The sequence below is a fragment of the Bradyrhizobium sp. S69 genome, assembly GCF_009766005.1.
Classification (GTDB): domain Bacteria; phylum Pseudomonadota; class Alphaproteobacteria; order Rhizobiales; family Xanthobacteraceae; genus Bradyrhizobium.
Window position 1 is genome coordinate 156,275 of sequence record NZ_LMUK01000027.1, and the last position, 56,514, is coordinate 212,788.

At 62.2% G+C, this 56,514-nt stretch carries 54 protein-coding genes and 1 pseudogene (2 of these 55 only partly in view); 31 read left to right on the forward strand and 24 right to left on the reverse strand.

Going from position 1 to position 56,514, the window contains the following annotated elements:
* The 4 genes from GSQ88_RS11215 to GSQ88_RS11225 form a co-directional block, all read right to left on the reverse strand.
* Positions 1-1,014: the 5' portion of a heterodisulfide reductase-related iron-sulfur binding cluster gene (locus GSQ88_RS11215; protein ID WP_159007805.1), read on the reverse strand. The gene continues 318 nt to the left of window position 1, outside the view; 1,014 of the gene's 1,332 nt are visible here — the first part of the coding sequence; it begins with the start codon at positions 1,012-1,014; the stop codon falls past the left edge of the window.
* Positions 1,011-2,261 carry an FAD-binding protein gene (locus GSQ88_RS11220; RefSeq protein ID WP_159007806.1) on the reverse strand — a complete coding sequence of 417 codons (1,251 nt, stop codon included), beginning with the start codon at positions 2,259-2,261 and terminating at the stop codon, positions 1,011-1,013. The genes GSQ88_RS11215 and GSQ88_RS11220 overlap by 4 nt, the downstream gene beginning before the upstream one ends.
* 33 nt (positions 2,262-2,294) lie before the next feature.
* Positions 2,295-2,495, reverse strand: a complete 201-nt coding sequence (locus tag GSQ88_RS35205) for a hypothetical protein (protein WP_210253787.1) — start codon at positions 2,493-2,495, stop codon at positions 2,295-2,297.
* A 113-nt stretch (positions 2,496-2,608) separates the two neighbouring features.
* Entirely contained in the window at positions 2,609-2,824 is a 216-nt protein-coding gene (locus tag GSQ88_RS11225) for a hypothetical protein (RefSeq protein WP_159007807.1), read from the reverse strand.
* Here GSQ88_RS11225 and GSQ88_RS11230 point away from each other — a divergent pair.
* The 3 genes from GSQ88_RS11230 to GSQ88_RS11240 all read left to right on the forward strand — a co-directional run bounded on the left by GSQ88_RS11230 (position 2,823) and on the right by GSQ88_RS11240 (position 5,183).
* A complete protein-coding gene (locus GSQ88_RS11230; RefSeq protein WP_159007808.1) occupies positions 2,823-3,161 on the forward strand; it encodes a putative quinol monooxygenase in 339 nt (112 codons plus the stop codon). The genes GSQ88_RS11225 and GSQ88_RS11230 overlap by 2 nt on opposite strands.
* Positions 3,162-3,466: 305 nt before the next feature.
* The gene (locus GSQ88_RS11235; RefSeq protein ID WP_159007809.1) at positions 3,467-4,459 is read left to right on the forward strand and encodes an alpha/beta hydrolase; all 993 of its coding nucleotides are present in this window, start codon (positions 3,467-3,469) and stop codon (positions 4,457-4,459) included.
* A 22-nt stretch (positions 4,460-4,481) separates the two neighbouring features.
* Positions 4,482-5,183 (forward strand): antibiotic biosynthesis monooxygenase family protein, encoded by a 702-nt coding sequence (locus GSQ88_RS11240; protein WP_159007810.1) that lies wholly within the window; start codon positions 4,482-4,484, stop codon positions 5,181-5,183.
* A gap of 111 nt (positions 5,184-5,294) precedes the next feature.
* Here the strand turns inward: GSQ88_RS11240 and GSQ88_RS11245 are convergent, their stop codons facing one another.
* Together GSQ88_RS11245 and GSQ88_RS11250 are read right to left on the reverse strand one after the other, a co-directional pair.
* Positions 5,295-6,788: an FAD-linked oxidase C-terminal domain-containing protein gene (locus GSQ88_RS11245; protein WP_159007811.1), complete on the reverse strand. Its 1,494-nt coding sequence runs from the start codon at positions 6,786-6,788 to the stop codon at positions 5,295-5,297.
* Positions 6,789-6,914: 126 nt separating this feature from the next.
* The gene (locus GSQ88_RS11250) at positions 6,915-7,808 is read right to left on the reverse strand and encodes a LysR substrate-binding domain-containing protein (RefSeq protein WP_159007812.1); all 894 of its coding nucleotides are present in this window, start codon (positions 7,806-7,808) and stop codon (positions 6,915-6,917) included.
* A gap of 90 nt (positions 7,809-7,898) precedes the next feature.
* Here GSQ88_RS11250 and GSQ88_RS11255 point away from each other — a divergent pair, with 90 nt between their 5' ends.
* A complete protein-coding gene (locus tag GSQ88_RS11255; protein WP_159007813.1) occupies positions 7,899-8,414 on the forward strand; it encodes a DinB family protein in 516 nt (171 codons plus the stop codon).
* Between the two features lie 23 nt (positions 8,415-8,437).
* Here the strand turns inward: GSQ88_RS11255 and GSQ88_RS11260 are convergent, their stop codons facing one another.
* From GSQ88_RS11260 to GSQ88_RS11270, 3 genes are all read right to left on the reverse strand, one after another.
* Positions 8,438-9,121 (reverse strand): formyltransferase family protein, encoded by a 684-nt coding sequence (locus GSQ88_RS11260; RefSeq protein ID WP_159007814.1) that lies wholly within the window; start codon positions 9,119-9,121, stop codon positions 8,438-8,440.
* A gap of 366 nt (positions 9,122-9,487) precedes the next feature.
* On the reverse strand, positions 9,488-11,131 hold the full coding sequence (locus GSQ88_RS11265) for a metallophosphoesterase family protein (protein WP_159007815.1): 1,644 nt from the start codon (positions 11,129-11,131) through the stop codon (positions 9,488-9,490).
* A gap of 112 nt (positions 11,132-11,243) precedes the next feature.
* A complete protein-coding gene (locus tag GSQ88_RS11270; RefSeq protein WP_159007816.1) occupies positions 11,244-12,203 on the reverse strand; it encodes an alpha/beta fold hydrolase in 960 nt (319 codons plus the stop codon).
* A gap of 278 nt (positions 12,204-12,481) precedes the next feature.
* Between GSQ88_RS11270 and GSQ88_RS11275 the strand changes: the two genes are divergently transcribed.
* Positions 12,482-13,614 (forward strand): IS3 family transposase gene (locus GSQ88_RS11275; RefSeq protein WP_159007817.1). Its coding sequence is split into 2 segments (ribosomal slippage): positions 12,482-12,737 and positions 12,737-13,614, totalling 1,134 coding nucleotides; the frame shifts between segments, so codons are not numbered across the junction.
* Between the two features lie 227 nt (positions 13,615-13,841).
* On the opposite strand, the gene GSQ88_RS11280 is transcribed toward GSQ88_RS11275, so the two are convergent.
* Complete coding sequence (locus GSQ88_RS11280) at positions 13,842-14,564, reverse strand: DUF3750 domain-containing protein (protein ID WP_159007818.1); 723 nt, start codon at positions 14,562-14,564, stop codon at positions 13,842-13,844.
* A gap of 327 nt (positions 14,565-14,891) precedes the next feature.
* On the opposite strand from GSQ88_RS11280, the gene GSQ88_RS11290 reads away from it, so the two are divergent.
* Positions 14,892-15,074, forward strand: coding sequence for a hypothetical protein (locus GSQ88_RS11290; RefSeq protein ID WP_159007819.1), 183 nt, complete (start codon positions 14,892-14,894; stop codon positions 15,072-15,074).
* A gap of 23 nt (positions 15,075-15,097) precedes the next feature.
* On the opposite strand, the gene GSQ88_RS11295 is transcribed toward GSQ88_RS11290, so the two are convergent.
* From GSQ88_RS11295 to GSQ88_RS11325, 7 genes are all read right to left on the reverse strand, one after another.
* A complete protein-coding gene (locus GSQ88_RS11295; protein WP_159007820.1) occupies positions 15,098-15,751 on the reverse strand; it encodes a tetratricopeptide repeat protein in 654 nt (217 codons plus the stop codon).
* A 171-nt stretch (positions 15,752-15,922) separates the two neighbouring features.
* Positions 15,923-16,048 (reverse strand): type B 50S ribosomal protein L36, encoded by a 126-nt coding sequence (gene ykgO, locus GSQ88_RS11300; protein WP_002718645.1) that lies wholly within the window; start codon positions 16,046-16,048, stop codon positions 15,923-15,925.
* A gap of 969 nt (positions 16,049-17,017) precedes the next feature.
* The gene (locus tag GSQ88_RS11305; RefSeq protein WP_159007821.1) at positions 17,018-17,290 is read right to left on the reverse strand and encodes a hypothetical protein; all 273 of its coding nucleotides are present in this window, start codon (positions 17,288-17,290) and stop codon (positions 17,018-17,020) included.
* Positions 17,291-17,550: 260 nt separating this feature from the next.
* Positions 17,551-18,369: a TIR domain-containing protein gene (locus GSQ88_RS11310; RefSeq protein WP_159007822.1), complete on the reverse strand. Its 819-nt coding sequence runs from the start codon at positions 18,367-18,369 to the stop codon at positions 17,551-17,553.
* A gap of 1 nt (position 18,370) precedes the next feature.
* Positions 18,371-18,574 carry a hypothetical protein gene (locus tag GSQ88_RS11315; protein ID WP_159007823.1) on the reverse strand — a complete coding sequence of 68 codons (204 nt, stop codon included), beginning with the start codon at positions 18,572-18,574 and terminating at the stop codon, positions 18,371-18,373.
* A complete protein-coding gene (locus GSQ88_RS11320) occupies positions 18,549-18,809 on the reverse strand; it encodes a hypothetical protein (protein ID WP_159007824.1) in 261 nt (86 codons plus the stop codon). The genes GSQ88_RS11315 and GSQ88_RS11320 overlap by 26 nt, the downstream gene beginning before the upstream one ends.
* Before the next feature lie 372 nt (positions 18,810-19,181).
* A complete protein-coding gene (locus tag GSQ88_RS11325) occupies positions 19,182-20,438 on the reverse strand; it encodes a hypothetical protein (protein ID WP_159007825.1) in 1,257 nt (418 codons plus the stop codon).
* A 204-nt stretch (positions 20,439-20,642) separates the two neighbouring features.
* Between GSQ88_RS11325 and GSQ88_RS11330 the strand changes: the two genes are divergently transcribed.
* From GSQ88_RS11330 to GSQ88_RS11345, 4 genes are read left to right on the forward strand one after another with little or no spacing between them, the layout of a single operon-like run.
* Positions 20,643-21,527 (forward strand): amidohydrolase family protein, encoded by an 885-nt coding sequence (locus GSQ88_RS11330; protein ID WP_159007826.1) that lies wholly within the window; start codon positions 20,643-20,645, stop codon positions 21,525-21,527.
* A 35-nt stretch (positions 21,528-21,562) separates the two neighbouring features.
* Complete coding sequence (locus tag GSQ88_RS11335) at positions 21,563-22,381, forward strand: hypothetical protein (RefSeq protein WP_159007827.1); 819 nt, start codon at positions 21,563-21,565, stop codon at positions 22,379-22,381.
* A 40-nt stretch (positions 22,382-22,421) separates the two neighbouring features.
* Entirely contained in the window at positions 22,422-23,168 is a 747-nt protein-coding gene (locus GSQ88_RS11340; RefSeq protein WP_159007828.1) for a haloacid dehalogenase type II, read from the forward strand.
* Positions 23,158-23,625: a YbaK/EbsC family protein gene (locus GSQ88_RS11345; protein WP_159007829.1), complete on the forward strand. Its 468-nt coding sequence runs from the start codon at positions 23,158-23,160 to the stop codon at positions 23,623-23,625. The genes GSQ88_RS11340 and GSQ88_RS11345 overlap by 11 nt, the downstream gene beginning before the upstream one ends.
* A gap of 325 nt (positions 23,626-23,950) precedes the next feature.
* Here the strand turns inward: GSQ88_RS11345 and GSQ88_RS11350 are convergent, their stop codons facing one another.
* Complete coding sequence (locus GSQ88_RS11350; RefSeq protein WP_159007830.1) at positions 23,951-26,689, reverse strand: autotransporter outer membrane beta-barrel domain-containing protein; 2,739 nt, start codon at positions 26,687-26,689, stop codon at positions 23,951-23,953.
* A 61-nt stretch (positions 26,690-26,750) separates the two neighbouring features.
* On the opposite strand from GSQ88_RS11350, the gene GSQ88_RS11355 reads away from it, so the two are divergent.
* A complete protein-coding gene (locus tag GSQ88_RS11355; protein ID WP_159007831.1) occupies positions 26,751-27,224 on the forward strand; it encodes a hypothetical protein in 474 nt (157 codons plus the stop codon).
* 187 nt (positions 27,225-27,411) lie between these two features.
* On the opposite strand, the gene GSQ88_RS11360 is transcribed toward GSQ88_RS11355, so the two are convergent.
* Complete coding sequence (locus tag GSQ88_RS11360; protein ID WP_159007832.1) at positions 27,412-28,401, reverse strand: Bug family tripartite tricarboxylate transporter substrate binding protein; 990 nt, start codon at positions 28,399-28,401, stop codon at positions 27,412-27,414.
* 228 nt (positions 28,402-28,629) lie between these two features.
* The gene (locus GSQ88_RS11365; protein WP_159007833.1) at positions 28,630-29,541 is read right to left on the reverse strand and encodes a LysR family transcriptional regulator; all 912 of its coding nucleotides are present in this window, start codon (positions 29,539-29,541) and stop codon (positions 28,630-28,632) included.
* Between the two features lie 120 nt (positions 29,542-29,661).
* Between GSQ88_RS11365 and GSQ88_RS11370 the strand changes: the two genes are divergently transcribed.
* The 9 genes from GSQ88_RS11370 (at position 29,662) to GSQ88_RS11405 (ending at position 37,905) form a co-directional block, all read left to right on the forward strand.
* Positions 29,662-30,360, forward strand: coding sequence for a pirin family protein (locus GSQ88_RS11370; RefSeq protein WP_159007834.1), 699 nt, complete (start codon positions 29,662-29,664; stop codon positions 30,358-30,360).
* A gap of 166 nt (positions 30,361-30,526) precedes the next feature.
* On the forward strand, positions 30,527-31,126 hold the full coding sequence (gene wrbA / locus GSQ88_RS11375) for an NAD(P)H:quinone oxidoreductase (protein ID WP_159007835.1): 600 nt from the start codon (positions 30,527-30,529) through the stop codon (positions 31,124-31,126).
* Positions 31,127-31,254: 128 nt separating this feature from the next.
* The gene (locus tag GSQ88_RS34950) at positions 31,255-31,425 is read left to right on the forward strand and encodes a hypothetical protein (protein ID WP_174247982.1); all 171 of its coding nucleotides are present in this window, start codon (positions 31,255-31,257) and stop codon (positions 31,423-31,425) included.
* Positions 31,426-31,519: 94 nt separating this feature from the next.
* Complete coding sequence (locus GSQ88_RS11380; protein WP_159007836.1) at positions 31,520-32,503, forward strand: DUF5996 family protein; 984 nt, start codon at positions 31,520-31,522, stop codon at positions 32,501-32,503.
* Positions 32,504-32,726: 223 nt separating this feature from the next.
* Positions 32,727-33,389: a hypothetical protein gene (locus GSQ88_RS11385; protein ID WP_159007837.1), complete on the forward strand. Its 663-nt coding sequence runs from the start codon at positions 32,727-32,729 to the stop codon at positions 33,387-33,389.
* A gap of 11 nt (positions 33,390-33,400) precedes the next feature.
* Positions 33,401-33,895 carry a hypothetical protein gene (locus GSQ88_RS11390; RefSeq protein ID WP_159007838.1) on the forward strand — a complete coding sequence of 165 codons (495 nt, stop codon included), beginning with the start codon at positions 33,401-33,403 and terminating at the stop codon, positions 33,893-33,895.
* A 275-nt stretch (positions 33,896-34,170) separates the two neighbouring features.
* Positions 34,171-35,241 (forward strand): endo-1,4-beta-xylanase, encoded by a 1,071-nt coding sequence (locus GSQ88_RS11395; protein ID WP_159007839.1) that lies wholly within the window; start codon positions 34,171-34,173, stop codon positions 35,239-35,241.
* A gap of 5 nt (positions 35,242-35,246) precedes the next feature.
* The gene (locus tag GSQ88_RS11400) at positions 35,247-36,683 is read left to right on the forward strand and encodes an oligosaccharide flippase family protein (protein WP_159007840.1); all 1,437 of its coding nucleotides are present in this window, start codon (positions 35,247-35,249) and stop codon (positions 36,681-36,683) included.
* Positions 36,684-36,687: 4 nt separating this feature from the next.
* On the forward strand, positions 36,688-37,905 hold the full coding sequence (locus GSQ88_RS11405) for a hypothetical protein (protein ID WP_159007841.1): 1,218 nt from the start codon (positions 36,688-36,690) through the stop codon (positions 37,903-37,905).
* A 33-nt stretch (positions 37,906-37,938) separates the two neighbouring features.
* Here the strand turns inward: GSQ88_RS11405 and GSQ88_RS11410 are convergent, their stop codons facing one another.
* Both GSQ88_RS11410 and GSQ88_RS11415 read right to left on the reverse strand, forming a co-directional pair.
* Positions 37,939-39,117 (reverse strand): acyltransferase family protein, encoded by a 1,179-nt coding sequence (locus GSQ88_RS11410; RefSeq protein ID WP_159007842.1) that lies wholly within the window; start codon positions 39,115-39,117, stop codon positions 37,939-37,941.
* A 14-nt stretch (positions 39,118-39,131) separates the two neighbouring features.
* Complete coding sequence (locus GSQ88_RS11415) at positions 39,132-40,295, reverse strand: GNAT family N-acetyltransferase (RefSeq protein ID WP_159007843.1); 1,164 nt, start codon at positions 40,293-40,295, stop codon at positions 39,132-39,134.
* A gap of 482 nt (positions 40,296-40,777) precedes the next feature.
* On the opposite strand from GSQ88_RS11415, the pseudogene GSQ88_RS36160 reads away from it, so the two are divergent.
* The 3 genes and pseudogenes from GSQ88_RS36160 to GSQ88_RS11425 all read left to right on the forward strand — a co-directional run.
* Positions 40,778-41,416: pseudogene (locus GSQ88_RS36160) on the forward strand (glycosyltransferase); the annotation flags it as partial.
* 78 nt (positions 41,417-41,494) lie between these two features.
* On the forward strand, positions 41,495-41,701 hold the full coding sequence (locus GSQ88_RS35595; protein WP_246735231.1) for a hypothetical protein: 207 nt from the start codon (positions 41,495-41,497) through the stop codon (positions 41,699-41,701).
* Positions 41,702-41,739: 38 nt separating this feature from the next.
* The gene (locus tag GSQ88_RS11425) at positions 41,740-42,729 is read left to right on the forward strand and encodes a glycosyltransferase family 2 protein (RefSeq protein ID WP_502706718.1); all 990 of its coding nucleotides are present in this window, start codon (positions 41,740-41,742) and stop codon (positions 42,727-42,729) included.
* On the opposite strand, the gene GSQ88_RS11430 is transcribed toward GSQ88_RS11425, so the two are convergent.
* Positions 42,668-43,981 (reverse strand): O-antigen ligase family protein, encoded by a 1,314-nt coding sequence (locus GSQ88_RS11430; RefSeq protein ID WP_159007846.1) that lies wholly within the window; start codon positions 43,979-43,981, stop codon positions 42,668-42,670. The genes GSQ88_RS11425 and GSQ88_RS11430 overlap by 62 nt on opposite strands.
* A gap of 631 nt (positions 43,982-44,612) precedes the next feature.
* On the opposite strand from GSQ88_RS11430, the gene GSQ88_RS11435 reads away from it, so the two are divergent.
* From GSQ88_RS11435 to GSQ88_RS11455, 5 genes are all read left to right on the forward strand, one after another.
* Positions 44,613-46,919: an exopolysaccharide transport family protein gene (locus GSQ88_RS11435; protein ID WP_159007847.1), complete on the forward strand. Its 2,307-nt coding sequence runs from the start codon at positions 44,613-44,615 to the stop codon at positions 46,917-46,919.
* Positions 46,912-47,736 (forward strand): WecB/TagA/CpsF family glycosyltransferase, encoded by an 825-nt coding sequence (locus GSQ88_RS11440; RefSeq protein ID WP_159007848.1) that lies wholly within the window; start codon positions 46,912-46,914, stop codon positions 47,734-47,736. Before GSQ88_RS11435 ends, GSQ88_RS11440 begins: the two co-directional genes overlap by 8 nt.
* Positions 47,737-47,773: 37 nt before the next feature.
* Complete coding sequence (galE, locus tag GSQ88_RS11445; protein ID WP_159007849.1) at positions 47,774-48,808, forward strand: UDP-glucose 4-epimerase GalE; 1,035 nt, start codon at positions 47,774-47,776, stop codon at positions 48,806-48,808.
* Positions 48,809-48,940: 132 nt separating this feature from the next.
* Positions 48,941-49,414, forward strand: a complete 474-nt coding sequence (locus tag GSQ88_RS11450) for a cupin domain-containing protein (protein WP_246735232.1) — start codon at positions 48,941-48,943, stop codon at positions 49,412-49,414.
* A gap of 118 nt (positions 49,415-49,532) precedes the next feature.
* On the forward strand, positions 49,533-49,826 hold the full coding sequence (locus GSQ88_RS11455) for a hypothetical protein (RefSeq protein WP_159007850.1): 294 nt from the start codon (positions 49,533-49,535) through the stop codon (positions 49,824-49,826).
* A 9-nt stretch (positions 49,827-49,835) separates the two neighbouring features.
* Here the strand turns inward: GSQ88_RS11455 and GSQ88_RS11460 are convergent, their stop codons facing one another.
* Positions 49,836-52,856 (reverse strand): bifunctional diguanylate cyclase/phosphodiesterase, encoded by a 3,021-nt coding sequence (locus tag GSQ88_RS11460; RefSeq protein WP_159007851.1) that lies wholly within the window; start codon positions 52,854-52,856, stop codon positions 49,836-49,838.
* A 405-nt stretch (positions 52,857-53,261) separates the two neighbouring features.
* On the opposite strand from GSQ88_RS11460, the gene GSQ88_RS11465 reads away from it, so the two are divergent.
* The 3 genes in view from GSQ88_RS11465 to GSQ88_RS11475 are tightly spaced (at most 28 nt apart) and all read left to right on the forward strand, a layout consistent with a single transcriptional unit that may run on beyond the window.
* Positions 53,262-54,314: an Ldh family oxidoreductase gene (locus tag GSQ88_RS11465; RefSeq protein WP_159007852.1), complete on the forward strand. Its 1,053-nt coding sequence runs from the start codon at positions 53,262-53,264 to the stop codon at positions 54,312-54,314.
* Between the two features lie 28 nt (positions 54,315-54,342).
* On the forward strand, positions 54,343-55,710 hold the full coding sequence (locus GSQ88_RS11470; RefSeq protein WP_159007853.1) for an LLM class flavin-dependent oxidoreductase: 1,368 nt from the start codon (positions 54,343-54,345) through the stop codon (positions 55,708-55,710).
* Between the two features lie 12 nt (positions 55,711-55,722).
* Positions 55,723-56,514 carry the 5' portion of a fumarylacetoacetate hydrolase family protein gene (locus GSQ88_RS11475; protein WP_159007854.1) on the forward strand. Its footprint extends 6 nt past the window's final position, so the window shows 792 of its 798 coding nt (coding positions 1-792); the start codon lies at positions 55,723-55,725; the stop codon falls past the right edge of the window.

Below are 56,514 nucleotides of genomic sequence, written 5' to 3' on the forward strand. Positions count from 1 at the left end.
GGCCGAGTGATAGGCGATCACGAGATCGCTCGGCTGCGATTGTGTCGGCTTCAGATCGATGCCGCCGATATATTCGGTGATGTCCTTGGCCAGCCCCGAGACCGTCGCGGCGGCGCCGGCGAAATCGCGGTCCTCGCGCAGCATGTAACCGTAGTCCTTGATCACCGTGCCGCAGCCCGACGCCGTCACCAGGATGGCGTCGAGCCCGCCGCGCTTGGCCTCGCCGAGCCAGGCCGTGACATTGGCCCGGGCGCGCGCCAGCGCGTCGCCGTCACGTCCAAGATGATGGGTCAGCGCGCCGCAACATTGCTCGTCCTTGACCAGCACCACCTCGACGCCGTGGCGCGTCAACAGATTGATGGCAGCCTGGTTGATGCGTGGCGCCAGCACCTGCTGGGCGCAGCCCTGCAACAGCGCGACCCGGCCGCGTCTTTCGCCGATCGCCGGAAACACGCTTCCCGCCGCCGGTCCCTTCGCCGGCAGGCGGCCCGGCGCCAGGGCCAGCATCGCCTGGAGGCGCCGCCACAGGGATGGCGAGGCCGATCCGGTCTTCGATGGGCCCTTGGATTCCGGGAGTAACGCCGCCAGCGGCCGGCCCAGCCGCGCCAGCACCATGCCCGCCCGAAACAGCCCGGGTCGCGGCAGCACCAGCGCCAGCAGCGCACGCAACGCCCGCTCGGCCAGCGGCCTGGTATAATCGCGCTCGATCCTGACCCGCGCCTGATCGACGAGGTGCATATAGTTCACCCCCGAGGGGCAGGTGGTCATGCAGGCCAGGCACGAGAGACAGCGGTCGATATGCTTGACCACCTCCTCGGTCGGCGGCCGGTCTTTCTCCAGCATCTCCCTGATCAGATAGATGCGGCCGCGCGGGCTATCGAGTTCATCGCCGAGCAGCACATAGGTCGGACAGGTCGCGGTGCAAAAGCCGCAATGCACGCAGGCGCGCAGGATCTTGTCGGCTTCAGCGATGTCGGGATCGGCCAGTTGCGCCAGGCTGAATTCGGTCTTCATGTCACAGTTCCTCGCAGCAACCGGCCGCGATTGAGGAGGCGCTTCGGATCGAAGCTGTGGCGGACGCGTTCGCCGAGCGCCGCAAGGCCGCTTTGCTGCGGATGAAACACATCGACGTTGCGGCGCACCTCGTCGGACGCGCGCAGCAAGGTGGCGTGGCCGCCGACGGCGTTGACCCGCTCGCGCACCAGGGCGGCCTGGGCGTCGGGCTTGGGCGGCAAGGCGGCCCAGATCAGGCCGCCGCCCCAATCGTAAATCACATCGCCGCCGGTATCGCGCGCAAGCCGCTCGCCAAGCGCGCCGCCGGAGGCCGGCGGACAGACGATGCGCCACACCGGCCAGGCGCCGAGCGGGCCGTTGGCGGCAAACGGCTGGACATCGCGCAGCGCAACCCAGATCGCCGCCGAGGCCGCATCTTCGATCGTGTCCGCGGTACCGAACGGCGCCAGCAGCTTGACCAGCGTGGCCGCGCGATGGACGACCGACGCCGCGATGCCCTCCAGCCGCACCAACGTGACCGCCTGCCCGAATCCCAAACCTTGTACTCCCAGCCCGGCAAATCCCGCCCCGGATGCCCGAAAAGCCGAGTTCGGCAGGTGCGCCGCGCCCGATACATCGAACGGCGAGCCTAATGCCGCCGTCATCGCCCGGTTCGCTGTCATGTCATCCAGCCCACGCAGCACCAGCGTACGCTCGCTCTCGGGTCGCGGCATGACCTTGAGCGTCACCTCGGTCATCACCGCCAGCGTACCCCACGATCCCGCCAAGAGCTTGCAGAGGTCATAGCCGGTGACGTTTTTCACGACCTTGCCGCCGGCCACGAAACTGTCGCCGAAACCCGACACCGCATGCGCGCCCAGCAAATGATCCCGTGCGCCACCGGCCTTGATCCGGCGCGGCCCGGCCAAACCGGCGGCGATCATGCCCCCGATGGTGCCGATCTCGGGCGTGCCCAGCAGCGGCGCGGTGTTCATCGGTTCAAAGGCGAATTGCTGGTTCTTGGAGTCGATCAGCGACAGCACGTCGGCGAGCGGCGCGCCGGCCTGCGCGGTGATGATCAGTTCGTTCGGCTCATAGGCCGTCACCGCGTTCAGATCAGACAGATCGAGCAGCGCATTGGTCGCCATCGGCTGGCCGATCAGCCGCTTGGAGCCATGGCCGACGATCTCCAGCGGCTGTTCGCTCGCGATCGCGGCGCGCACCACCTGCTCGACGTCCAGGGCATCACGTACTTTGAGAGTATCCACGGCTGTAGCGGGTAGCCAAATTCGCGTCGGAAATCAAATTCCTATGCCGAATGATTTTCGAGATGCTGCGATGCCCTCCCGGTAATCTCGGCCGATCGGCCTTGCGGGCGCCTGCGGATCGATCGGCGCCGACCAGAAGCCCGCGATCCCGCATGCCGTCGGCCGGCGCGACGCGCGTCCGGGTCCGCGAACCAATTGGGCGACTTCCGCCAACTGTGGCGCGAGGGTCGGCATGATTCGTCCTCCCGATTGATCGGGCACCAACGCCTCCGTCGCACGTCGCTCCGCTTCAACGCTTCGATAACGATCGAACCGTTCACGACATCGACAGTTCGATCGCGGCCGAACTAAATCCGCAGAACCATCGATACAAGTTCGCGTTGACCCGCGACGATACCAACCGATGGAGAAGATATGAAACTTTCGGAAGTCACGCGATGCACCACGACGCTCAGCCGGCGATCGGTCATCGGAACGTTCGGCGCGGTCATGGCGACCATCAACTTCGCGCCGTGGGCGATCTCGCCATCTCGATCAGAACCAAACCAGGGAGTGATGAACATGAGCAAATATGCAATGGACAAGAAAACCGTGAGCGACGTCGTCAACGGCGGCGGCCTGCTGGTAGTGGCGCAATGGGAGGCCAGGGAAGGACAGGCCGATAAAGTCGCCGCGATTCTCGACCGCTTTCTACCCGAGGCGCAGAGCGATCCGGGGGCAAAGCTGTTTCTGATCGGCCGCGGCAAGGAAAATCCCGCGCAGTTTCTGTTCTATGAATTGTTTCGGGACGAGGCCGCGCTCAAGGCGCATCAGGACAGCGCCTATTTCAAGACGTACATCGCGGAGCAAGCATTGCCGCTTCTCGCCAAGCGCGAACGCGCCCAATACGCGTTACTGTAGGCGCGCGTGGTTCGGCTGCTAGAGTCGCGGTGCAGCCGAAAAGAAAACAAGAGATTCCGCGCGAAACCGTCAGCGCACGCGCCTGAGGTTTCGCCGGAATCCGCTTCCATCGCAAGGCAACGCAATCTGTTGATGTTGCTCGGTAATTCCGCAGCGCCCTTCGTCGTCACTTCGATCGTCATCGAAGTGATCGGCGGAAACCGATCCCGCCGAGGCGAGTTGGTGGTGACGGGTCGTCGCGCAACGCGTGAATGTTTCCGAAGCCACACGGCTCGCTGACCACCTCAAATTGATCGGCAATTCACATGACGGACTTTTCGACCACCACAAAACTCGATCCCCGCGAACAGCATTTTCGCATTCCGGGGCCGCGCGAGGGATTGTCGCTCTTTCTCCGCTTCCTGCCGGCGCCGCAGCGCGAGGGTAAGCCGCGCCGCACGGTGCTTTATGTGCATGGCGCAACATTTCCATCGGCGCTTTCGATCGCACACCGTTTCGACGGCAAATCCTGGCGCGACGCGCTTACGGAAGCAGGCTTCGATGTTTGGGGATTGGACTTCTACGGCTTCGGTCATTCCGACCGTTATCCTGAAATGGAGCAGCCGGCGGTCCAGAATGCTCCGCTTTGCGTGGCGCACGACGCCGCACGACAACTCGAGGCCGCCGCGCGTTTCATTCTTGGCCACCAGAACATCGAAAAACTGTCGCTGATTTCACATTCGTGGGGCTCGATGCCCGCCTGCCTGTTTGCCGCCGCGCACCCTGCGCTGGCCGACCGGCTGGTATTGTTTGCTCCGATCGGCCGCCGCGGGCCGCGGCGATATGAAACGCCGGCCACGTTTCCGGCGTGGCGAATCGTCACCCCGGAGGATCAATGGAATCGGTTTATCGAGGACGTCCCTGCGCACGAGCCGCCGGTGCTGTCGCGCCTTCATTTCGAGGGTTGGAGCAAATCCTATCTCGACAGCGATCCGGAAAGCCGCTCGCGCGATCCTGCCGGGGTGAAGACGCCGCTCGGGCCTTTCAGCGAGATCATCAAGGCCTGGCACGGCCAGCTCGCCTACGACCCCGCAAAGGTCCGCTCGCCCGTCGCGATCATCCGCGGCGAATGGGACGGGCTGATGCTGGATGACGACGCGCAATGGTTGTTCAACGCGTTCACGCAGGCCCCTATCAAACGCGACATCAAGATTTCTCGCGGCACCCACCTGGTGCATCTCGAAATGATGCGTCCCACGCTATGGCGCGAAAGCATCAACTTTCTTCAGGGCGACGATATCGCCGCCGTTCCCGTCTGAACCACACACGAAAGGAAACACCATGTTCTCCGTGATTTTTGAAGTTCATCCCAATGACGGCCGCAAGGACGACTATCTCGAACTCGCCAAGCACCTGAAGCCGATCCTGGAAACCATTGACGGTTTCGTCGACAATGAGCGGTTCGAAAGCAAGCTGCGACCCGGCTGGGTTCTGTCGCATTCGACCTGGCGCGACGAAAAGTCCGTGGTGCGCTGGCGTACCGAGGGCGAACATCACGTCGTGCAGGGCAAAGGCCGCTTCGAAATCTTCCAGGACTATCATTTACGCGTCGGCGACGTGACCGCCGATACCCACCCGCCGAAGGAGGCGCCGGTGGACGAACGCCGTTTCGACGAAACCGAGGTGGGGATTGCCAAGGTCGCGACGTTCACCGAGATCACGCCCGTCAAGGGTGCGGCCTTTGCCAGCCAGGCCGATCTGCTGCCCGCGCATCTCGGCCTCGACCTCAACAACGGCGCGGTCGCCGAGCATGACGTCTGGGCCAGCATCTACAATCCCGGCAAGATCGCGTTGCTGGTCGCCTGGAAGGATGTGAAGGCGGCGGAGCTATGGCAACCGAAGAAGATCGACGGCATCGAAACGCTGCGGCACCGCAAGGTCCGCGTGGTGCGCGATTACGGCCGCTTCGACCGCCGCGAAGCGCCGCAACATTACGCCGACGTCAAAGGACGGGAGACCAAACATCCCGCCCCGGCGCGTTAGAGCGGGATGACTTATCTTCGAATCGTCATCCCGCTCTAACTTATTGTTTGAGCATGATCTTTTCGGAAAACCGGTTTCCACTTTTCGGGATCATGCTCTAGGCGAACCGGCTCAGAAGCGCGGCAAATCGGGAAACGCCAGCTTGCCGCCGTGCACGTGCACGCGGCCAAGCTCGGCGCAGCGATGCAGGGTCGGAAACACTTTTCCCGGATTGAGCAGTCCCTGCGCGTCGAATGCGCATTTCAGCCGCTGCTGCTGGTTGAGGTCGATCTCGCTGAACATCTCCGGCATCAGGTCGCGCTTCTCGACGCCGACGCCGTGCTCACCGGTCAGCACGCCGCCGAGTTCGACACAGCAGCGCAGGATGTCGGCGCCGAAGGCCTCAGCCTTGTCCATCTCGCCGGGCTTGTTGGCATCGTACAGGATCAGCGGATGCAGATTGCCGTCGCCGGCGTGAAACACATTGGCGACGCCGAGACCGTATTTTGCGGAGAGGTCGCGAATCCGGGCCAACGCCTGCGGCAGTGCGCCGCGCGGAATGGTGCCGTCCATGCAGAGATAATCCGGCGAGATGCGTCCGACGGCCGGAAACGCCGCCTTGCGGCCGGCCCAGAACAGGTTTCGTTCGGCCTCCGACGTTGAAATCTGGCAGGTGGTCGAGCCGCAGCCCAGCGCGATCTTCTCGACCCGGTCGATCAGTTCATCGACCTCGACCCCGGGCCCGTCGAGCTCGATGATCAACAGCGCTTCGACATCGAGCGGATAGCCGGCATGCACAAAGGCTTCGGCGGCGTGGATCGCGGGTCTATCCATCATCTCCATGCCGCCCGGAATGATCCCGGCGCCGATGATATCGGCGACGCATTTGCCGGCAGCCTCGACTTCGGCAAAGCCGACCATCAGGGCACGTGCGGTCTCCGGTTTTTGCAGGATCCGCACCGTGATTTCGGTGATGACGCCGAGCAGGCCCTCCGAGCCCGTGATGATCCCCATCACATCATAGCCAGAGGTCTCCGGCGACTTGCCACCGACCTTGAGAATTTCGCCCGTGATCAGCACGATCTCGCAGCCCAGCACGTTGTTGGTGGTCATGCCGTATTTCAGGCAATGCACGCCGCCGGAATTTTCCGCGACATTGCCGCCGATCGAACAGGCGATCTGCGACGACGGATCGGGCGCGTAGTAAAATCCGGCATGCGCGACCGCCTGGCTGATCGCCAGATTGGTCACCCCGGGCTCGGTCACGACGACGCGGTTGTCGAAGTCGATGTCGCGGATGCGCTTGAATTTGCCGAGGCCGAGCAGCACGCCATCGGCCAGCGGCAGCGCGCCGCCGGACAGCGAGGTGCCGGAACCGCGCGGCACCACCTTGATGCCTTGCTCGTGGCAATATTTCAGGACCTTCGAGACCTGTGCGGTGGTGTCCGGCAGCACCACGACCATCGGCGGCTGGCGATAGGCCATCAGGCCGTCGGACTCGTAGGGCAGCATCTCGGCCGGCTTGTCGATCACGCCCTCGCCCGGCACGATGGCGCGCAACGCCGCGATGATCGCGTCACGCCGGGCCAGGACCGCCTGATCGGAAGCGGGCATCATGATGGTCATCAGGTGTTTCCTTGCGCGCGCGGCCGCGCGTCGTGGTCATCGATTTGTTGCGGCAAATCAAGCACGTCTGAACCGTTTTGGGTAGCTCTCCGAAGATTGACCAGAGCTGCGCGCCAGCGATACCTGCTACGCAGCGCGAAAAGGCTCCGCCGCCTCGACGGCCCAGTCGCGCAGATGGTTCAAGAGATGCAGGCTTCGGGCGTGCGGGAGGTTGACGAAATAGTAGCCGGTCGGAAGCGGCAGCGGATGTTCGGCCAGTTTCCTCAAGCGGATCTCGGCCACCGGCGCAGCAATATAGGCCATGTCCATCAGGGCGACGCCGGCGCCAGATATCGCAGCGTCGAGCGCCTGGGCGCGGGTTTCCACCGTCAGCCATTTGATGCGGCGTTTGGCCAGCGCGCGGTCGTGTTTCTGCCAGATCGACCAGTCCATGAACCGCGATCGTGCCCGGATCAGCGGCGCACCGCGCCAATCCGGCTTGGCACCGTGCGAGAAGCGATCGGCAACCTCGGGTGCTGCGACCGGCATCAAGGTTTCCTTGAACAGCAGGGTCGAAGACAGGCCCTTCCATTCCCCTCGCCCATGGCGGATCGCGCAATCCATCTCTTCCTGCTTGAGGTCGATGGCCCGCGTCGTGGTGAAAATCGCGACCTCGATCCGGGGATGCCGCGCCTGAAATTGCGCGATCCGCGGGATCAGCCAATGCGAAGCGAAGGTGGCGACCGTGCTCAAGCGGATCTGGCCGCGGTCCCGTCGAAACGGCTCGACCGCCGCCTGCAGTCGCTCGAGCGCATCGCCCATGCTCGACAGCAGGCGCTCGCCGTCCTCGGTCAGCGCAATCCGCCGGCCGGCTTTTCGCACCAGCGCCACGCCGAGCTGCTTTTCCAGTTCGGCAATCCGGTGCGACAGCGCCGAGCGGGTGACGCCAAGCTGTTCGGCTGCCTCGGTGAGGGTGCCGAGCGTGGCGAACAACGACAGCGCCGCGAGCCCGCGCGCCGATGGCGGTATCGGCGGTCCCATCGAACCCTCCTCAATTGGTGAGATATTTTCACCAGATAGGGCCGACTGGCAAGCTATCATCGGCGACACTTGGCGATTGAGGACACGACAATGGCAACCGAAATCTTCCGGCAGATCGCTGCTTATAATCACTGGGCCAATTTGCGGCTCTATGGCGCCGCGCTGGAATTGCCGGAGGAAGCCTATCGCCTTCCCATCGGCGTGTTCTTCGGCAGCCTGCACGGGACGCTGAATCACCTGCTGCTGACGGACCGAATCTGGCTGAAGCGCCTGACCGGCCGCGGCGAACATCCGGATCGCCTCGACACGATCCTGTACGATGATCGCCGTGATCTGCTGTCTGCCCGGATCGCGGAGGATGCGCGTCTGAAAGATCTCATCGACGGCTATGGCGAGGCCGACCTCACCGCGCCGCTCTCGTATCAAACCACGTCAGGCAAGCCTTATAGCCAGCCGCGGCGGGATATCCTGCTGCATCTGTTCAATCACCAGACCCATCACCGCGGCCAGGCGCACGCCTGCTGTTCGATCCTGACCGGCAGCGAGCCGCCGACGCTCGACCTGCTGGCCTTTCAGCGCGGCGTCCCCGCGCCGGATCTGGGTTGAGGCTGTGCTTACGCGCGGCATCTTCACGCGCTGACGGCTTCACCCGGCATCACCGCGCGAAACTCTACGCCGTGCAGATGGATCGTCGGCGCGATCCCGAAATGGTTGCCGCCGAACACCTTGATGCGGCGGTCGAACTCATCCTTGGCAATGTCGAGCGGAATGTCGCAGATCGTACGGTAGAGGCGGCGGGAATATTTCTTGGTGCCCCATTGAACCGGAAGCGGCGGCGGTAATGCTGCCTCGGTCGCGAGCGACTTTGCCATGCGCCAGAACAACTGCGCGAGATGGGCGTAGGCCATCCCCTCCAGACCGAACACCGAGATGTCGGGTGGAATCGGAAAGCGCGCGACGTCGAGGATCGGGCCGGCATCGACCTGTTCGACCATGACGTGCGCGGTTGCGCCAAATTTGGTCGCCCGATGGTAAAGCGCGAAATGTGCCGGCGCCCATCCGGGATAGTCGGGCGGACCGGGATGGAAATTGAAAGCGCCGTAGCCGAGCCGATGCAGAATGTCGGCGGGGACGATGACCGGCGTCACGAACGCAATCAGCCGCGAGCGCCGCAGCAGATGGCTGTCCAGCCGGTCGAGATCGGCCTGGGTCCGCACCGGTATCACCGCGAGCTGCGGGTTGTGCCCCCGCAGCGCGTGCGGCAGCACCGATTGCTCGACCTCGCCGCATAACAGAATGATCGTATCGAACATTGCAAATATTTCTGGAAGCGCCCCAACGCGACGATAGGGTTAACAATCTTAACGAGATATTTTTGTTACCTCGCGGATATGTTGCGTGGTGTTGCAAGGAGCGCAATGGCAACACCTGGAAATAAAATCCTCACGGGGTAACGAAGGTTACGAACCTCATCCTGAGGAGCACGCGAAGCTATTCCAGACGTCATCCTGAGGTGCGAGCCCTTGCGAGCCTCGAAGGATGGCCGCAAGCACGACGCAGAACACCATCCTTCGAGGCGCGCCAAAGATGGCTCGCACCTCAGGATGACGGTGGAGTTGTTGCGCGGGAGGACGACGGCCGCTACCTCATCCTGACGTCCAAAATAGCTTCGCAGCCGCTCAGACGCGCTTCAGCTCGGTGGTGTGAAACGGCTCGAGCGTGTCGATATCGCTGGCCGGTTGCGTCTTCTGATTCCATTTGAAATAGCGCAGCGTGATCGCCTCCGGCGTGAAGTCGATCAGCAGAAAGCCGTTTTCCTCGATCGGCGTGACGGTTTCCACCATGTCCAGATGCTGCGGCACCTTCGGACCGACGCCGCGAAACTCCGACGCCCAGCCGCCGGTGCTGGTCCCGAGCGTCCCCGGCAACACGGCAATGACGGGATTGCGCGAGAAATCGAGCTGGCCGCTACGCATCATCCGCCCCTCGGCGGTGGCGTGCAGATCGCCGCTCACTACCAGCGGAATCCGGCCCGGCATTTGCGACAGCGCCTGCATCAGGCGATCATGCTGTGACAGCCACCCGCGCTGCCAATAAGGCTTGGGCTTCGCTTCCGACAGCTTGCCGTCGGGACCGAGCAGGTCGGGATACCACTCGCCCCATTTGCCGGCGCTCCATCCCGGCGGATTGGAGGGCACGTTGACCAGGTGCACCACCTCTCTCGCCGCCGCGCGAGCCTTCAACCAGGCTTCGACATCCGGCGCCACGAAGACACCGGTCGGTCCTGCGAGCGTGACCGTGCGCCTGATGTCATACAGCAGGATTTCGGCCAGCCGCCCGTAGCGCAGCGTGCCAAAACTCTCCGAAAGACCCGAGGGCCGCGAAGCCGGCTGATCGGGCGTGTCGGAGCCCGGAAGCCCCGGTGATCTCTCAAGATCGGGCAGGAATTCCGGATACCAAAGCCGTTGCGTCGCGCGCGCCGATTGCAGCATGAAATTATCCGGCGGGAATGTAACGGCCTCATCAGTTGCTTCGTCATTGTCGAAATGATCGTGATCGTCCTGCAGAAAAAACACCGGCGTAGAGCGGCACAGCGTGCCATAAAGCGGCGCGATCTGCTCGCCGGCGGCGCGCAACAGCGCGATCTCGTTGGCGCCTCCCAGCAGCGGCGCGTCGCGATCGAAACGGGCGTATTCCAGTGCTGCCTTGGAAGCGCCGAGCTTGGGCGCCGCGCGCGGCGCCAGCAGGTCCCAATAGACGTGATCGCCATTGGCGATGAGGGCGTCCGGCGCATACGAAAGCCCGCGTTGCAGCAGCTTTTGCCGGATCGCGACCGGGACGAATTCGAAGCCGGTATGGGCCGCCTTGAAAATATCATGGCCTCCGGCACAGGAATAAACCAACAGCCGCAGTTTTGAGGGCATCGCGTCGGGCGCCGGCATCGTCGACAAGGTCCATGGCTGGCACAGGGCTTTGCCCTCGGAACTGGTCAGCGACAACTGATACGCCGTCCCGGGTTTCAGATCGGCCGCCTGGAACTGCCAGAATAATCCGCGCGTATCCGAACGCTCGCCGCGAACGCGCTGATCGCCGACTTGCAGGATCGGCGCGACGGTGAGCGGCTTCTTGAACGATGCCTTGATCAGAATCCGGTCGTGATTGCTGGTCGGAAGCAGATGCGCCAGCTCGCCATCGTCCCAGCCCGATTGCGCCGCGTTCGCTGTCGATGCCGTTTGCGCGGTGGCGGCGTTGCCGCCCAGCGGCAACAGACCGAGCGCGGCAGAAGCGCCCGCACTCAACAATTCACGCCTGGTCGTCTCCATCGGCAACCTCCCATTCACGAATTGCCAATCGCCGGCTTCCTGAAATGCGAGCCGGCGTTGTGGCAGCGCTCGCTCCAAGCAAACTACGGCGCGACCGCTCCGTCGAGTGCTTTTAATCGGCCGCCACGGCACTATGCGCGATCTCGCGGGTCATGGCGTCGATCTCGTGCATGACGAGATCGGGCTCCGCATCCATCACCATGTGGCCGACACCGGGCAACAGGATCAGTTTGGCGTTCGGAACGGTGGCCGCGAACGGCCGCGAATGGATGGTCGGCCACACGGTTTTGTCGGCATCGCCCGCGATCACCACGACCGGCGCCTTGATAGTGGCATAGCGCGGCGCTTGTTCGATCACCGCCGCCTTCAATGTCACGAGGTCCCAGGCGTTGGCGAGGAACTCGCACGGGCGCAGCAGCAGTGGCGTCGCGCTGTTTTCGACAAATCCATCCGGCATGGCCTGCGGCGCGAACACGCTGCGAGCACCCGGTTCGGTCAGGAAATAGCCGAGCGGAAGCGTAATGGTATGGGCCAGCAACGGACCGATCAGCGGCATGGTGATGAGCTTGTTGTACCAGCCGACGCCGCCGCGCCACGGATACGCCACCGGCGCCAGCATCACGAGACCCGCGACGCGGTCGGGATAATCCAGCGCCATCTGCGCGCCCAGCGCGCCGGCCCACGAATGCACCACGAAGATCGCGCGGCCGATCCCGAGCTTTGCCAGCGCCTCGTCGATCATGCGGCCCTGGATCGCCGGCGTCGAATCGGAAAGCCGCGCGCGCGAGCTCCAGCCATGGCCGGGACGATCGATCAGGATCACGCGATGGGTTTTGGCGAGCAAATCGCCCAGCGGCCGCCGCATGGTTTCGAGATTTGAACTGGCCCCGTGAAGCATCACGATCGGCGGCGATGTGGTATCGCGCGGGCCGATATCGAGCACATGGAGGGACGCGCCCGCGACCTCGACCATCCGGCCTTGCGCGGGATAGGCCCGCTGCACGGCAACGACACCGGTTTGCGTGATCAGCGCCAGCACCGCAAGCGCCAACGCGACGACGACCAAACTCATTTGCAATGTCCGGATGATCCTGCTGATTTTGGGCACCAACCAGCTACGGTTCTAGCGGGCAAATGTTTCACCGCCAACGAATAGTGCTCACCAAAGCATGAGGGAGGGGTCAGACACAAAATCGCGAAAACAACCCCATGCAAAGTAGGACGGCGCACGAGAAAGGGCCCGGCGCCGCGACCCAACCTGATCTCAGAGCCGGTTCCGGGAATTTGGACAGGACGATAAGTGGAATTTCTGCCTGAAAGCGGCGATGATGGCCGCGAACAGGAGAGACTATGAATAGACGACCGCGCCGGAACCACTCACCGGCCTTCAAGGCGAAGGTGGCGCTGGCCGCTATCAAGGGCGATCGGACGATAGCCCAGCTGGCCGAGCATTTCGACGTTCACCCCAATCAGATCACGGCTTGGAAATCGCAGCTTGAGGGCAGCGCCTCCGATGTTTTCGGATCGGAGGGCGGGACACCGGCCACGCCCGCGGTCGATGTGAAGTCGCTGCATGCCAAGATCGGCGAGCTGACGTTGGAGAATGATTTTTTAGAAGGCGCGCTCACCAAGGCGGGATTGCTGAGCGCAAAGCGATGATCGACCGTGAACATGATCTGTCGATCACCAAGCAGGCGGAAGTTTTGAAGATCAGCCGCGGCAGCGTTTATTATCTGCCGCGACCGGTGTCGTCCGCCGACCTCGCGATCATGCGGCATCTGGATCGACTGCACCTGGAGTTCCCCTTCGCCGGTTCGCGTATGTTGCGAGGCCTGCTGGCTTTGCAGGGGTGCAAGATCGGCCGCCGGCATGTGAAGACGCTGATGCGGAGGATGGGGATAGAGGCGCTCTATCGTCGTCCGCGCACCACGAAGCCCGAACCGGGCCACAAGATCCATCCGTATCTGCTGCGCGGCATGGAGATCACGCGTCCGAACCAGGTCTGGGCCATGGACATCACCTATATCCCGATGGCGCACGGCTTCGTCTATCTCACCGTCGTGCTCGATTGGGCAACACGCCGTGTTCTGTCCTGGCGGTTGTCGATCACGATGGAAGCAGCCTTCTGCGTCGAGACACTGGAAGATGCTTTGGCCCGTTACGGCAAGCCGGACATCTTCAACACCGATCAGGGCTCGCAGTTCACCGGGGCGGCCTTCACCGGCCTGCTTGCCAGCCACGGCATCGCCATCAGCATGGACGGCAAAGGGGCCTGGCGGGACAACGTGTTCGTTGAGCGGCTGTGGCGCAGCGTCAAATACGAGGAGGTCTATCTGCGCGCATACGAAACCGTCGGCGAGGCACGACATTCGATTGGCCGGTATCTCGACTTTTACAACGGACGAAGGCCCCATTCGAGTCTTGACGACATGACCCCGGATCAAGCCTACTTCAACCCGCCGCCACTCCGCTTGGCGGCCTAACCCCGGCAGAGGCTCCACTTATCGACGCGGAGATTTTGTTCAGATAAACGAGACCAGCTCACTCACCCGGCCCAAGCGGGATGAGATGAGGTTCGATCACCGGCCAAGCCGTCATTGCGAGGAGCGATAGCGACGAAGCAATCCAGTCTTGCTTTTTGGTTCTGGATTGCTTCGCTTCGCTCGCAATGACGATTCAACCTGACCTCATCCTGCTTTAGCCCAATCGCTCAGGTGCTCAATCCCAACCGTCCCAGCCCCGGCAGCTTGAGCGCCGGCCGCCGCAGATCGATGCCGAACACCGCGCCGAGAAGGTTGATTTCGATGCCTTCGACCCAACCGATGGTCAGGCCGAGATAGCCGCCGAGCGAGATGCGAAAGCCGGTTCCTGACGGGGTCCGGCCAAACATCTCGCTGTCGTATGGAAAATCCTTGCCGATCGCGGTCGGCGGCAGGGCGGCACGCAATTCCGGAACCGCCGCGAGCACCGCGGTGACGAACGTATTGGAATTCGGCCCCGGCCAGGCGCGATAATCGCCATAGCTTCGCCATTCATAGCCCTCGACCGCGGTGCGGATTTTCGGGACCATATTGGCCGCGGCCGCGCCGTCGGCGCTCGCAATGGTTTGCGGCGCCACGCCGAACCATCGCCCATCGGGCGCAAAACCGTTGACGCGGATCGGCTCGCCCCAGGCCGTATAGTCATAGCGGGTGTAGTTCGGCGCGTGCGCCTCCTTGACCACGATCCAGCAATGCACCGCGAAGATTCCGCGCCAGCGCACCGTTCGCGCGGCATAAATCCGCACCAGCGCATCCGGATGTTCGGCGGGTGTCGGCAACAGACCGGCGCTGGAGCGGTCGGCCGTCTGCCAATTGCCTTGGCGATCCCCTAACAGATATTTCGTGGCCGAAAGGGTGATCGGCGCGACCAGCAATAACAGCAGGATTATCAACGCTTTTCTCAACCGCCGGAACTCGTTCGACGGGCGTTTTCACGCGAGCCGTCACTGGCCGCTTCATATAGACGCCGCCCGCGCTTTTGCCATGTGACGCACAGAGCGTTTTCCAGCGAAGTGGACACCGGTTCGCGCTAAGAAAACGCGTCAAAACAAAAGACTAGAGCCCCGTTCCGATTCCATCGGAACGGAAAAGGCTCTAGACGCCGCCAAAATCGCTCTTCTTCAACGTTGTCCACGCTATCCACAGGAACCCGGAACGGGTGTCACGATTAGTCCACGATTGTTGCTGGATACTCCAAAGCAGCATGTGGGGAGAGTTTGATGACGTTCAGAGCGAACGAAATTGCCATCGATGAAATTGTCGCCAGTTGTGACGGCGATGTCCGCGGTGCGCTGAAGGCCTTGCTGCTGGTCAACGAACAGCTCGAGGCTGAAATCGCACGGCTTTATGCGGCGGTGACCCGCAGCGGTCCCTTCGAACGGGGCGGCAGCGCCCTGCATTAGAGCCTTTTGTAGATATCGCGGCGTTAGATATCGCGGCCTTCGACTTTCTCGGTCAGCGTCTTGACCAGCTCCGGCACCTTTTCGAGGTACGGATTGACGGCCAGCGCCTTGCGGAACGCCTCGAGCGCGCGCTTGTCGTCGCCCAGGTCCTGCATGATCATGCCGAGCCCCGCCAGCGCCCCGAAATGACGGGGTTCGCGGACCAGCACCTGCTCGATATCCTCGAGCGAATGGGTGTAATCGCTTTGCAGATAATACACCGTCGCCCGCCGGTTCCAGGCTTCGACGTAATCCGGACGCAGCTTGACGACGGCATCGAGCAGCTTGAGCGCGACGTCCATCTTCTGGGCATCCATCGCAGCCTTGGCGCGCACCATCAGCAAGGCCGCGGTATCGCTCGGCGTCTGCATCCATAGCGCCCAGATCCGAGCCTCGACGTGCTTGGCGCTGGCCTCATCGGGTGCCGCCTTCAGCGCGCCGAACAGGAAATCCAGCCCACGGGTGCGATCGGGACCAACTTTCGGCAGCTTGCCCGGGGCTTCCGGCAATTTCTTCTGCTGTTTGGCAGGCGCGGTGCCGGTATCCTGTGCCGACGCCGCCCACGGCGCGGCGGCGATGACCGCGGCAAGCAGGATCACGAATCGAGCGCCATGCGCGCCGGGGAATCTCAATGCCATCGCCAAAGTCTAGACGTGGCAAAACCATCTTGCAAAGCAGCAAGACGTGAAGAGCAGGGATTTTTTAAAGCCGATCGCGTCGCAGGAGCATGATCCGGAAAAGTGGAAACCGGTTTTCCGAAAAGATCATGCTCAAACAATAACCAAGACCAAGACCGGGCCCGAGCGAACTCAGCCCTGGCGCGCCTTGAACCGGCGCTGGACCTTGTTGATCACGTAAACCCGGCCCTTGCGGCGGACCAGACGGTTGTTGCGATGGCGACCACGCAGCGATTTCAGCGAGTTACGGACCTTCATGGGACATCCTGATGCTTCGAAAGGCCGTGACGAAAGGCCGAAACTGGGAGCCGAAAGTGGCAAATGGGATCAATCCCGCCAGCGGATTCCGCCCGGGACGGCCGGTTTCTAGGCCATCGAGAGGGTAAATGTCAATCCGGCACTGGGGGGCTCAAGCCCCCTGAATCGAGGCCACGTTCGGGTGCCTTGATCAGGAATCGCGAGATCTTTTAGTGGCTTAAAGCCTATTTCCGGATTCCGCGCTGACCGTCACACAGGACAAGGCTTGGCCGGGCGCGACGCCGGCAGTCGCGAACAGCCCACCGACGACTAACGTCGGGGCCATGCGGTCGCCAAGGAAACACGCTTGAGGGTGGGCACCGGAATCAGCTCATAGCTCGCAGGATCGGTTGAGCTCTTGCGAAACCCATCACATCGCGCGCGAGAGTGAGATTGGTCCGCCGCGACAGCTTCTTTGTGCAATTACTCCCAGCGCTAAATGATGGTATCGCTTCGCTCAACCCATCCTACGAGCTGCTTATGGAGAAAACCAAGAAGCAATTCGTAGTTTGAGGCGCCGGAAATAATCCTTAATCCACACCACCTGACACTCGCCACAGAAAATCAAATCCTGTCCATACACCGCCTCAGGATGGAAATATTCCTTCCCGCACAGTGGGCATTTGACTTTCTGGCCCATGGAGCGTGCCTGCTTTTAGCGCTTAGCTCGTAGGATGGGTTGAGTTCTTGCGAAACCCATCGCATCGCTCACGAGATTGATCTGTTGCAACAGCTTTCTTTGCACGACCACTCCCACCGCGAATGATGGGTATCGCTTCGCTCCACCCATCCTACGGGCTGCGAGATTGAGAGGAAAGGCCCGGCAACCAACATCGGGCCTTCATCGCAAATTAACGAGAAATCGACATCGCTCCGCATTTGCGCGCGGTCTTAATCGAACGATTGCAGTCGGCGTTGGATGGTTCTCTCTCAATGAGAACGTGATCCATGCCATTCGACAATAGCCAAATCAACGAAGACGGAGAACAGTGCGAATACTCCGCCCAATCGTTCGCGGTCAGCCGCGAAGCTCAGCGCCAGCCGCATCGGCACGCGGTCGAAGATGCGGAACGTCGCAATCTGCTCGCCGACGCGCGCCGGTTGGCCACAGAAGTCCGCGAGCAGATAGACTTGCTGCTGATCAGTGCGGAGGAAGTAGAAGACCACGCCATCGCTGCCCACCAGCGACGTATCCAGGAGCATGCGGAACGGCTCACCACCAAGCGTGGGCCTGGAGCGATCCTGCCGCCACACCACACGGCAAAGATACTGCTGTTTCCGACGCGGCGTTAAGCTCACGGTGGGAGTGCACTAAATTACTCGACGCCGACGCGTCTCCATCAAGGCGCCGCGCTGGCTACAAACCACCTGATGGACGACCAACAAGCCCAGTTCGACGCCAAAACCCTCGCGGCCGTGATGGACAGTCAAGAGGTGGCTCTGGTGCCGCCGCCTGTGGTCCGTTAGCGTCTAAATTCGCCGACCTTCATCCAGTCGGTGCCTGTCGTATTCACCTTGAAGCCCATCGATCGCAAGCGCTGTGCAAAATCGTTACGGCTTGCTGGACCGCCATCCAGGCGCAGAAGGTGCATGCCGTCGATGTCGCTAATCTGGCGCATCTTCCCGATTTGCACCAGCAGCGTTTTCTTGGGGTGGGCGCCTAACGCCAGGCCAGCTTCGAAGAGGACATTGGGCCTAGCCTGGTCAGAAAGCTTGCCGAGAGTTGTCTTTTCGCCGCGCCCGCAGAACTTCGCTTTGAGCTTGGCCTGCTCATCTGGTGAGAACATCACGATGATGGCCTGGGCGCGCTTCATCATCGTGTTGATCGTTCGCCCGATGTTGGGATTCGCGCCGCCTCCGGCCTGATGGATAGCCTGATTCCATTCAAGGGGATTGAGCCCAAATCTGAGCAACAGGTCGAACATCGAATTTCTGAGCTTTTCGTCCCGCCCGTGTACAACGAACACCGAGTTGTTCTTCGTCGTCTTCACTGGACGCACAGGTACCGGCGCAGTTTTCCGCGGCATGGACTGAGGCGCTGACTGGGCAGGCGGGGTATGGACAGGGGCATGAGAACCGGCATTGCGCATTTCGGCGCGATCTTCGGGTGTGGCGTAACGCGCATAGTTGACGTCAGCGTCTCGTGCAACGAGCAGTGAGGCGACATGGCTTTCGACATTGGAATCATGAGCGCGTTTCTGAATGATCGCGTAAACCCGCTTAGGGCCTACCTTCATCTTCTTCGCGAGTTTCGCCAACAGGTCAGGATTGATCTTGGGCATTTCAACCTTTGCGGCTCTTCGCGACGTTCGCAAAATTCGGCCCAACATCAAGGAGGCCGCCGATCGTCGGCGAGTCGAAGCCTGCGCCCAAAAGCCGGCGTGCGGCTTCCTCTTTTTCCATGTCGATCGTGGCGTAGATTGCCGCTACCCGCGCAAGCTTTTCCATCGGCTCCAGAGGCTCACCTTTTGCCTTTTTTTTTGCCACTGGTGGCTCCTTTGCTTTTCTCGCGCTGACGCAAATTGGTTTTGACTGAGTTCGCCGTTGTGCCCATCAGGTGCGCGGCGTCCTTCGGGGGCAAGCCCATTTTTTCGAGAAACTTCACCTTTGCCGGTAGATCCGGCACGCGCTTCGGATCGTTTTTCGCAATTTCCTGCACACACAGGAACGCGAGTGCCTTTCCGATGACAGCGAGCCACGGCGTATCAAGCTGATCTGGCAAAATTCACCTTTATCGTTTAGGTCGAGCGAATCACCTGGAACAATCGCCATTGTTGAATACAATGAGTTCCACCGGCCCCGTAGTTAATAAAAGCGGGTTATCCACGCACGAGCACGGCTCTCCACAGGTACTAAGAGCCTGAAGGAGCCCTTGAGAGGCCGGGCATTCATCGCCGATGTGGATCATCACGCGGCATTTTACGCAGACGATCGCCAAATCGGAGTTGGTGACCTTTCCCTTCTTACGGTGACAGTGCACTAAATTACTCGACGCCGACGCGCCTCCATCAAGGCGCCGCGCTGCGCAAAATAATTAAGTGCACTGTCACCGTAATTCGAAATGATAGGGCATCGCTTCGCTACCCATCCAACGCTAAGCCAACAATCCGTTTCCGCTGAGCTGCGGCCACTGCGACAATATACGTTGACGTGCGGATTTGATCGGGTTGCCATCTACGGGAAAGGGAATGTCGTTTACTTCCGGGTGAAGTCTGCGCAATCGGCCTTCTTCTGCGCGGGCAGAAAGTAAAACGCCCTCCAATTGTTTCTGGAGCGCAAACGATGGAGCCCTCGCAAAATTGAGGCCGGGCGCGCGCGAGATGAAAAAATCTACAATTTCTCGAGCATCGACTTGCAGGCGATAATATTTGTCCTCCGCAGTTTTCAGTCGCCGCACCAGTCTTTCTTCGTACTTTAAATTGTACCAAAACTTCAATCGGGAAAAGAGTTTTCCCTTAATGCAAACTCGCGTAACGATGCAGAGACCGACAGCCATCCCCAAAAGGGAGGCTGGCAGCAACGTCAAACTGGAAGCTTCATCGAGCAGGTACCAAATTGACGCAGCGCCTGCCGAGACAAAACCGAGTCCAACGGCGGCGGTGTAAGGAGACCAAACTGCTCCGTACAAACCGGCTTTGGCAAGTTGATTAGCTTCAGACTGCTCTTCAAGTTGGCGCACAAGGTTTTGACAGTCCGTCGCAAGCCTCAGAAAGTCACCGCGGTGACGTTCGGTCACCGCAAAGACATCCCTTTGAAAGAACGTAACCGAAACAATTTGTTCTCCAATCTCGCGATCTGTCGGACTCACGAAAGTTATCGCCCGGTTGAGTTCAGCGATTGCATCGTTGGCGAGACTCTTCGCCGCAGGGTCTAAAAACGACCGGATCGAGATACCAAATCGGGCCAACCTAGTTAGACTTAGCCACGCAAATACATACCTAGCGACAGGCTTTGCGATGCGATTGAGCGCCTGCTTGGTCTCCAGAAGATCGTCGACTAACTCAGCTTCGCGTTTGCGCCGCGCCGCATCTTCTGCAATGCGCGCCCGCTCGTCTGCAAAGAAGGCTTCAGTGCTGGTCCTTAGCTTTTCGACTTCGCCGACTAACGAGTGCAGTCGGTCCCCGTTGAGTTTCGCCTGGCATTCGATTCCTCGAAGTATTTTGTTTGTCTCTTTAAATTCAGGTCCCCAATTGACGGAATCCTTGGGCGCTATCACGTCGAGGTGTTGACTGATTTTTTCGAGGTGCGCGTTGGTTTCGCGGCTTGCCGGCGCCAAAAGGTCGCGGGCGTTTTTGGCCGCATCCAAAATGGAATTGACCACATGCAGAAAAGCAGCAAACTCGATCGCCATGATCGTCTCGTGCCTGTGTCACCTTCAAATTTAACAGTAAGGGGCCCCGTTTGGCAAGAAATAGGGCAAAATCCTATCGCCGTCAGACGCGCGCCTAATAGTGTCCCGGGCGACCCCACAACACGGACAACCCGCCGCTTGCCAAATTCGTTATATAGTATAATCAATTTGCGCATCGCCTAAGCAAGCCGCCGGGGAACGCAAATGCCCAAACTAAAGCTGCCCAATATCGAGGACGTGGTTGCGATCGACATCCATACCCATGCGGAAGAGCCCTGCGGCATGCATGGCGACGACGGCTATGACGACTTCCAGGCGCAGATGGCCGACTATTTCAAGTCGCCGCACAAGCATCCGCCGACCGTGCCTGAAACCGCGGCCTATTACCGCTCGAAGAACATCGCGGCCGTGATCTTCCCGGTCGATGCCGAGCGCGAGACCGGTTTCCGCCGCTACAATAATTACGAGATGATCGAAGCGGCTTCCGACCATCTCGACGTCCTGATTCCCTTCGTCAGCATCGATCCGCACAAGGGCAAGCTTGGGGTGCGCGAGGCGCGCAAGCTGATCGAGGAATACGGCGTGCGCGGCTTCAAATTCCATCCGACCATGCAGGGCTTCTATCCCAACGACCGCATGGCCTATCCGCTGTATGAGGCGATCAACGAGGGCGGCGCGATCGCGCTGTTTCACACCGGGCAGACCGGCGTCGGCAGCGGCATGCCCGGCGGCATGGGGATGCGGCTGAAATATTCCAACCCGATGTACATGGACGACGTGGCGGCGGATTTCCCCGATCTGAAGATCATCCTCGCGCATCCCTCGTTTCCCTGGCAGGAAGAAGCGCTGTCGGTCGCGACCCACAAGCCGAACGTCTATATCGACCTCTCCGGCTGGTCGCCGAAATATTTCCCGCCGATCCTGGTGCGCTACATCAACTCGATCTTGCAGGACAAGATGCTGTTCGGATCGGATTGGCCGGTGATCACGCCCGACCGCTGGCTGGCCGACTTCGCCAAGCTCGAGATCCGTGACGAGATCAGGCCGAAGGTGCTAAAAGCCAACGCGCGCAGGATATTGGGTATCTGACGCGCGAGCTTTTATAAGCGCGTTGGGGAGTGGCCTTGACTGAAACGGACAGCGTCCCCTCGATCGCCGAGAGCGCGGCGACCGGCGAAATCGCGGATATCTATGCGGATATTCGCAGCGTCCTTTGCACCAGCGTCGTCAATCTGATCTGGCGCAACCTCGCGACCCTGCCGGGCGCGCTGCCTTGGACCTGGTCGACGGTTCGGCCGTTATACATAGCGGCCGCCGCCCCGCACGCCGAGGCGGTGCGTCGCACGCTGAGCCTGCCCGACATGCCCCGGCTTTCGACAGATACGTTGATGGCGGCGGGCATCGATCGGCCGGCGTTGGCGGCGATCCGCGCCACGCTGAACAGCTATCATCACACCAATGCGCTGGCGCTGGTCGTGCTCTCGGCGTTGCTCGAACGGTATGACCCGAGCGCCGGGGATGTTGCCCAGCCGTCGGAAGCAGCACCCGCCGCCGATAGAACCGAACTTCCAGCGCTGCCCGCGATGACGGCATTGGCTCCGCAGGTGCAGCGGCTGATCGTCGAATTGAATCAATTCGGCGAGGACACCGATCCTTCGCTGATCGCCAGCATGTACCGCCATCTGGCCTATTGGCCGCCATATCTCGCCATCATCAGGACGATGCTGGCGCCGTTGCAGGCCGATGGACAATTGAACGCGCTGACGCGCGCGGCACGGGCGTTGGGCCGCGCCCACGGTCGCGCACTTGTGAGCCGGCTTACCCCCAGCGAGCCGCCGGCCTCGCTTGAAGCCGCGCTCGCCTCGTGCAAGCTGTTTGTCGAACATCCGATCGCGCGGATGACGGGCATCTGCGCCATCCTTCGCCGCACCATGCCGGAATGAACGCGGGCGTGGGTGATTCCATTTTGAAAGGTAGACATCTGTGACGATCAAGGCCGTTGTGTTCGATGCCTATGGCACGCTTTACGATGTTCAGTCGGTTGCTAACATCACCGAGGAGGCGTTTCCCGGTTATGGCGAGATCATCACGCAGATCTGGCGGATCAAGCAGCTTGAATACAGTTGGCTGCGGTCGCTGATGCGGCGCTATGAGGATTTCTCGGTTCTGACGCGGGATTCGCTGATCTACACGCTGCGGCTGCTCGGGTTGAAGCACGACGATGCCGTGTTCGCGCGCATCATGGAGAAATATCTGCATCTCGACCTCTATCCGGATGCCAATGCGGCGCTGGCGGCCTTGCGCGGCCGCAAGCTCGCGATCCTCTCCAACGGCTCTACCGACATGCTCAATGCGCTGGTGCGCAACAGCGGGCTCGACCGCGTGCTGGACGCCACCATCAGCATCGACTCCAAGCGGATATTCAAGCCGAGTCCGGATGCCTACACTTTGATCGAGGAGAAGCTCGGGGTTAAGCCGGCCGACGTGCTGTTCGTGTCGTCGAACCCGTGGGATGCGATCGGCGCCAAGGCCTTCGGGCTCACCGTCGCCTGGATCGAGCGGGTGACGCCGGAAGCGATGGCGCAGGCCTGCGTCAACAGCGACGTCGTCCCGCCATTGACGATGTTCAAGGCGATCCGGATGCAGATGGACGAGCTCGGGCTCGAGCCGGATTATCGCATCCAGGCGCTGTCGGACTTGCCGAAGGTGATCGCTTCTCATGAGTCTTGAATCGGTTCGGGCGTTTTTCGCCACCAAAGCTCCAGATATCGCCGTGATCGAATCGACGCAGAGCTCGGCGACCGTCGTGCTCGCAGCGGAAGCCTATGGCGTCGAGCCGGCGCGGATCGCCAAAACGCTCAGCCTGCGGATCGGCGAGCGCGTGGTGCTGATCGTGGCCGCCGGCACCTCGCGGATGGACAACAAGAAGGTCAAGGCATTGTTCGGCGGCAAGCCGAAGATGCTCGGCCTCGATGAAGTCGCCGACATCACCGGCCACGAAGTCGGCGGCGTCTGTCCGTTCGGACTGAAAACACCGCTGCCGGTCTATTGCGACGTGTCGTTGCAGGCGTTCGACGAGGTGGTGCCGGCGGCGGGCTCGACCCACAGCGCGGTGCGGATCACGCCGGCCCGGATGGCGGAATTGACCGCGGCCGAATGGGTCGACGTGTGCCAGAGCCCCGCGTGATATCGCGCGGTCCGGATGCAGAGGACGGCCCGCAGAATTATGTATTGCGATAGCCCATCCACGTCGTCCCGGCCTAGCGCGCAATTGCGCGTAAGGCGCCGGGATCCATCACCCCTGGCGTGGGTTGTGAAGGAAGGTAGCCGCCACATTGCCGAAACGAGAACACACGGCGTAGCGATGAGCGCAAGCGCGCTCACGCTGGGGTCCCGGCGCAAGGCCGGGACGACGAAGACTGAAAGGGCTACGGCAGACAACTCGCTAGCTAGCGAACTCGCGTCGGACATCGCGCCATGTCGGTAAGTACCGCCAGCGGCAGCGGCGGCTGTTACCAGGCATAGCGCACCACGCCCTTGCCGGCGTAAGAACGGGTGACGTCGGAGAACTCGCCCTCGAAGGTAGCGGCCGCGGACCAGCCGTTCATCCATTTGATTTCCGCGGAGGCTGTCGTCAGCGTCGAGTCGGATGCCTGCGCCGCACCGTTGACGACGAACGATGCGCCCGGCAGCGTCTGGAAGGTCGCGGCGATCGAACGATCCGGATCGTAATCATGCGCCCAGGCGACACGGCCGCGCAAGGTCAGGACGGAGTCTTGCAGCGCCCAGGATTTGTCGGTGCGAATGCCGAGTTCGCTGCGGGCGTCGGTCACGCTCTTGGCGCCATACGACAGGGCGAAGGTGGAGGCGCCGGAGACGACGCCTTCGGCATAGGACGGCAGATCGAAGGTGGTGAACTGTCCGGCGGCGTAAGGCGTGATACCCATAACTGGCGTGACAAAACGATAGCCGCCCTCGACGCGGCCGGACCAGGCATTGGCGTCGAAGCGCGCGCGCAACTGATCGGCGCCGGATATCGTGACGGTGCGATCCGTCGTCACGTCCTGCCAACCATAAGCCAGCGCCGCGGAGAGATAGGCGGAGCCTATGGTGTGGCGCACGAACGCGCCGGCCTGGAACAGATCGGAATGACCGGTGCCGGCGTTGGCGACGCTGAAATTGGTGCCGCCACCGGCCATCGAGAAGCCGGCGATGGTATCGGGCGAGAAGCGGTAGTCGGCGCCGACCGCGGTGCCATAGACCCGGCTGGTCGCGCCATTGGATCCCACCGCCGTATTGCCGTCGGTGGTTTGCGAACCGCCGAAGCCCGCGACCCAGGTGCTCCAGCGCTGCTCGAAGCTGGCAACCGGGGCCTTGTTGAACATCGCAAAGGCGTCGCGCGCGGCGCCGGTGTTTTGCGTCGCTGCGTAGCCGCTGTCGCCGCTGCCCTGTGGCGCTGCGCCATTGCCACGGCCATCGATAAAGGGATCGGTCATCACGCCCATGAACTGCGTCATGGCATTGAACGTGGTCTGCTGCGTGCCGGTGGCGGTTTCACCCGAAGCCTGGGACAGGCCGGACGGCGTCAACGCGCCGAACACCAGCGGGATGCCACCGGTCGTGTTGAAGAAATTGGTCAGCGTATTGCCGACATTCTGCTGGTTGACGTTCAGGCCGGAGCCGAAGCCTGAAGCCGCGGGGCCGGACGGCGTGGAGCCGGATGAGGGGCCGGATGGGGTGAAATTCAGCGCCAGGTTCAAATAGGCGTTCTTGGCGTCGTAGCTCAGGTTGGTCGTGAAGTTCGTCGGCAAATTGCTGTTGACCAGCGAACCAAAGCTGCCGCTCACAACTCCCGCCGTCAGGATGGTGTACTTCTTGGCGACATAGCTGCCGCTGGTATAGATCGCATTGACGGTCGCGCCACCCAGCGTCGCGGTGCCCGTGGCATTGGCAAACGACGACGTGGTCGGATTGATATTGACCGCATAGGTCGATGCCGCGGTAAAGTCGAGCGCGCCAATCACCGTCATCGACGAGCCCGGCATGCCCGAGCCCGGCGCGAGGGTGCCCCCTGCGACCGAGGTGTGGGCGACGATGCCAGTGCCTGTCAGCGTACCGCCGGGATTCACCGTGACCCCGCTCGACGATACGAGCGAGTTGTTGGCGACAAGGGTGCCGCCGTTGATCGTGGTCGCGCCGTTGTAGCCGAAGGAGCCGGTGAACGTCTCGGTGCCGCCGGCGAGCGTGATCCCGCCATTGCCGCTGATCATGCCCGCGTAAGTATCGTTGGCCGCGGTCAGGGTCAGTGTCTGGTTGCCCAGGAATAAATTGGCGTTGCTGTTGGTTCCGGCCAGCGACTTGATCGAGGAGCCGACCGACATGACCGAAAGATCGAGGGCGCCGTTATTAACGACCTTGCTCGAGCTTGCGATGCTGGCGGTGCCATTGAGCGCCAGGTCTCCGCCGGTCGCGATAGTCGTTACACCGGTATAGTTGTTGGTGCCACCGAGTAACGCAAAGCCGCCCGTGACCGTCAGTCCGCCGCTACCACCGATGCTGCCGTAGTAGATCTCCGATGTAGTTCCGTTGGTGATGGTCAGGGTTTGCGCGCCCAAATTCACATTGCTGCCTGAGACACCGTTCAGCGCAACGATCGAAGCACCGGCCGTTGTCCCGGAGATATCGAACATCGCGCCGTTGGTCAGGTTGACCTGGCTCGACGCGGCAATGCTGCCCGTTCCCGCCAAAGCCAGCGTCCCGGCCGCAATCGTGGTCGCGCCGGTATAGCCGTTGGTGCCCGTCAAGGTGAGCGTGCCGGTCCCGACTTTCGACAAGGCGCCCGTCACGTTAGTGCCATCGTTGATCTGCCCGGAAAAAGTCGTGCTCGAATTCAACGTGCCAACCGTCAGGGTCTGCGCGGCGGCTCCTCCGTTCTGAGTCGAAAAGACCACGTTGCCGCTTCCTGCGAGCGATCCGATGCTAAGGACGCCATCCGACTTCTGCATGAGCAGCGTGCCGTTGTTGATGACGGCCGCGGTGCCACCCGTCGAGCTGTCGATCATTTGAAGGGTCGCGTTGCTATTGACCGTGAAGTTCGCCGCTCCGAGCGTCGAGTTATTCTGGAACTGCGCCACACTGCCAGCTCCCTGCACCGAATAGGCGAGGTCACTTCCGCCCGCCGTGGCGTTGTTCTTGAAATCGAGCGTGCCGTTGACGGTGAAGTTCTGCGTGAGACCCGAACTATTGGTCATCCCCGCACCGTAGACCACCATCAACTGTCCGTTGAGATCGACCGTATAAGCGGTCGTTCCGTTGAAGGCGATGCTGCCGACCCCGACGCCGCTGGAAAGCGAAACCGCGCTCGTATTGGAAGTGCCGAAGATAGCGTCGGCGGTCTGGGCATTCGGGACGGTCGCGGGATTCCAGTTGCCTGCCGTATTCCAATCGCCGCTGCCCGGCGAAGCCAGCCAGGTCTGCGCCTGGGCTGATGCAGGCCAAAAAATAGGAAGCAATGCCAATACGGCCACTATGGCCAGCTTCGGCAAATACAAACTGCACCGCAAGCAAATGCCGGAAACCGATGAGCGACCAAAAAACAAATTTGCCTCCAACGTCTGCTTCGATCCCGGCCGTTGTGGCGCCAGACGGCGCAGCCAAAATCGCACACCAAAAACTTCGAATCCGAGCTATATTTCTAATGTTTTCCAGGAAATCGGCTTGGACAGGACGTCACCGGTCCGGACTGGGCGTCACTGTTCTACGATTGAGCGGCGCTGTGGCCGATAGGAGACAAGTTGCGCAGGGGGTTAGGCGTCCCCACTCACGCAATGCTTAAACGGCTTTGCCGATGTCGATGTCTTGAGCGGCTGCGCAACGTGACGCTGGTCGCGAGCGACCGAGGGGGGGGTGACCCCATCGTTAGCGATGCGGCGCAACCGGAAAAATCGGCCGCCGCGGTCAGCGAGAGTGCCCCCTATTCCACCCGACCGATCTTCTTCACCGCCGCGATCAACCGCGCGCCGTCTTCCGCGACGAATTTCGAAAATTCCGGCGCATCCATGTAGGCCACCGGACTGCCTGCGGTCTCCAGCGGTTTTGTCACGTCGGGGCTTTTCACGGCCAGCGCCATCGCCTCGCGCAGCCGCGTCATGATCCGCGCCGGCAATGCGCTTGGCGCGAACAATCCGGCCCAGATGTAGAACTCGACATCCTGATAGCCGAGTTCCCTGAAGGTCGGCAGATCGGGGAAACTCGCAATCCGCTGCGCGCCCCAGTTGGCGAGCACGCGCATCTTGCCGTCGTCGACCTGCTGCTTCAGCGTGCCCGGCGCCGACGCCAGCGCCTGGACGGTGCCGCTCAATAATGCGTTGAGCGCGGGGCCGGCGCCGCGAAACGGAATGTGCAACAGCTTGATGCCGGCATTGGCCGCGAACATTTCCATCGCCACGTGCAAGGTGCCGTAGGGGCCCGACGAGCCGTAGGGAATCTGGCCCGGGCGCTGTTTGGCGTCGTCGACGAAATCCTGCAACGTCTTCCACGGCGCCGACGCCGGCACCGCGAGCAAGGTCGGATCGGCGAGCACGCGCGCGACCGGCGCGAATTGCGAAACTTCGTAGGACACGGGACGATCGAACAGCCGGTCGGCCTCCGGCAACACCGCAAGCGACGACAGCGTCATCAACAAGGTGTAGCCGTCCGGCTCGGCGCGCGCCGCGGCGGCATTGCCGATCGAGCCGCCGGCGCCACCGGCGCGATTATCCACGATCACCGATTTGCCGAGGATGCCCTCCAGCGCATGCGCCACCGGCCGCGCCGCCAGATCAGCCTGGCCGCCCGCCGGAAACGGCACGATCATCGTGATGTTGCGCTCGGGCCAGGGAGTATCAGCGAATGCGGCTTTCGGGAGTGCGGTTTGCGTCAGCGACAGCGCGGCTGCCGCCTTGAAAAGTTCACGGCGATTCATCGGTAGCTTCTCCCCCGAGGATTCTTGTTTTGGTTGTTGGGAGCACATTAGCTTGAACCGTAGGGTGGGCAAAGGCGCCCTTTGCGCCGTGCCCACCATTTCACTCACCGTCATCCTGAGGTGCGCGCACTTGCGCGCCTCGAAGGATGACGTTCAGCACGGTGCTCGCGGCCATCCTTCGAGGCTCGCCAAGAGGCTCGCACCTCAGGATGACGTCGAGCAACGCTCCTACTTCTGCTTCTTCCCCTTTGCGAAATGCTTCGCCAGGAATTCCGCCAGCACCTCGACGCGGGCCGGGCGTGGGCCGCCGGGTGGCATCACCAGATGCACCGAGCCTTCGGTCTGCTTCCAGCCCTTCAGGATTACTTCGAGCTCGCCCGACGCAACCGCGTCGCCGGCGATGAATTCCGGCAGATCGGCGATGCCGAGGCCGGCGATCAGCGCCGGCATCAGCGCTTCGCCATTGTTGACGCGCAACGGGCCGCCCGGCCGCACGCTCGCCTGCTCGCCAGCGGCGTTGGTGTAGTGCCAGACATCCGGCGTCGACAAATAAGTGTAGGCGAAACAGCGATGCTGGGCGAGATGCATCGGATGCGTCGGCCGGCCGTATTGCTCGAGATAGGCCGGCGCCGCCACGGTGTAGCGCGGCATCGCGCACAGCCGTCGCGCGATCAAGGAGGAGTCCGGCAGGCTCGCGATGCGCAAGCCTGCATCAAAGCCCTCGCCGATCAGGTCGACCATGGCATCGCTGAGATGCAGATCGATCGCGACATCGGGGTATTGCGCGAGAAACGCCGGCAGCAGCGGCGCCACCACCTTCACGCCGAACGTCATCGGCACCGCGAGCCGCACCAGCCCGCGCGGCGTCACCGATTGTGACAGCGCCTCGTTTTCAGCGGCCTCGCCATCGGCCAACAGCCGCGTGGCGCGTTCCGACAGCCGCTGGCCGGCATCGGTCAGGGCGATCCGCCGCGAGGTGCGGTTGAACAGCCGCGCCCCGAGGCGTTCTTCCAGCCGGCTGACGGCTTTCGAGACCGTCGCCTTGGACAGCGCCAGCTCGCCGGCGGCGGCCGCAAACGACCGTAATTCCACGACTTTTGCGAAGATCGCGAGCGCTTCGAAATCCGGGAGTTTTGACATCCGGCGCCACCCCAGTAGGCCAGTTTAGGAAACAATGAGTTTCAATAGTTTCTATTTCTATACCTCAGCCGGAGGCATATCCAACAGCTCAATTCGAAGTTCATATCAAAGGAACATCCCATGATCGAACTCAGACCTTTTGCAAAACTCGGCGGCGCCGACCACGGCTGGCTGAAGGCCAAGCACCACTTCTCGTTCGGCAGCCACCACGACCCCAGCAATATGGGCCACGGCTCGTTGCGGGTCTGGAATGACGACGAGATCGCACCCAACACCGGCTTTCCCGCCCATCCCCATGCCAACATGGAAATCATCACCTATGTGCGCGAAGGCGCGATCACCCATCAGGACAGCCTCGGCAACCAGGGCCGTACTGAAGCGGGCGACGTGCAGGTGATGAGCGCCGGAAGCGGCATTCGCCATTCCGAATACAATTTGGAGCCCGGCAAGACCCGGATTTTCCAGATCTGGATCGAGCCGACCACGAAAGGCGGCCAGCCGACCTGGGGCGCCAAGCCGTTTCCGAAGTCGGATCGTTCGGGCAAGCTCGTCACCATCGCGAGCGGCTTCGAAGCTGACAAGGATGCGCTGCCGATCCGCGCCGACGCGCGCGTGCTCGCGACCACGCTGAAGGCCGGCGAGAGCGCCGAATACGACGTCGACAAAAGCCGCAATCTCTATCTGGTGCCGGCGGCAGGCGCGGTCGAGGTCAACGGTGTGCGGGTCAATGCCCGCGACGGCGCCGCGATCCGCGACGAAGCCCGGCTCAGGATCACGGCACTGGAAGATTCCGAACTGGTGCTGGTCGACGCGGCGTAGGACGCCAACGACACAGAGACAACTCAACACAAGACCGACATGCCCGGGCTCGACCCGGGCATCCATCTCTCTTCGTAAGACTCTTTCGAAGGCGATGGATTGCCGGGTCAAGCCCGGCAACGACATCCCGAGCCCCCAACTCACCCACCCCCAACGGAGACCACCCATGACAAAAGTTCTCGTCCTGTATTATTCCGCCTACGGCCACATCGAAAAGATGGCCAATGCCGTCGCCGAAGGCGCCCGCGAAGCCGGCGCCACGGTCGACATCAAGCGCGTGCCCGAGCTGGTGCCGCCCGAAGTCGCCAAGGCCTCGTATTACAAGGTCGATCAGGCCGCCCCGATCGCCCAGATCGAAGACCTCGCCAATTATGACGCGATCATCGTCGGCACCGGCACCCGCTTCGGCCGGATGGCCTCGCAGATGGCGAATTTCCTCGACCAGGCTGGTGGCCTCTGGGCCAAGGGCGCGTTGCACGGCAAGGTCGGCGGCGCCTTCACCTCGACCGCGACCCAGCACGGCGGTCAGGAGACCACGCTGTTTTCGATCATCACCAATTTGCTGCACTTCGGCATGACCATTATCGGCCTGAATTACGGGTTTGCCGGCCAAATGGAGCTCAATGACGTCACCGGCGGCTCGCCCTATGGCGCGACCACGATCACCGGCGGCGACGGCAGCCGCCAGCCGACCGAGAACGAACTTAACGGCGCGCGCTATCAGGGACGCGCGGTCGCGGAAGCGGCCAAGAAGCTGCACGGCTGATGCGACAAGACTGATGCGATAGAGGCGGCATTCCCTGAACCGAATGCCGCCCTTACGCGCTCCGGGCGATGGAACCGGACGGTATCGGCGCCGTTAGATCACGCGCACCCGCGCCTGGAGATCGCCAAATGACGAACAAGCCCAATCCCACGGATACAACCAAGAAGGATGCCGATCCGCATCCGGGCATGATGGGCGACGGCACCGAAGAGCAAAACCTCGGCCAGCCCGGAAATCCCGCCGCCCGCATCAAGAAAGATGAAGTGGACGCCGCCTTCAACAAGGACGGCAAGAAGTAGCAGGCCGCGGCCATCCCCAATGGCTGTGAATTGACTTAAAAAGGCCGGGCCAACTCGCGCCCGGCCTTGTCATATGAGTTTGAGGGAGTGCCGCATGAATCAGACTTCGCAAGTTCCTTGGCAAGTCCCTTCGCAAGCCCCTCACCAAGCCCCTTGGCCTGAGCTGCCACTCGCGGCGTGGCGCGAGACCTACGAGACGCTGCATTTGTGGACCCAGGTGATCGGCAAAATCCGTTTCGCGCGATCGCCGTGGCTGAATCATTCCTGGCACGTCGCGCTCTATGTCACCACGCGCGGGCTGACGACCTCGCCGATCCCCGATCGCACCCGGACGTTCCAGATCGATTTCGACTTCATCGATCATGTCCTGCGAATTTCCGAAAGCTATGGCGCGCAGCGGCAATTCGCGCTGGCCGGGCAATCGGTCGCGGATTTTTACGCGGCTGTGATGGCCGCGCTCGCCGAGCTTGGCATTGATGTCGAGATCGACCAGATGCCGAATGAGTTGCCCGAGCCGATCAAGTTCTCGGAAGACCGCACCCATGCAACCTACGATCCGGACGCGGTACGGCGCCTGTTCCAGATCCTCGTCAACGTCGATCGCGTGTTCAGGCAATTCCGCACCGGCTTCCTCGGCAAGGCCAGCCCGGTGCATTTCTTCTGGGGCAGTTTTGATCTCGCGGTAACGCGATTTTCCGGCCGCCGCGCGCCGCGCCATCCCGGCGGGGTGCCCAATCTGCCCGATGCGGTCGCCTGCGAAGCCTATTCGCATGAGGAATGCAGCGCCGGTTTCTGGCCCGGCAGTGGCGCGATCGATTATCCCGCGTTCTATTCCTATGCCTATCCCGAGCCCGCGAGCTACCGCGCCGTCAAGGCCCGCCCCGACGCGGCGTTCTTCAGCGAAGCGCTCGGTGAATTCATCCTGCCCTATGACGCCGTCCGCACATCGGATGATCCCGACAAGGCGCTGCTCAGATTCCTGCAAAGCACCTATGAGGCCGCGGCCAATACCGCGAAGTGGGATCGCGACGCGCTGGAATGCCCGCCGGGGCAGCCGGGTGTAGTGCGGCCGGTGTAGATTCTTGTTTTGACGCGTTTTCTTGACGCGAACCGGCATCCATCCCGGATCAAGTCCGGGACAGGCGGAGCCTGTCATCGGGCACGCGTGCGCGCGACCCGTTGGCTCGAAAACGCTATAGGACATTCAGAAGCTGGATCGCCCTATCAATTTCATCGAGGCTATCCACGCCCCCAATGAAAATATCGGCATCGCGTTAAGGCTGTTTTGCGAAAAATGGCAAATGAATCGCTCCGATACCACCAGCCAGCCGGCAAACTACTCCGCATCATCGGTGTCAGACGCCGATCAATGGTGCGAAATACAGTTTCCCGGGGTTGAGGATCTATTACGGCACCTCGCCCAAGGCCAGGCCGACCGACGCAAAATGGTGCGTTCACTTCTGTTCGGGTCGCGCACGATGGTAACCCTCTGCGTGGTTTGCTTCATCTGCGTACCCGGCTGCGCTACCCCCGCGATCTTCCTGATCAAGTCCGGAAACTTTGGTTTTTTGCGTACCCAGACCGAGCAGGTGTCCGCCAAGACGGATCGCCTGCCGTTGATCCAACCACTCCGTCATTTCGGCGACGCCCAACCGATACCTTTTCCGGCGATAGGTCGCGCTGATTTGTTCGAGCGCGCGGCGCTTCGCGGCGGCATCGAGAACGTACTGTTCGCGGCACCTCCATCAAACCCACCGGCGTCAAGCCTGCCTGCGTCAAGCCCGCCTGCGTCGATTTCGTCTGCGTCGAACACACACAAAACAAGACACGTCACCACACGCGCGGCAGCGGTCGTCACATCTGCCGTCGAGGGCGACCCGCAGCCGTCGTCACCGCCGCCTTCGCTGCTCGAAAAACTGTTCGATGCGATTGTTTCAGTGTCCCAGAGTCCACGTCAAACATGAGGGAAGAAGCCATGCACAACGCTGCGATGAATTTCGATATCAAGGCCCTTCTGACTTTGCTGCTGCTCAAGCAGGGCACCAGTTCAAAGGACATTCAGACCGCCGTCAATCTGTCGGCCGCGGCGCGCCTGATGGTCGCCGAAGAATACGCCGAACCCGCGCCAGACGAGGACCTCGAAGCCGGCAATGTCACCAATATCCGGCCGGCCCGCCGTCCCGGTGCCGACACGCGACCGTTCGAGCCGCATGCGGACGCCATGAACTCGGACATCAAGGCGCTGCTGATGTTGCTGCTGCTGCAAAACGGCGCAAGCTCGCGGGAAATTCAAACCACGCTGCGGCTGGCGGCCAGGACGCGCGGGCTGATGGCGGACGAGTTGCTGGAAGCGCCGGAAGAAGAAATCGCCGCCGCGGTCAGCAGAGCGCAGGAAGCCCGCCCGACGCCGAAGCAGGCGCTGCGCAACGATCATCTCGCGCCGGTCGCGTTGCGTGAATTCGCGGCCTAAAGCCCCTGACGCTGCGGACCGCGCGTTAACGTTTGATTAACGATCTAGGATCTGTGCACGCTGCCGCGCCTCGCCCGACCGGCCTTCCCGACCGGCCTTGGCGCGCATCCCGGCGCGTGTCCCAGATCAGGACGCCGATTGGCCGAGCATGTTTCGGCTCCGTTCGTTGCCGCCGATTTGTGGCCTGAAACTCCGGTTTTTCCGGCCGTTTGTCCGCCGCCATGCGCCGGCTGCCATGGCACGATCATTGCTGAGTTCGTGGCAGAGGACTCAGCATGTTGTCTCGACGGCAAACACTCAAGACAGGCGCTTCGTGCCTGGCGGCATTAACAGGGTTAATCGCGCCCAAGGCATTTGGCGCGCGCGGCGGCGAATCGAGCCCGTTCGGCGCTGCGGTTCGGCCCGACCTGCTCGGCGCCGATCTCGATTACACCAACGCGCTTCGCCGGCACTGCCGCATGATCGTGCCCGAGGGTGGCATGCTCTGGAACGATCTGCGCCCCAACGAAGCGACCTACGATTTCAAGGACGCCGACAAGGTCGCCTCCTTTGCCGCCGACAATGGCATGAAACTGCGCGGTCATACCCTGGTCTGGTATGGCGTAATGCCGTCATGGACGGAAAACCTGACCGGCAAATCCGCCGCGCAAGACGAACTCTTGAAACACATCGATACCGTCGTCGGCCGCTACCGGACGCGGATGGATTCCTGGGTCGTGGTCAATGAGCCGTTGATCGACAAGGCGGTCAATTTCGACGACCTGCGGCCGACCATCTGGCAACGCACGATCGGCATCGATCACTTCGCGATGGCGTTCGAAGCGGCTCACGCGGCGGATCCGACCGCGAAACTGATCATCAACGAATATGATATCGAGTATGTCGGCGAGCGCTACCGCAATCGCCGCCTGGCGCTCACCGCCCTGGTCCGGTTGCTGGTCGATCGCAAGGTGCCGATCCATGGCGTCGGCATTCAGGGCCATCTGGTGGCAAACCTCGACATCGATGTCGAGGGCTTGAGGCAATTCGCACAGGACATGAAGGCGCTGGGATTAAAAATTTCGGTCACCGAGCTTGACGTCATCGACAATCTGCTGCCGGCCGACGTGGCGCAGCGCGACGCGCTCGTTTCGCAACGCGCGGCCGCGTTCCTCACCTCGCTGAACGAGGTCGCCCGGATCGACAGCCTGCTGACCTGGGGCATCACCGACAAATACACCTGGGTCCCGATGTATTATAAGCGCGCCGACGGCCTGAAGAACCGGCCGCTACCGCTCACCGACCAATATGTGCCGAAGCCGCTGATGGCCACGATCGCGCAATTCTCCAACGTTACGGGATTGTAAGCGCCGTGCTGCAGCAGACCTTGCAATATTCGATCGCAAGCCTGGTATCGGCGGTCATCGGGCTGTTGAGCGCGGTCTGCTTTACCCGGCTGCTGTCACCGCAAGAATACGGCGTCTATATCGTCGGGCTGAGCACCGCCGGCGTCGTCTCGGCCGTGTTGTTCACCTGGGTCCGCGTCTCCGCGCTGCGCTTTCAGTCGGAAGGCGGCGCCGTCGACGTCAGAAGGACCGTGCTGGTCGCGTATTTCATCTCGGTGCTCGCAGCACCCGTGGCCCTGATCGTGGTCGCGCTGACCTCCAATGTTTCATATCAACGTGCGCTCGCCGCCGTCGGCTTCGCGCTGGGGCTCGGCCTGTTCGAAATCGGACAGGAACTGCTGAAGTCCAGGCTGCAAAGCTTTGCCTTCATGGCCGCATCGATCACCCGCGCATGCCTGGCCTTCCTGCTCTGCCTGGTCGCGGCATCGCTCGGCGGCGGCGGGCTCGGCCAGCTCGCGATGGTGGCGCTGACCTATTTCATCACGGCCACGATCTTTGCCGCGGCGATCTGGCGCGGGCCGATGGCGCGGTTCAACGTCATCGAGTTGCGGCAATTCGCCCGGTTCGGCGTGCCGATCACGGTGTCCGGCTTCGTCTTCGCGATTCACGCCGCACTCGACAGGATGCTGGTCTATTACCTGATGGGCGACGCGGCAGCGGGCCACTATGGCGCCTCGGCCGATCTGGTCCGGCAGATCATCCTGATTCCTGCCACCAGCATCGCCGCCGCGACCATCCCGCTTGCGGTTCGCGCCTTCGCCAGCGGCGGCGAACAGGAGGCGCGCCGGCATCTGGAGCTGAGCTTCGAGATCCTGCTCGCCGTCATCATTCCGGCCGTGGTCGGCTTTGCGCTGACCAGCAACTTCGTCGCCAACATCATCCTTGGCAGCGAATATCGCGAGACCGCCGCGCAAATCCTGCCGATCCTGGCGTTCGCCTGGCTGTTCCAGTCGATCACGCAATCTTACGTCCATGTCAGCTTTCACCTTGCCAAGCGGCCGTTTCTGGTCACGCTGCAAGGCATCGGCATGCTGCTGGCGAACCTCGTGACCATGCCGCTTCTGACCCTGCGATATGGTCTGCCGGGCGCGGCATGGGCGCTGGTGGTCACCGAACTGTTCGGCATGAGTCTCGGTTGGCTCCTGGCACGCCGAGCCTTTCCGCTGCCGTTCAACGCCTGGCACCTGACGCGGATTTGCCTTGCGACGGTCGTGATGGCGCTGGTGCTCGCCGGCTTGAAGCTGTTGTTGCCGACCGGGTGGGTTTCGTTCTGCCTCATCGTGGCAAGCGGTTGCGCCACCTATGTCGCCGCGGCGCTGGTGCTCGACATCGCCGGGTCAAGGAAATCGCTCGGCGCGCTGCGACGTCAGGACAGGCTCGCCGTTTCCAAGCAAATCATCTAGCATCATGACCATGCAGTCCGCGCCGAAAAGCACAGACGTCGCCACCGACCTGCAACATATCGTCTGCCGGACCAACCATGTCGTGCTGTCGGACTTCACTGAGGCGCGGCGCGAACCCACGCGTCCGATAGAATTCCGTCCTGAAAATTTCGAACGCCAATTCGACTCCACCACGCTCATTTATGATGCCGTCGAGATCGAAGACCGGCAGGTCGTGCTGTTCGCGCCTCCCTTCTTCAATCTCACCGAAGCGCTGTCGAAAACCTGCTTCTTCCAGGGATCGGAACGCCGCGAGCCGGAGATCCGGCATTTGGACCGGCACGCCCAGATCTGGCTGAAGGCTTCATCCGACGGCGGCATCCGTGCCGTCGGACCGCTCGGCGATGTCGCGCTGGCGGTTTCGCCAAATCGCCTCGACATGTTCAGGAGGCGCCGCGTCGTCTTCACGATGTCGAAGGACAACCCGATCGAGTGGATCGTCGATTGGGTGAAATTCAATCGCGACGTCCATGGCGCCGACGCGGTTCTGATCTACGACAACGCATCGACCGCTTATAGCAGCTCCGCGCTGAGCGCGGCGCTGCGCGCGGTGCCGGGCATCGAACGCTCCGTCGTGGTCGAGTGGCCCTTTAAATACGGCCCCCAGGGCGCCAACAGCCGGCAACATTGGGATTCCGACTTTTGCCAGCTCGGCGCTTGGGAACATGCGCGGTGGTGCTTCCTGCGCCAGGCGCGAAGCGTGATGAACGCCGACATCGACGAACTGGTGTTGTCGAGATCAGGCCAATCGGCGTTCGAAGCGGCCGAGCAATCCCATTCGGGATTTGTCCGCTATCGCGGCCGCTGGATCATCGGGGTGGACGACGGCAAAGCGAGCGAAACCGCCGAGCGGCTGCCGCGGCATCGCGACTTCAACGTCCTGATGCCGCCCAACACCCAATTCTCCTGGTGGCGCGGCCGTCGCGACAGCAATGTATGCGCGCCGAAATGGACGGTCGTGCCGGCCAAATGCCCGCGGCGCGCGCAATGGCTGGTCCACTCGATATCGCCCTGGCTGCCGTCGTACCTGCCTTGCAGCCGAAACTTCTCGTTCGGCCACTTCCGGGAAATCGGCAGCAACTGGAAATATCAGCGCACCAGCCGGGTGCCGTTCGATCCGTCGATTCATCGGACGAACGCGTTGCTGCAAACGACGTTCCAGCGCGTGAACTGGCAAGCCTGATCGGCCGCCGCAAGAACCTTCGCTGCGACCGCCTTACGCGGCCTCGGGCTGTTCCCGCTTGTCTCTCTTGGGCATCGCCGCACGGAACCAGTCCTGGCCGGGCTTCTCGATCCAGCGATAGCTAATGCTCGCCACGACGACGAGAACGGCGAGATAAAGTGCGGTGACCAATAGCGGCATCAGATGACCGCCCAAGACGATCAGCTTGCCGGCCTCGCCGCCCAGCGCGGAGCTCGCATCCGTGGTCGTCAAGGTCCTGTGCGTGATCTTCTCGATGATCGAGACCGGCCGATCGACGAGATTGAAGATGATAAAGGCCTGCCACATGTAAATCGAATAGGAGATCCGGCCCAGCCATTCGTTGCCGCGGTTGGTCATCAGCCTGGAGACCGGCCCGGCTTCGTAGGCGAAGACGAGCACCACGACGGCAAACACCAGCGGCGCGAAAAACGAATATCCGCCGCGTCCGGCGACCGAGACAAAGCCCACGGTTGCGATCAGCACGGCGACCTCGACCAGCGGACTATCGAAGATATCGCGCGGACAGACCTGCCACAGCCGATAGACGAAATGCCCGATCAAGAAGCCGCAGATGCAGCGGAAGATCCCGAGATCGAAGGTGACATCCATGCCGCGTTCGGAATAGCGCAAGAGAACGGTGGCACTGCCGATCAGCAGGATCGCGAGCAGGCCTTCGGCCGCAAAACGCACGCGCGCGAGCCTGGTCTCGGCGACATGCAGCGTCGCCGCAAAGATCATGTAGGTCCAGAATTCGGCGGCAATGCTCCAGCTCGGCGGATTCCACGTCAAATGATCCTGGATCCCCATCGCCTGCGCAAAAGCAAGATGCATGAAAACCGCGCTCGGCGCGGTCGAGCCCGAGAACGGCGGCGCGTAGAAGTTGGCGCCGCGAGCCGCCATCAATGCCTTGCCGCTTTCGGCGACCACAAAGGCGAGCAGCACGACGGCATGCAGCGGCCACAGCCGGCCGAATCGCCGCAGTGCGAAAGCGCCGACGCCGTCAAGCGTCGCCATGCGATCGCCGTAGCTGTGGGTGATCACGAAACCGCTCAGTACAAAGAAAAAGTCGACGAAGAGGTAAGCGTTGCGAATGAAGTCCAGCGAATAGATCGCGCTCAGGACGTTCAGATGGAATATCGCGACCAGCAACGCGGCGACGCCGCGCCAGGAATCCAACACATGAAAGCGCATTTTGACCTCTTCAGTCAGATGTCTTCGTCACGCGACAGCTTGCCCAGCGCACGGCCGACCCTTTCCGCCAGCCAGGGATAACGCCGCAATCGTTGCGCGGAATGGTCGCGCAACGCATAGGGCATGCCGCGCCAGCCGAGCGCGATGCTAACATCCGTCAGCGGCAGCGGCACCGCGCCGAACCGGCGCTTGAAGGCATAGTTGCCGACACTCAGGTCGAAGGTCCGGACGCCGTCCTGGTGCAGGGCGGCCATGGTTCGCTCGACAATGAGACGGCTCGGCGAACAATGCGACCAGCGCCGTCCCGCGTTGCTGATCCGAAGAAAGACGAACGTCTTTTGCCGCCTGATGCCGAGCACGGTCGCCACCGTTGCTTCATCGCACTTCAAAGACGAGACGACCGCAAAGCCTTCCTCGATACCATTGGCGATCAGGTCGCGATAAAATTTCGCGCGGGCGCCCTCGTTCAAGTTGAAGGGAAGGCCAAGGCATTGCATGCGCGCATGCTGCTGGGTATCCATCAGGTCGAGCAATTTCAGCGCTGCATCGGCCTTGTCGATGATTTCAAACTCGGCGCCCGGATAGCGGTTGAATACGCGCCAGCTTCGCGGCAGTTGCATTTTCTTGATCGAAGTGCGGTAGGTCTCGAAATCATCCTCGGTCTCGACGAGATTTCCATTCAACGAACAGGAACCCAGGCGTCCGAGCCAGACAAATGGATTTGGCCTGCCGCCGACAAAGGCCGGCATTTTCTGCATCCGAAGCAAATCAGCGCCTTCGGGCAATCTGCGCAGTGCCGCGATCAATGCCTGGCATAGCGCACGCGCACCCGCCTCATCGCCTGGCGCATCGAGGCCGAGCAACGGCGCATTGTAATCGGTGAGGTCAAGATCGGCGAATTCGACCAGGCGAACGCCACCTTGCACGCGGTGAATCAGCGGCACCAGCGCGATCTCGCGATGGGTCGAGGCGTCGTAGATCATCGCAATCAGCGGAGAGACCGAATTGAACGCGCCATACCAGGCGGCGAACCACTGCTTGTGCTGGAAACTCGTGCCCGGAATGTCGCTACTCCAGCGCGACGCCGCCACCGCCCAGTCGCGAACCAGTTCGACGCGAAACGCGGAGGCACCCGATAGTGCCCGCGTGTTCAGCCCGCCAACTTCCAACACAGCCATCAGCCAACTTCCAATCGCCTGTTTCAAACCGATCGCCCTCACGGGCTTGCAGCCTGAAGACTTTATTCCGCGTTGGCGCAGCATTCTGCCGGCGACAACAGCATAGCTCGGGCAGAGTCCCGATATGAAACGGTGGACGTGGTCCTCGCCGTCTATCCGGTAACATTTGGCAATATAGATGCCAGAGACCTCAAAGCCGCTTACCAAAAACTAACCATCCGGAAACTATGGCTAACGTCGGCGCGGTCGACCCATATTCATTAACCGTGATGGGCGTGCAGCCCGCAACGGCGATTGTTTCGGGATATCAAAACAGCGCCTACGGCACCGCAAACTTCGTTCAGCCATGTTAATTCAAAGTGTAGCTGGAGCATGGACCGTAGCTCGCCGCTGGCACGGACATTGCTGAACTGTTTCAAACCGCGTTCACGGGTGTTCCGCTCCGGCACATCTCGACGCTTGCGCGACAGAAGCAGGTAGCTATGTGGGTCAACGTCGTTATCCCGGTCAAAAACGGCGCCCGATTCATTGCGGAAGCCGTTGCAAGCGCGCTGGGCCAGGCCCACGTCAAACGGGTGATCGTCGTCGACGATGGGTCGACCGATGGCTCGGCTGAGATTGCGGCTGGCATCGCCGACCAACGGGTGACCTTGATCCAGGGCGACGGCCGAGGCGTCTCCGCCGCCCGCAATCTCGGGTTCGCGGAAGTCGAACGCCAGATGCCCGCGGAGGGGCGTGAATATAGCTGGGTGATTTTTCTCGATGCCGACGATCGCCTGGTTCCCGGTGCGACCGACAGGCTTCTCGAAGACGTTCCGGCCGATTGCGTCGCGGTCTACGGAGATTATGACAGGATCGACGCGGGTGGACGCCGCATCGGGCGACGCAGCCTGTTGCGTCGGCGGCGCAAGCCGAGCGGCGAAATCCTGCGCGATCTGCTCGCCGGCAATTTCATCGTCAACGGCGGCGTCATGCTGATCCGGCACGCGCAATTCCTGCGCGCCGGCGGTTTCGATGAGACGCTTCGCTATTGCGAGGATTGGCACCTGTTCTGTCGTCTTGCGGCGCAGGGACCCATTGCCTGGCGTGCGCGGACGAAAGTTCTGGAATATCGCGTCCATCACAACAGCGCGATGATGAGCGGCGGGGTCAATTTCAACCATTATCGAGCCGCCGTCGGACGCATATTCACCGATCCGATGATCACAGGCAAAGTCGGCGATGCCGACCTCGTCCGGTTGCGGCGCAAGGCCGAGCAGCATCTGCGGACCTATCTGGCCTGCCAGGCGGTCCGCGCCCGCGCCTACGGCCGCGCCGTGAAAGAGACGACCAAGGCGATCGCCCTGCTGCCGTCGCGGACACCAAGGACGCTCGCGCGCGCATTGGGCGCGCTGGCCGGGCTCTGATGCCTGTGTCGAAATCAAACGGAATAGATGTGAGCGACATGACAAGTCCTGAAGCGGTGGTCTGCATCCCGACCTTCCGGCGGCCGGCGGGCCTGAAGAGAACCCTGCAATCGCTCGCCGCCCAAACCGGAACGGAGCGCTTTGCCGTCGTTGTCGTCGAGAACGACGCGCAGCGGCTCGAGGGCAAACAGGTCGCGGAGGCGGTTTTTTCTTCGGGGGTGCTTTCCGGCCTCCAGGTCATCGAACGAACGCAAGGCAATTGCAGCGCGATCAATACGGCGTTTCGGACCGCGACGGAGAGTTTTCCGACGGCTGAGTTCTTCTTGATGATCGATGACGACGAAGAAGCGTCGCCGACATGGCTTGCGGGAATGATCGAAACCGCGCGCTCAAGCGGCGCGGACCTGGTCGGCGGCCCGGTGGACCGCCGCTTTGAAGGCGATGCGTCGCCAAGTCTGCAAAAGCATCCGCTGTTCCATTCGACCATCACCAGATCGGGCGAGGTTGCCTCGCTGCACGGCACGGGCAATTGCCTGATCCGCCGCAGGGTGCTCGAAGCACTGGGCGAGCCTCTGCTTGACCCCCGGTTCAATTTTCTCGGCGGCGGCGACATGGACTTCTTCACGCGCTGTCGCCTTGCCGGATTCAAGTCGCACTGGAACGAGGACGCCAGGGTGCACGAGACCGTACCGGCCCAACGCATGAAGGCCAGATGGGTATTTAACAGGTCGATCGCCACCGGCGTGATCAACTACACGATCGACCAGAAGCGCTATCACGGACCCTTGGGCGGCGCGGCGCTAGTGCTGAAGAATCTGATTTCGCTCGGAATTGCGCCGTTTCGCGCGGCGAGAGCGCTATTGGCGACCGGACACTGGCTCCCGGCGTCGCATCCGCTTGGCCTGTCGATCGGCCGCAACCTGGCCGCGCTGGGGCTTGCACCCACGCCCTATAAAGCAGCCAATGTCACGCCGCTGTTCGAAATCGTGCCAGATAATGCAGGCCGAACACGGCCAGCAGAAAGGTGAACCAGATCGGGTCATCGCGATCGAAGAAGAAGCTCTCCAGCGACGACAGATAGATTCCGAACAGCCAGATCCGCAACAGCATCATCAGCAGCGGTCCATCGTTGCCACCGGTCTCGGCGGCCTGGAAATTCCGCAGTGGCGCGATGACCAGGATGGCGATCACCAGCGCCAATCCCGGCAATCCCATCGTCAACGTCGAGTCGAGATAGCCGTTATGGCTGTGCGCCGCCGTCGCCGCCCATTCCATGCCCTCAGGCAGGTTCTTGACCGATTCGCTGCCCCAGAACGCGGCAAAACCGTATCCGGTCCATGGCCGCATCGCGGCCGCCTGCAATCCGAAGGTCCAGATATCGGTGCGGCCGGTGAAACTCGTATCCACCGGCAACAACTTTGAGACTTCAGCGAGTTGGTCGCTGACAACCGAGCCGATAGTCAAAAGATTGAGCAGCACCAGCGGGCTCAGCGTGATCATCACGCGCAGCCAGAAGGGCCGAATGACCGTGGTCAGCGAGGTTAGCCCCACCACGCCGAGACCGAGCGCGAACGAGCTCTTGCCGCCGGAATTCAGGATGAACAACGATGCCAGCGCGACGATCGCCGTGCCCGCAAGCCACGCGCCGGAGCGCGCCACATAGATGCCGATAAACAGCACCATGACCATGACGGCCGCCGCCATGTTCTTGTGCCCGAACGAACCACGCCAGTCGCCGGCCAGCGCCGGCTCCTGCGCATCGGTCGCCAGATGCATCGAGAGGTTCGGCGCCAGGATCAGGCCGAGGTAACAGGTCGCCAGCAACGCCAGCGCCGCGATCGCGAACCAGCGCATCAATTCGTGCGGGGTTTTCGGCAACAACATCAGTGTCGCCGCCACCGTGATGACGGCGACCGACAAGACGAAACGCCTGATCGACGCCCCCGGATCGAGCGACAATATTACGGTGATGACAACCCAGCCGCCAAACAGCATATAGCCGCGTGACAGCAGGCTCGTTAGCCCGGGGATGTTGTCCCGTACGACCAGCGACGTCGTGAGAATGGCGAGGCAGCCGAACGCCGCGTAAGTGTAGGTTTCGTTGCCATTGGTGAGGTCGCTGAGCAGCACGTTGCCGAGATCGGTGAACGGATGCAGCGACACCCAGACCAGCAACAGCGCCGCGACGAAGGCGCCGCCGCGCACCAGATCCATCACCGGTTGACGGCGCAACCCATGGAGAATGGCGCGGGCTTCAGAGCTGTTGGAGAATTGGCTCAAGACGGCGCAGCCAGCGCGCCCGACAGGGCGGCAAGGACGAAGGAAGCTGATGCGGGGCGGAGGTCAGAGCCTTCCATTTGCTTCGCCTCAATCCGCGACGCCAGTTTACCGGGCCGCGCACCGGCGCGACGTCGATCCAAACCCTAATACAGGGCGCATTAACCAAGTCTGAATCAAATCGGCACGGTTTGGCATGGGGTATCTGCCTCGGCACCGAAGTTGCTGTGTTCCCTAGCTATGAGACCGATGCGCGATGCAACAACTTCCCCGGGACCTGCGCTGGACGCTGCAAGCGGCGAATTGGCACGCATTTCGCGCGGGTTGACCGCAATGGCCCAGGGAGGTGTCCGCGCCGCGGTCCTGATGCACCCCATCCGTGGGACAGTGGCCGGGACGCTAAATCCCATTTTTGGACAGGGCCGGTTTGAGCACCGTTTTGGAGCCTGCCGAGGTATCGCCATGCCAGGGCGTTTAAACGCTTTTTTTTCCTTTTCGGTGAATAGTCCCACAATGAGTATGGTTAATTTTTCCTGTTGCGTTTGTTCCGCGCCGAAACCGCGTGCGCCTGGCGTAACGAGAAAAGTAGCCCCTCAGCCGACGCGTACGGCGGTTCGAACGGAAGCTGGGGCCCATGCTTGCTTATGATCAACCGATAAGCGAAGCGCGATCCGGCGGCGCACAGCCGGCGCTGCGAACTCCTGCGGGCTTCAGCGTGCTGGAACTCGGCCGTCTGCTGTGGCGGCGGCGGATCGCTATCGTCGGCGCCGCCCTGATCGGCGCGTGTGCCGCGGTCGCGATCGGCAAGGGCCTGTCGCCAAAATATCTGGCGACGGCGCAGCTTTATGTCGACCCTCGGGAACTGCAACTGGTCGATCGCGAACTGACGCCACGCTCCCAGGATGTTTCGGGCCTCTCGATGGTGGTTGAAAGCCAGGCGCGCCTGATCACCTCGAACAATGTCTTGCTGCAGGTGATCCACAATACCAATCTCGACAGGGATCCCGAATTCGGTGGTGTCTCCAAGAACATTTTTGGCGTGTTGCTCGGGTTGTTTGGACTGGAAATCCCGGTCGCCGACCCAACCAAGGTCGAGCAGATGTCGGCGCTCGACGCGCTGAACCGCCATGTCGCCGTCAAGAAGACCGACCGCAGCTTCATCGTCGACATCGACGTCTGGTCGCGCGATCCCGCGAAAGCGGCGATGATCGCCAACGCGCTGGCGCAGACCTATCTGACGGAATCGCGGAACTCGCAGGCCACCGCGGCACGACGCGCCACGACCGATCTGTCCGGCCGCCTGATGGAATTGAAGGACCGGCTGCGCAAGGCGGAAAATGCGCTCGCGATCTACAAGGCGCAGAACAACTTCGTCGGTACCCAGGACACGCTGATCAGCGATCAGCAGCTTTCCGCCAGCAATCAGCGGCTTGCCGCGGCGCGGGCAGCGACGCTCGACGCGCAAGCCAAATACGACCAGATCGTCGCCAGCCGCCGCGCAGCGACAGACAACGGCGCCATTCCCGAGGCGTTGCAGTCGCCGACCATCGCCAATCTGCGCTCGCAATATGCCGAAGCGCGCAAGCGCTATGCGGAACTCGCCGGCGAACTCGGACCGCTGCACCCCTCGCTGCGCCAAATGGAGAAGCAGGTCGAGGATCTGCGCCGTACCGTCAACGAGGAAGTCGATCGCTATGCCACATCGGCGAACAACGATCTGACGCGCGCCCGCGACTACGAAGCCTCCTTGAACAAGGCGCTCGACGTGCAAAAAGACCAAAGCGTCCAGATGAGCCAGGCCGCGGTGCGGCTTCGCGAACTTGAACGCGACGTCGAAGCCAGCCGCGACGTCTATCAGGCGTTTCTCAAGCGCTCGCGCGAAACCGAGGAACAGGAAAGCCTCAACACCTCGAGCGCGCGCATCATCGGCGAGGCCACCGTGCCGCAACGCCGCTCGTTCCCGCCGGCGATGAGCCTGCTTGCGATGGTCGGCTTCATGTTCGGCGCGTTGGCAGCCGCCGCATGGGCCGTGATCGCCGGCCAATTGTCGGCCGAGACCGAATCAAGTCCCGCCCAGTCCGCAACAAGGCCCGTGGCGTCACCGCCCAAGCCTTCGTCAGAGAAGCCTTCGTCGGAGAAGCCGCCGTCGGCGCCGTCACCACGGCCGCAGGTCGCGCCCGCATCGATCGAAAAACCGCTGATCGCGCGTTTGCAGGAATCCGACGTGGTGCGAACGCTGGGCGGAATCCTGGCGAGCGGCGGAATTCCCGACGTGACGCGGATGGGTTGGCCGACGCTGCGCGCGGGCTTCCCGCTGACGACCTTCCTCAACACGATGCGCGATGTGCGCGCGCCGCTGGCGCAGCGCTCGCCGGCGAACGCGACCCCCGTGATGGCCGTGATCGGCACGGGTGCCGCCAAGGACCGCAGCATCGCGGCGCTGAACATCGCGCTCGCGGCCGCGCGCGACGGCGCCAAGGTGCTTTTGATCGATGCCGATCACGCCGCGCATGCGCTTTCGAGCAAATTGAACCGGCCCGGCACGAGCGAGGCCAGCCGCATCAATTGGCTCAGCGTCGGTACCAAGGCTTCCCGCACGATCGAGACCACAAACGGAATTTCGGTGCTGCCGGCGATCACGGCGTCCGACGCGAAGTCGAGCGAAGCCGTTCAAAAGGTGATCGCGCAGGCGCGCGCTGCTGGCGGCTACGATCTGGTGATCCTCGATGGACCCGCGATGCCGTGGAGCGCCGCGGATGGCAAGCTGTTCGACGTCGCGGCCGGCCTGGTCGCGATACTGCCGGCGAGCCTCGATATCAACGACAGTATGGAAAAAATCATCACGGCGCTCGGCGGCGCGCAACGCAAGCTGGTCGGCGTCGTCGTCAACGAGCTTCAACCTGCGACCGTCGAACGTCAGCGAGACAAACAATATGCTTGAGCGTCGTACAAATCCCGTCGGCAGGGCCGCCACCGCGAGCGTGCCTCGAATCTCGTTGGGTGGGCTGCGGCTCGCCGTCATCGATATCGAGCAGACCGCGAATTTCATGATCGACGTGGTTTTCCCGGTTCGCCGGATCAACCGCCCGCTGTATCTGACGTCCGCCAACGGCGAAGTCCTGGCGCGTTGCTCGACCGAGCCGAAGACCGATCAATTGTTCCGCACCGCCGATCTGATCAATGCCGACGGCCAGCCGCTGGTCACCGTGTCGCGATTCCGCTCGTCGACGCCGCTGCCGGAGCGCGTCGCGACCACCGACCTGTTCGAGGTCGTCGCGCGCAAGGCCGCCGAGACCGGGCTGACGTTCTACATGTTCGGCGCCGATGAAGCAGAAAATGCCGCGGCCGTCGCCAATGTCCAGGAGATGTTCCCCGATCTGCGGATCGTCGGACGCTGCCACGGCTACCTCAAGGGAGATGCGCTTCGCAGCAAGGTCGACGAGATCAACGCGCTGGCGCCGGATTATCTGTGGGTCGCGCTCGGCGTGCCCTATGAGCAGGCCTTCGTCGACGAATTCACGTCGCGGTTGTCGAATGTCGGCGTCATCAAGACCTCGGGCGGGCTGTTCAACTTCCTGTCAGGCAGCCGCGCCCGCGCCCCGAAATGGATGCAGGCCGTCGGCCTCGAATGGGCCTGGCGTATCTGGCTGGAGCCGCGCCGGCTGCTCTGGCGCTATCTGACCACCAACCCGCGTGCACTGTATCTGCTGTTCAACAAGAGCAAGCCTTCGCGCCCGCAGCGGGCGTTGCGCGGCTGAACGGAATACTGCCAGGAATACTGTCAGGACTACTGTCATGAACGATCGTCCGTGTATTCTGGTCACCGGTGGCGCGGGCTACATCGGCTCGCATTGCTGCCGGGCGCTGACGGCAGCCGGGTATCATCCGGTCGTCTACGACAATTTCTCGACCGGACACCGCAGTTTCGTCACCGGATCGCTTGTCACAGGCGATGTCGCGGACAGGTCGATGCTCGATCGCGCTTTCGCACAACATCGGATTGTCGCGGTCATGCACTTCGCGGCGTCCAGCCAGGTCGGCGAATCCGTCTCCGATCCGCAAAAATACTACCTCAACAATGTCGCCTGCACGCTGTCGCTGCTGGAGGCCATGCGCGATGCCGGGTGCCATCGCCTGGTGTTTTCCTCGACCGGCGCGGTCTATGGCAATGCCGACAGCAAGGCGCTGCCGGAGAGCTATGCCTGTGCGCCGATCAATCCTTACGGCGCCACGAAATTCATGATCGAGCGGATTCTCGCGGATTATCGCTCCGCCTACGGGCTGGGCTCGTTCTGCTTGCGCTATTTCAATGCCAGCGGCGCCGACGCCTCGGGCGAGATCGGCGAACTGCGCGATCACGAAACCCATCTCATTCCCCGCGCCATGATGGCGCTGCAGGGTCATGTTGCCGATTTCGCGCTGTTCGGTAACGATTACGCGACCCCCGACGGCACCGCGATTCGCGACTACATTCATGTCACCGACCTCGCCACGGCGCATGTTCTCGCGCTCAAACTGCTGATGCAGGGGCATCTCGGCGGCGCCTTCAATCTCGGCAGCGGCGCCGGCTTTTCGGTGCGGCAGATCCTCTCCGCCATCGCAACAGAGACCGGCCGCGAGGTGCCCCATGTCGTCAAGCCGCGCCGGCCGGGCGATCCGACCTATCTGGTCGCCGATACCTCCGCAGCCCTCAAGACCCTGAGATTCAAGCCCACCCATTCGGATCTCGCGACCATCATCCGCACCGCCTGGGCGTGGCATCGCAAGGCCCATCCGCTGCGGGCGGCCGAGCCCTTTGCAGCCGACAACGCGCTGTCGCCGGCCGCCTGAGCCGCTGCCAAGCCAAAACCGCAAAGACGCATGCAACCGCATGGCTTGCCCGGCATGAACGGGACCGGCTAGCATGGCTCCATAAGAAAAAAGCCGACTGGGTTCAGCCGGCAACATTCAAGGGAGGCAACCATGAAGCCCATCAGCCGGTTTTGGCGATTTCTTTTGCTGCCGCTGTCTTTCGCCGGCATGCTGAGCATCAGTTCCGCCGCCGAACTCAATCCTGCCGCCGTGATCTACAAATTGCCGGACCAGATTCCGTGGGGTCCGGTCAATGCGGCCGGCGCGCAGGCCGCGGTTGTGGTGGGCGATCCAAATAAGCCTGGATTCTACGCCGTCTACACCAAATGGACCAAAGGCAGCCATTTCAGCCACCCGCATTTTCACCCCAACGACCGTTACATCGTCGTCTTGCAGGGCACGTGGTGGGTAGGCTCCGGCACCAAATTCGATCCCGAACACGGCTCTACCCCGATGCCGGTCGGCAGCTTCGTCACGCATTTCGGCAAACAGGTGCATTGGGACGGCGCCAAGGACGAAGACGCCGTGTTGCTGATCATGGGCGAAGGGCCGGCCACGGCGACCGAAGTCGAAGAAGCCAAATAGGTCATGGGACCCCCGCCCGGCCAGAACTGTCGGCCGGCTGACGCGATGGCGGCGGCGCGCGCAATCCGCATTGCGCCGCCATTTCAACTCCGCGTATGCTGGACGTCCGGAGGCCGCGATGCATCAACCTGCGAATTTGTCGTTCGAGCGCGTCGTGCATGAATTCGCCCGATGGCGCGCCGTCCCGGAACAACAGAGATCGCCGGCGCCGGCGTGGTGGTGGGGCCCCGCGTTCGAGGCGCTCGGCCTGCGGCAGCCGATGCCGGCCACCTGGTCCGCGGCCCTGGGGTTGCCGGACGGCTCAACGATCGCGACCGGCGCGGAGCTTTTGCTCGCATCGCTCGCCGACCAGACGCTGCTGCCGTGGACGGGTGACTTTCCGTTCAACGCAAGGCAGTTCAATGCGTCGTAACGCCGGTTTCTAATGCACCGTCTGCCGCGTGGCCTTGCGCGGTCTCAACTGCCCGGCGGACGGCACTTCGATATCGCCTGTTGACGACGGCTGCAGCGGCGGCGATGCCAACTGGGGCGCAGGCCGTAGCAGATCCGCCAATGCTTCGGCCGCAAGCGGCCGGCTGAACAGAAAACCCTGCATCTCGTCGCAGCCGTGCGCCCGAAGGAACGTCTCCTGGGCTACGGTCTCCACCCCTTCGGCGACGATCGTCATGCCTAGCGCCTGGCCCATGCTGATGATGGCCTGCGCAATCGCCCGGTCCTCGGTGTCGTCAGGGAGATCACGGACGAACGACCTGTCGATCTTGAGAGTGTCGATCGGAAATTGCTTCATCAGCGACATCGACGAATAGCCGGTTCCGAAATCGTCGATCGCGATGCGAATGCCGCGGCTACGGATGGCGTCGAGCACCCTGATGGCGCGCGGGACGTCGCGCATCATCATGCTCTCGGTCACCTCGATCTGCAGCAGCACCGGAGACATGCCGCTGGAAGCCAGGGCTTCGTCGATATCCTGCAGTAAATTCTCATCGATGAATTGTCGTGGCGACAGATTGACCGCCATCGACACCGGTCGCAAGCCACGGCGTTGCCACATCATGTTTTGCGCGCAGGCTTCCTGCAGCGCCCAGCGTCCGATCGGAACGATCAAGCCGGTCTCTTCGGCGAGCGGAATGAATTGGCCCGGCGGCAGCATGCCGTGTTCGGCATGGGTCCAGCGCAACAGCGCCTCGACGCCGGTAATCTGTCCCGTCGCCAAATCCACCTTAGGCTGGTAGTGCAGCGAAAATTCGTCGCGTGCGAGCGCCTGGCGCAGGCAGTTTTCCAGGGTCAGACGCTCGATCGACTGCATCTTCACTTCCTGGGTGAAGAAACGGAAATTATTCTTGCCGTCCTCCTTGGCGAGGTACATCGCCATGTCGGCATTCTTGGTCAGCGTGTGGACATCCGACCCATGCTCGGGAAACATCGCAATCCCGATGCTGGCGGTGGCGTGGCATTCATGGCCGCTCAATCGAACGGGCTGGCTGACCGCCGCCAGCACCTTGCGGGTGACGCTCTCGATGTCACACCGCTCGGCGGAGTGTTCAAGGATCACGACGAACTCGTCGCCGCCCAGCCGCGCCACGATATCGCCCGAACCGAGATTCAGACGCAGCCGGCTGGCGATTTCCGCCAGCAAGGCGTCGCCGGCTTCATGCCCCAGCGAATCGTTGATGATCTTGAAGCGATCGAGATCGATGAACAGCAACGCAAATTGCAGCTGGCGCCGCCACGCCTCGGCCATCGCGGAATGCAGCAGCCGGTTGAACATATCGCGATTGGGCAGCCCGGTCAGGCTGTCATGCGCTGCCAGATATTCGATCCGTTCGTCCGCCCTGGTTTTTTCTTCCGCACGGTCGAAATTATCGAGGGCGAAGGCGATATTGTCGGCGATCCGTTGCAGCAGATCCACCGAGCCCGGCGTGAAGGCGCCCTTTTCGGCAGCGCAGAACAAGAGAATGCCGATCGGCTCCGCGCGATTGAACAACGGAAACGCCGCGACCGCGCTTGCCCCATCGTTGCGGATCGACTCGTGAAACACGGCGCCGCGCGGATCCGCCAGATAATCGTTGCTGATGCAGGGTTTGCCGGTGCGGAACGCGATGCCGCTGATGCCACGCCCCTCGGGGTAATCCTCCCTAATCGACAGCCTGGCCCGCCTTGAGCCTGCCGCCATGGGACCCGACGCGGCGGCGATCGCAAGAAAGTCGTCGCCGGCCTGGACAAGGCCGATGCTGGTCGAGGTGAACTTGCCGCCATGCGCCGCGGCTTCGCACACCAGTTCGAACAGCTCCGAGCGGGACTTCGCCCGCATGATCGCCTCATTGGTCGCACTCAGCGCCGCGAACATCCTTGTCAGGCGCTCCTTTTGCTCCTCGATCCGGGCTTTTTCATCCGCGCGATCGAAATTGCCGAGCGCAAACGAAATGTTTTCCGCCAAGCGCTGCAACAGCCCGATCAATTCGGGACTGAACGCGTTGAGTTCGCTGGAGAGAAACACCATGACGCCGATCGAACAGCCGTCCTTCAGCAAGGGAAACGCCGCACCCGAGTGAGTGCCGCCATCCCTGACGATCTGGTAGAAATGTCCGTTGCGGCCGAACTCCGTTAAATAGTCGTTGCTGATGCGAGGCCGTCGCGTGCGGAACGCATCGCCGGAGATGCCCTGCCCTTCGGGGCGCGCGGCATCGGCCGATATTCGTACGGCTTTTGCCTGCTCTTGATCGGGTCCGGCCACCGCGACAGTTTCAAGGAACTCATGATCCGGCTTTTGCAACGCGATGATCGTCGACGTGAAATTGCCGCCGACCACGGCCGCTTCGCAGACCAGATCGAACAGTTCGGCGCGCGAGCTCGCCCGCACGATGGCTTCGTTGGTCGCACTCAGCGCTGCGAACATTCGCGACAGCCGCGCCCGCGCCGCCTCGTGATCGAAATTGTCGAGCGCATATGAAATATTCGCCGACATCCGTTCGAGCAGGGACACGATCTGGCCGTCCAGCGAACCGGGTTCGCGCATGGTCACCATCAAGACGCCAACGCTGCAGCCATTGCAGGTTAGCGGCAACGCCGCCGCGGCACCGACAGCGCCGTCACACATTCCCTGCCGCCAGGCCAGCGATCTTGCATCGTTCATATAGTCGTTGCTGACGCAGAGCTTGCGGTCACGAAACGCCTGTCCGCAGACCCCCGATCCCTCGGGCGTGTCGGCGAGGATCGAAATATCGATCTGCCGCAACCGCTTGATGTCCTCGCCAAAGCCATTGGCAAACCGCAGCATGTTGGTGCCGGTTTCCAGCAAAAACACCGCCGTTGCGAGAAAGTCGCCGCTGGAAAACGCGGCCTCGCAAACCTGCGCGTACAGTTCGCCAGGTGACTTCGCATAGAGGATCGCTTCGTTGGTTGCGTTCAACGCCGCAAACGTTCGCGTGATATTCGTCCTCACCGACCTGCTCCCTCGAGGCTCTGTTTGCCGGTCCCGGGGGTATTTATGGGTATCGGAGGCCTAAATGGCCGTTAAAGCCGGCCTGAGTTCCAATTCAGAGTAAACGTACCGCCAATAAAGCCCGCCAAAAGCCCGGTAGTCCCGTGGTTCTACGGGCATCCGCCGCTTGAAACTGCCGCGGGCTGACCGGACCTCGCCGCAGGCCGAAAGGCATGGCACCAGTGCCAATTCATTCCCGCCCAATGGAATCTGACGCGCGCGACTGTGTTTGGGGGCACCGGCCATTCGATTTTTGCCGGTTGCTTCGGAGCCATCGCTTTGAGACCATGATGCCGTAACAACAACAAGCAACAAGACTTCAAAGCAAGATCCGCGTGCAGCGCGGGCGTCGAACGAGGAAATCCCATGCCCATTGTCCAGGCTGACCGCCTCACGCGCATTGGTGCAGCACTTCTAAGGGCTGCCGGCGCCTCCGACGAGGAAGCCGGCGCCGTGGCCACCGGCTGCGTCAACGCCAATCTCGCGGGCCACGACTCCCACGGCATCATCGCGGTCCCGACCTATATCGACCGGATCAAGGCCGGCCACATCGTTCCCGGCGCGAAATGGACCGTCGTGCAGGAATCGCCGACCACGACGGTGATCGACGGCCACTGGGGCTTCGGCTTCCACGTCAATGCCCAGGCGATGGCCATGACGATCGAGAAGGCGAAGACCGCCAATGTCGCGGCCTGTACCGTGTTCCGGCAGAGCCATGTCGGACGGCTCGCCGCCTATCCGATGATGGCGATGCGCGCGGGCATGATCGGGATCGCCGCCGCCGATTCCGGCCGTTCGCCCAAACACGTCGCGCCGTTCGGCGGCCGCGAGGCGCGGCTCGGCACCAATCCGATTTCGATCGCGGTCCCCTCCGACCTTGAGGCCCCGTTTTATCTCGATATGGCCACCTCGGCGGTGGCGGCCGGCAAGATCCAGCTTGCGGTCGCGCGCGGCGAAGCCATCCCCGAGGGCTGGATCATCGACAAGGACGGACGGCACAGCACCGACCCTAAGGATTACCGCAAGGGCGGCGCCTTGCTGCCGCTTGGCGGCAGCGAGGGCTACAAGGGCAGCGGCCTCGCCGCAATGGTGGAAATCCTGTGCGGGCTGCTCACCGGCCTCGGGTTTGGCGTCGAGCCGACCGGTCGGCACAATGACGGCTGCTTCATGGCGGTGTTCAATGTCGCCGCATTCCGTCCGCTGAAGGATTTCGAGAAGGAGGTCGGCGAGTTCGCGCGCTATCTCAAATCGACACCGCCATCCGAGGGATCGCCCGGCGTGTTCTATCCCGGCGAAGTCGAATACATCCGCGAGCAGAAACGCAAGGCCGAAGGCATCGAGATCGAGGACGCGACCTGGGACAGGCTGCGTGCCTTGGCCGGCGAGTACAAACTCGCCGCCGAACTCGATCTCGCCTAACAAGAGCCACGCCAACAAGGAGAGCAGCATGACACGGCAAATGGCGATGGTCGGATTCCTGCAAGCGCAGAACTGCACCAACCTGCCGAGTTCGTGGCGCCATCCGGAATCGCGCGACGATTCGATGTCGGCGGACTATTACCAGGAAATCGCCCGAATCCTGGAGGCCGGGAAATTCCACATGGCGTTCTTCGACGACCGGCTGGCGATGCCGGACCGCTACGGCAACGACCATGCCCACACCGTCGAATACGGCATCCGCTGCGTGAAGATGGATCCGATCGTGGTGCTGACCACGATGGGCATGGTCACCGAGAAGCTCGGGCTGGCATCGACCTGCTCGACCACCTATTACGAGCCGTTCGACGTGGCGAGACGTTTCGCCACGCTCGATTTGATGAGCAACGGCCGCGCCGCCTGGAACGTCGTCACCTCCGTCAACGACGGCGAAGCCCACAATATGGGGCGCGAACAGCATCTCGAGCATGACCACCGTTATGACCGCGCCGACGAGTTCATGGAAGTCGTGCTCGGTCACTGGGATTCCTGGGAAGACGGTTCGCTGATCATCGACAAGAAGAGCGGGCGGTTCGCCGATCCGACCAAGGTGAAGCGGCTCGACCACAACGGCGCGTTCTTCAAGTCGCGCGGGCCGTTCACGGTACCGCGTTCGAGCCAGGGCCATCCCGTCGTGATCCAGGCCGGCGCCAGCGGTCGCGGCCAGCGTTTTGCGGGGCGATGGGGCGAAGTGATCTTTACCGCGGCCCGTAATCTCGCCAATGCCAAACAAGGCTATGATGCCATCAAGAGCGAAGCGGCCAAGGCCGGACGCGATCCCGAGCAGATGTTGCTGTGCAATCTGATCACGCCGGTGTGCGGCGCCACCAAGGCCGAGGCCGAGGACAAGATGGCGCTGATCGGCAAATTGCCGCTCGAAATCGACGCGCTGTCGCTGCTGGCGGAAGGGCTGAACTTCGACTTCGGCGCCAAGGGCATCGACGAGCCGCTCACCACGGAGGAATTGCAGGGCATGCAGGGCATGCTCGGGATCCGCGATGGCGTGCTGAAGACGTCGGGCAAGGCCAACCCGAGCACGCGCGATTTCATCACCTTCTCCGGCCGCGGCCAGACCCAGGACGCGATGGTGGGCGGCCCGAAGGAAATCGCCGACCGGCTCGAGGAGATGTTCGTCAATCGTGGCTGCGACGGCTTTGTGATCGCGGCCACCTACGTGCCGGGCTCCTATGCCGACTTCGTCCGCCACATCGTGCCGGAATTGCAGCGGCGCGGCCTGTTCCATACCGACTATACCGGCAAGACGCTGCGCGAGAATCTCGGCCTGCGGCGCCCTGCCGCCGGCGCATGGAAAACCACGCCGCGCGCCGCGGCCGAATAATAGGGATGACAGATGCGTTGGCTCAAATTCACCGCCGCCGGACACACTGCGGGACAAGCTTCTTGGGGCCTCGTCGAGGCCGACAAGGTCATCACCGTCAGCGGCGACCCGTTCGGCGAGTGGCAACGCACGGCGCAGACCCACGCGCTGAAGGACGTCAAGATCGAGCTGCCGCTGGTGCCGCGCACGTTCTATTGCGTCGGCCTCAACTATCTCAAGCATCTCAAGGAAGCCGCCGACAAGGCCGGCACGGTCCCCAACATCCCTGACAGACCCGAGATCGGTTATCGCGCGCAAAATGCGCTGATCGCGCACGACGAGGATGTCGTGATCCCGGCCAACGCCACCGAGAAGATTCATTACGAGGGCGAACTCGTGGTCGTGATCGGCAAGAAGGCAAGGCACCTTTCCGAAGCGGACGCGATGTCGTGCGTGTTCGGCTACACCATCGGCAACGATGTCAGCGAGCGCAGCTGGCAGAAGGCCGATCGTGGGCTTTGGCGCGCCAAGAACGCCGACACCTTCAAGCCGATGGGTCCGTGGATCGAGACCGATGTCGATCTCGACAGCATGGAAACCGCCATCAGGGTCAACGGCAAGCAGACCGGCCGCTTCCACACCAACGATATGATCTTCGGCATCAAGCCGTTCATCGTCGAACTGACCAAATATTTTACGCTGTGGCCGGGCGATGTGATCTGGATGGGGACCGATGGCGCCTCGCCCGACCTGCGGGCGGGCGACGTCGTCGAGATCGACATCACCGGCATCGGCACCCTGCGCAACAGGTTCGTCGCGGAGCAG

Coding starts and splice junctions, on each gene's coding strand:
- GSQ88_RS11295 (WP_159007820.1), bottom strand. CDS start 15,751: ATGGCATTGAGATTCCCCGGCGCGCATGGCGCTCGATTCGTGATCCTG.
- GSQ88_RS11255 (WP_159007813.1), top strand. CDS start 7,899: ATGGCAACCGAAATCTTCCGGCAGATCGCTGCTTATAATCACTGGGCC.
- wrbA (WP_159007835.1), top strand. CDS start 30,527: ATGACAAAAGTTCTCGTCCTGTATTATTCCGCCTACGGCCACATCGAA.
- GSQ88_RS11310 (WP_159007822.1), bottom strand. CDS start 18,369: ATGCCCAAGATCAATCCTGACCTGTTGGCGAAACTCGCGAAGAAGATG.
- GSQ88_RS11410 (WP_159007842.1), bottom strand. CDS start 39,117: ATGCGCTTTCATGTGTTGGATTCCTGGCGCGGCGTCGCCGCGTTGCTG.
- GSQ88_RS11265 (WP_159007815.1), bottom strand. CDS start 11,131: ATGGAGACGACCAGGCGTGAATTGTTGAGTGCGGGCGCTTCTGCCGCG.
- GSQ88_RS11225 (WP_159007807.1), bottom strand. CDS start 2,824: ATGTTCATCACTCCCTGGTTTGGTTCTGATCGAGATGGCGAGATCGCC.
- GSQ88_RS11365 (WP_159007833.1), bottom strand. CDS start 29,541: ATGTCAAAACTCCCGGATTTCGAAGCGCTCGCGATCTTCGCAAAAGTC.
- GSQ88_RS11435 (WP_159007847.1), top strand. CDS start 44,613: ATGCTTGCTTATGATCAACCGATAAGCGAAGCGCGATCCGGCGGCGCA.
- GSQ88_RS11390 (WP_159007838.1), top strand. CDS start 33,401: ATGCACAACGCTGCGATGAATTTCGATATCAAGGCCCTTCTGACTTTG.
- GSQ88_RS11270 (WP_159007816.1), bottom strand. CDS start 12,203: ATGAGTTTGGTCGTCGTCGCGTTGGCGCTTGCGGTGCTGGCGCTGATC.
- GSQ88_RS11325 (WP_159007825.1), bottom strand. CDS start 20,438: ATGGCGATCGAGTTTGCTGCTTTTCTGCATGTGGTCAATTCCATTTTG.
- ykgO (WP_002718645.1), bottom strand. CDS start 16,048: ATGAAGGTCCGTAACTCGCTGAAATCGCTGCGTGGTCGCCATCGCAAC.
- GSQ88_RS11360 (WP_159007832.1), bottom strand. CDS start 28,401: ATGAATCGCCGTGAACTTTTCAAGGCGGCAGCCGCGCTGTCGCTGACG.
- GSQ88_RS11240 (WP_159007810.1), top strand. CDS start 4,482: ATGTTCTCCGTGATTTTTGAAGTTCATCCCAATGACGGCCGCAAGGAC.
- GSQ88_RS11260 (WP_159007814.1), bottom strand. CDS start 9,121: ATGTTCGATACGATCATTCTGTTATGCGGCGAGGTCGAGCAATCGGTG.
- GSQ88_RS11425 (WP_502706718.1), top strand. CDS start 41,740: ATGACAAGTCCTGAAGCGGTGGTCTGCATCCCGACCTTCCGGCGGCCG.
- GSQ88_RS11465 (WP_159007852.1), top strand. CDS start 53,262: ATGCCCATTGTCCAGGCTGACCGCCTCACGCGCATTGGTGCAGCACTT.
- GSQ88_RS11345 (WP_159007829.1), top strand. CDS start 23,158: ATGAGTCTTGAATCGGTTCGGGCGTTTTTCGCCACCAAAGCTCCAGAT.
- GSQ88_RS35205 (WP_210253787.1), bottom strand. CDS start 2,495: ATGCCGACCCTCGCGCCACAGTTGGCGGAAGTCGCCCAATTGGTTCGC.
- GSQ88_RS11470 (WP_159007853.1), top strand. CDS start 54,343: ATGACACGGCAAATGGCGATGGTCGGATTCCTGCAAGCGCAGAACTGC.
- GSQ88_RS11380 (WP_159007836.1), top strand. CDS start 31,520: ATGAATCAGACTTCGCAAGTTCCTTGGCAAGTCCCTTCGCAAGCCCCT.
- GSQ88_RS11370 (WP_159007834.1), top strand. CDS start 29,662: ATGATCGAACTCAGACCTTTTGCAAAACTCGGCGGCGCCGACCACGGC.
- GSQ88_RS11395 (WP_159007839.1), top strand. CDS start 34,171: ATGTTGTCTCGACGGCAAACACTCAAGACAGGCGCTTCGTGCCTGGCG.
- GSQ88_RS11330 (WP_159007826.1), top strand. CDS start 20,643: ATGCCCAAACTAAAGCTGCCCAATATCGAGGACGTGGTTGCGATCGAC.
- GSQ88_RS11440 (WP_159007848.1), top strand. CDS start 46,912: ATGCTTGAGCGTCGTACAAATCCCGTCGGCAGGGCCGCCACCGCGAGC.
- GSQ88_RS11405 (WP_159007841.1), top strand. CDS start 36,688: ATGACCATGCAGTCCGCGCCGAAAAGCACAGACGTCGCCACCGACCTG.
- GSQ88_RS11415 (WP_159007843.1), bottom strand. CDS start 40,295: ATGGCTGTGTTGGAAGTTGGCGGGCTGAACACGCGGGCACTATCGGGT.
- GSQ88_RS11290 (WP_159007819.1), top strand. CDS start 14,892: ATGACGTTCAGAGCGAACGAAATTGCCATCGATGAAATTGTCGCCAGT.
- GSQ88_RS11250 (WP_159007812.1), bottom strand. CDS start 7,808: ATGGGACCGCCGATACCGCCATCGGCGCGCGGGCTCGCGGCGCTGTCG.
- GSQ88_RS34950 (WP_174247982.1), top strand. CDS start 31,255: ATGACGAACAAGCCCAATCCCACGGATACAACCAAGAAGGATGCCGAT.
- GSQ88_RS11230 (WP_159007808.1), top strand. CDS start 2,823: ATGAGCAAATATGCAATGGACAAGAAAACCGTGAGCGACGTCGTCAAC.
- GSQ88_RS11245 (WP_159007811.1), bottom strand. CDS start 6,788: ATGACCATCATGATGCCCGCTTCCGATCAGGCGGTCCTGGCCCGGCGT.
- GSQ88_RS11350 (WP_159007830.1), bottom strand. CDS start 26,689: ATGACCAATAGTTCGGGTCTCACGCAGAACTTCACCGTCAACGGCACG.
- GSQ88_RS11235 (WP_159007809.1), top strand. CDS start 3,467: ATGACGGACTTTTCGACCACCACAAAACTCGATCCCCGCGAACAGCAT.
- GSQ88_RS11455 (WP_159007850.1), top strand. CDS start 49,533: ATGCATCAACCTGCGAATTTGTCGTTCGAGCGCGTCGTGCATGAATTC.
- GSQ88_RS11385 (WP_159007837.1), top strand. CDS start 32,727: ATGAATCGCTCCGATACCACCAGCCAGCCGGCAAACTACTCCGCATCA.
- GSQ88_RS35595 (WP_246735231.1), top strand. CDS start 41,495: ATGATCACAGGCAAAGTCGGCGATGCCGACCTCGTCCGGTTGCGGCGC.
- GSQ88_RS11305 (WP_159007821.1), bottom strand. CDS start 17,290: ATGCTCCTGGATACGTCGCTGGTGGGCAGCGATGGCGTGGTCTTCTAC.
- GSQ88_RS11450 (WP_246735232.1), top strand. CDS start 48,941: ATGAAGCCCATCAGCCGGTTTTGGCGATTTCTTTTGCTGCCGCTGTCT.
- galE (WP_159007849.1), top strand. CDS start 47,774: ATGAACGATCGTCCGTGTATTCTGGTCACCGGTGGCGCGGGCTACATC.